General features: G+C 48.1%; 55 protein-coding genes (2 of these 55 only partly in view). 33 read left to right on the top strand and 22 right to left on the bottom strand.

All coding sequences use genetic code 11. The features are described from left to right. Together G3M70_01260 and G3M70_01255 are read right to left on the bottom strand one after the other, a co-directional pair. Window positions 1–719, bottom strand: the start of a protein-coding gene (locus G3M70_01260) for a phenylalanine--tRNA ligase subunit beta (protein QPJ60586.1). It extends 1,369 nt beyond the left edge of the window; the window shows 719 of its 2,088 coding nt (coding positions 1–719); the start codon lies at window positions 717–719; its stop codon lies off the left edge, out of view. A gap of 98 nt (window positions 720–817) precedes the next feature. Further along, window positions 818–3,550 (bottom strand): hypothetical protein, encoded by a 2,733-nt coding sequence (locus G3M70_01255; protein ID QPJ60585.1) that lies wholly within the window; start codon window positions 3,548–3,550, stop codon window positions 818–820. Between the two features lie 103 nt (window positions 3,551–3,653). Between G3M70_01255 and rnr the strand changes: the two genes are divergently transcribed. Both rnr and G3M70_01245 read left to right on the top strand, forming a co-directional pair. Next, window positions 3,654–5,768, top strand: a complete 2,115-nt coding sequence (gene rnr, locus G3M70_01250; protein QPJ63669.1) for a ribonuclease R — start codon at window positions 3,654–3,656, stop codon at window positions 5,766–5,768. Between the two features lie 33 nt (window positions 5,769–5,801). Further along, complete coding sequence (locus G3M70_01245) at window positions 5,802–8,354, top strand: DNA internalization-related competence protein ComEC/Rec2 (protein ID QPJ60584.1); 2,553 nt, start codon at window positions 5,802–5,804, stop codon at window positions 8,352–8,354. 119 nt (window positions 8,355–8,473) lie between these two features. Here the strand turns inward: G3M70_01245 and G3M70_01240 are convergent, their stop codons facing one another. From G3M70_01240 to G3M70_01225, 4 genes are read right to left on the bottom strand one after another with little or no spacing between them, the layout of a single operon-like run. Next, window positions 8,474–9,235, bottom strand: coding sequence for an N-formylglutamate amidohydrolase (locus G3M70_01240; GenBank protein QPJ60583.1), 762 nt, complete (start codon window positions 9,233–9,235; stop codon window positions 8,474–8,476). A gap of 3 nt (window positions 9,236–9,238) precedes the next feature. Continuing rightward, entirely contained in the window at window positions 9,239–10,870 is a 1,632-nt protein-coding gene (locus G3M70_01235; GenBank protein ID QPJ60582.1) for a gamma-glutamyltransferase family protein, read from the bottom strand. Continuing rightward, window positions 10,867–13,059: a M20/M25/M40 family metallo-hydrolase gene (locus G3M70_01230; GenBank protein ID QPJ60581.1), complete on the bottom strand. Its 2,193-nt coding sequence runs from the start codon at window positions 13,057–13,059 to the stop codon at window positions 10,867–10,869. Before G3M70_01230 ends, G3M70_01235 begins: the two co-directional genes overlap by 4 nt. Window positions 13,060–13,096: 37 nt before the next feature. After that, the gene (locus G3M70_01225) at window positions 13,097–13,825 is read right to left on the bottom strand and encodes a protein kinase (protein QPJ60580.1); all 729 of its coding nucleotides are present in this window, start codon (window positions 13,823–13,825) and stop codon (window positions 13,097–13,099) included. Window positions 13,826–14,478: 653 nt separating this feature from the next. Here G3M70_01225 and G3M70_01220 point away from each other — a divergent pair. From G3M70_01220 to G3M70_01205, 4 genes are all read left to right on the top strand, one after another. Further along, a complete protein-coding gene (locus G3M70_01220; protein ID QPJ60579.1) occupies window positions 14,479–14,688 on the top strand; it encodes a hypothetical protein in 210 nt (69 codons plus the stop codon). Window positions 14,689–14,724: 36 nt separating this feature from the next. Then, window positions 14,725–15,012 (top strand): Asp-tRNA(Asn)/Glu-tRNA(Gln) amidotransferase subunit GatC, encoded by a 288-nt coding sequence (gene gatC, locus G3M70_01215; GenBank protein QPJ60578.1) that lies wholly within the window; start codon window positions 14,725–14,727, stop codon window positions 15,010–15,012. Beyond that, entirely contained in the window at window positions 15,012–16,463 is a 1,452-nt protein-coding gene (gene gatA / locus G3M70_01210; protein QPJ60577.1) for an Asp-tRNA(Asn)/Glu-tRNA(Gln) amidotransferase subunit GatA, read from the top strand. Before gatC ends, gatA begins: the two co-directional genes overlap by 1 nt. Window positions 16,464–16,557: 94 nt before the next feature. Then, a complete protein-coding gene (locus G3M70_01205) occupies window positions 16,558–17,535 on the top strand; it encodes an HD-GYP domain-containing protein (protein ID QPJ60576.1) in 978 nt (325 codons plus the stop codon). 17 nt (window positions 17,536–17,552) lie between these two features. Here G3M70_01205 and G3M70_01200 read toward each other — a convergent pair whose 3' ends face one another. Continuing rightward, entirely contained in the window at window positions 17,553–18,509 is a 957-nt protein-coding gene (locus G3M70_01200) for a D-2-hydroxyacid dehydrogenase (GenBank protein QPJ60575.1), read from the bottom strand. Window positions 18,510–18,695: 186 nt separating this feature from the next. Here G3M70_01200 and G3M70_01195 point away from each other — a divergent pair, with 186 nt between their 5' ends. From G3M70_01195 to G3M70_01120, 16 genes are all read left to right on the top strand, one after another. After that, window positions 18,696–19,031 carry an HU family DNA-binding protein gene (locus tag G3M70_01195; GenBank protein ID QPJ60574.1) on the top strand — a complete coding sequence of 112 codons (336 nt, stop codon included), beginning with the start codon at window positions 18,696–18,698 and terminating at the stop codon, window positions 19,029–19,031. 118 nt (window positions 19,032–19,149) lie between these two features. Next, window positions 19,150–19,422, top strand: a complete 273-nt coding sequence (locus tag G3M70_01190) for a hypothetical protein (GenBank protein QPJ60573.1) — start codon at window positions 19,150–19,152, stop codon at window positions 19,420–19,422. Between the two features lie 175 nt (window positions 19,423–19,597). After that, entirely contained in the window at window positions 19,598–20,299 is a 702-nt protein-coding gene (locus G3M70_01185) for a succinate dehydrogenase (GenBank protein ID QPJ60572.1), read from the top strand. Further along, the gene (sdhA, locus tag G3M70_01180; protein QPJ60571.1) at window positions 20,299–22,239 is read left to right on the top strand and encodes a succinate dehydrogenase flavoprotein subunit; all 1,941 of its coding nucleotides are present in this window, start codon (window positions 20,299–20,301) and stop codon (window positions 22,237–22,239) included. Before G3M70_01185 ends, sdhA begins: the two co-directional genes overlap by 1 nt. Before the next feature lie 4 nt (window positions 22,240–22,243). After that, window positions 22,244–22,993 (top strand): succinate dehydrogenase iron-sulfur subunit, encoded by a 750-nt coding sequence (gene sdhB / locus G3M70_01175; protein ID QPJ60570.1) that lies wholly within the window; start codon window positions 22,244–22,246, stop codon window positions 22,991–22,993. A gap of 103 nt (window positions 22,994–23,096) precedes the next feature. Continuing rightward, on the top strand, window positions 23,097–23,984 hold the full coding sequence (gene ispH, locus G3M70_01170; GenBank protein QPJ60569.1) for a 4-hydroxy-3-methylbut-2-enyl diphosphate reductase: 888 nt from the start codon (window positions 23,097–23,099) through the stop codon (window positions 23,982–23,984). A gap of 94 nt (window positions 23,985–24,078) precedes the next feature. Beyond that, window positions 24,079–25,200 carry a squalene/phytoene synthase family protein gene (locus tag G3M70_01165; protein ID QPJ60568.1) on the top strand — a complete coding sequence of 374 codons (1,122 nt, stop codon included), beginning with the start codon at window positions 24,079–24,081 and terminating at the stop codon, window positions 25,198–25,200. Then, window positions 25,193–25,645 (top strand): DUF1566 domain-containing protein, encoded by a 453-nt coding sequence (locus G3M70_01160; protein ID QPJ60567.1) that lies wholly within the window; start codon window positions 25,193–25,195, stop codon window positions 25,643–25,645. The genes G3M70_01165 and G3M70_01160 overlap by 8 nt, the downstream gene beginning before the upstream one ends. A 9-nt stretch (window positions 25,646–25,654) precedes the next feature. After that, window positions 25,655–26,101 (top strand): hypothetical protein, encoded by a 447-nt coding sequence (locus G3M70_01155; protein ID QPJ60566.1) that lies wholly within the window; start codon window positions 25,655–25,657, stop codon window positions 26,099–26,101. A 21-nt stretch (window positions 26,102–26,122) separates the two neighbouring features. Beyond that, complete coding sequence (locus G3M70_01150) at window positions 26,123–26,530, top strand: hypothetical protein (protein ID QPJ60565.1); 408 nt, start codon at window positions 26,123–26,125, stop codon at window positions 26,528–26,530. 278 nt (window positions 26,531–26,808) lie between these two features. Continuing rightward, window positions 26,809–27,336 carry a uracil-DNA glycosylase gene (locus tag G3M70_01145; GenBank protein QPJ63668.1) on the top strand — a complete coding sequence of 176 codons (528 nt, stop codon included), beginning with the start codon at window positions 26,809–26,811 and terminating at the stop codon, window positions 27,334–27,336. 69 nt (window positions 27,337–27,405) lie between these two features. Further along, entirely contained in the window at window positions 27,406–27,720 is a 315-nt protein-coding gene (locus G3M70_01140; protein ID QPJ60564.1) for a hypothetical protein, read from the top strand. A 1-nt stretch (window position 27,721) separates the two neighbouring features. Then, the gene (locus G3M70_01135; protein QPJ60563.1) at window positions 27,722–28,663 is read left to right on the top strand and encodes an aldo/keto reductase; all 942 of its coding nucleotides are present in this window, start codon (window positions 27,722–27,724) and stop codon (window positions 28,661–28,663) included. 27 nt (window positions 28,664–28,690) lie between these two features. After that, entirely contained in the window at window positions 28,691–29,038 is a 348-nt protein-coding gene (locus tag G3M70_01130) for a hypothetical protein (GenBank protein ID QPJ60562.1), read from the top strand. A gap of 159 nt (window positions 29,039–29,197) precedes the next feature. Then, window positions 29,198–29,647 (top strand): hypothetical protein, encoded by a 450-nt coding sequence (locus G3M70_01125; protein QPJ60561.1) that lies wholly within the window; start codon window positions 29,198–29,200, stop codon window positions 29,645–29,647. Window positions 29,648–29,810: 163 nt separating this feature from the next. Next, window positions 29,811–31,889, top strand: coding sequence for an AsmA family protein (locus G3M70_01120; protein QPJ60560.1), 2,079 nt, complete (start codon window positions 29,811–29,813; stop codon window positions 31,887–31,889). 10 nt (window positions 31,890–31,899) lie between these two features. Here the strand turns inward: G3M70_01120 and G3M70_01115 are convergent, their stop codons facing one another. From G3M70_01115 to G3M70_01055, 13 genes are all read right to left on the bottom strand, one after another. Beyond that, entirely contained in the window at window positions 31,900–32,562 is a 663-nt protein-coding gene (locus G3M70_01115; GenBank protein ID QPJ60559.1) for a NifU family protein, read from the bottom strand. Between the two features lie 102 nt (window positions 32,563–32,664). Beyond that, window positions 32,665–34,371, bottom strand: coding sequence for a carbon starvation protein A (locus G3M70_01110; GenBank protein ID QPJ60558.1), 1,707 nt, complete (start codon window positions 34,369–34,371; stop codon window positions 32,665–32,667). 161 nt (window positions 34,372–34,532) lie between these two features. Then, window positions 34,533–35,198 carry a hypothetical protein gene (locus tag G3M70_01105; GenBank protein QPJ60557.1) on the bottom strand — a complete coding sequence of 222 codons (666 nt, stop codon included), beginning with the start codon at window positions 35,196–35,198 and terminating at the stop codon, window positions 34,533–34,535. 226 nt (window positions 35,199–35,424) lie between these two features. Further along, window positions 35,425–35,601, bottom strand: a complete 177-nt coding sequence (locus G3M70_01100; GenBank protein QPJ60556.1) for a hypothetical protein — start codon at window positions 35,599–35,601, stop codon at window positions 35,425–35,427. 80 nt (window positions 35,602–35,681) lie between these two features. Beyond that, entirely contained in the window at window positions 35,682–36,575 is an 894-nt protein-coding gene (locus G3M70_01095) for a DUF4437 domain-containing protein (GenBank protein QPJ63667.1), read from the bottom strand. A gap of 69 nt (window positions 36,576–36,644) precedes the next feature. Beyond that, on the bottom strand, window positions 36,645–36,944 hold the full coding sequence (locus G3M70_01090; GenBank protein QPJ60555.1) for a hypothetical protein: 300 nt from the start codon (window positions 36,942–36,944) through the stop codon (window positions 36,645–36,647). A 423-nt stretch (window positions 36,945–37,367) separates the two neighbouring features. Further along, a complete protein-coding gene (locus G3M70_01085; GenBank protein QPJ60554.1) occupies window positions 37,368–38,651 on the bottom strand; it encodes an adenylosuccinate synthase in 1,284 nt (427 codons plus the stop codon). A 151-nt stretch (window positions 38,652–38,802) separates the two neighbouring features. Next, window positions 38,803–39,168: a hypothetical protein gene (locus tag G3M70_01080; GenBank protein QPJ60553.1), complete on the bottom strand. Its 366-nt coding sequence runs from the start codon at window positions 39,166–39,168 to the stop codon at window positions 38,803–38,805. A 22-nt stretch (window positions 39,169–39,190) separates the two neighbouring features. Continuing rightward, on the bottom strand, window positions 39,191–39,604 hold the full coding sequence (locus G3M70_01075; protein QPJ60552.1) for a YkgJ family cysteine cluster protein: 414 nt from the start codon (window positions 39,602–39,604) through the stop codon (window positions 39,191–39,193). A gap of 174 nt (window positions 39,605–39,778) precedes the next feature. After that, complete coding sequence (gene proB / locus G3M70_01070; GenBank protein ID QPJ63666.1) at window positions 39,779–40,951, bottom strand: glutamate 5-kinase; 1,173 nt, start codon at window positions 40,949–40,951, stop codon at window positions 39,779–39,781. A gap of 131 nt (window positions 40,952–41,082) precedes the next feature. Beyond that, window positions 41,083–41,745 carry a hypothetical protein gene (locus tag G3M70_01065; protein QPJ60551.1) on the bottom strand — a complete coding sequence of 221 codons (663 nt, stop codon included), beginning with the start codon at window positions 41,743–41,745 and terminating at the stop codon, window positions 41,083–41,085. 14 nt (window positions 41,746–41,759) lie between these two features. Continuing rightward, window positions 41,760–42,566 carry an alpha/beta hydrolase gene (locus G3M70_01060; protein ID QPJ63665.1) on the bottom strand — a complete coding sequence of 269 codons (807 nt, stop codon included), beginning with the start codon at window positions 42,564–42,566 and terminating at the stop codon, window positions 41,760–41,762. Between the two features lie 306 nt (window positions 42,567–42,872). Beyond that, window positions 42,873–44,018, bottom strand: a complete 1,146-nt coding sequence (locus tag G3M70_01055; GenBank protein QPJ60550.1) for a hypothetical protein — start codon at window positions 44,016–44,018, stop codon at window positions 42,873–42,875. 200 nt (window positions 44,019–44,218) lie between these two features. Between G3M70_01055 and G3M70_01050 the strand changes: the two genes are divergently transcribed. The 4 genes from G3M70_01050 (at window position 44,219) to G3M70_01035 (ending at window position 47,527) form a co-directional block, all read left to right on the top strand. After that, a complete protein-coding gene (locus G3M70_01050; protein ID QPJ60549.1) occupies window positions 44,219–44,665 on the top strand; it encodes a hypothetical protein in 447 nt (148 codons plus the stop codon). Then, a complete protein-coding gene (kdsA, locus tag G3M70_01045; protein QPJ60548.1) occupies window positions 44,662–45,486 on the top strand; it encodes a 3-deoxy-8-phosphooctulonate synthase in 825 nt (274 codons plus the stop codon). Before G3M70_01050 ends, kdsA begins: the two co-directional genes overlap by 4 nt. Before the next feature lie 27 nt (window positions 45,487–45,513). Next, window positions 45,514–46,464, top strand: a complete 951-nt coding sequence (locus G3M70_01040; GenBank protein QPJ60547.1) for a galactose oxidase — start codon at window positions 45,514–45,516, stop codon at window positions 46,462–46,464. Between the two features lie 274 nt (window positions 46,465–46,738). Continuing rightward, window positions 46,739–47,527 (top strand): hypothetical protein, encoded by a 789-nt coding sequence (locus G3M70_01035; GenBank protein ID QPJ60546.1) that lies wholly within the window; start codon window positions 46,739–46,741, stop codon window positions 47,525–47,527. A gap of 266 nt (window positions 47,528–47,793) precedes the next feature. Here the strand turns inward: G3M70_01035 and G3M70_01030 are convergent, their stop codons facing one another. Further along, window positions 47,794–48,864 (bottom strand): formylglycine-generating enzyme family protein, encoded by a 1,071-nt coding sequence (locus G3M70_01030; protein QPJ63664.1) that lies wholly within the window; start codon window positions 48,862–48,864, stop codon window positions 47,794–47,796. A 107-nt stretch (window positions 48,865–48,971) separates the two neighbouring features. On the opposite strand from G3M70_01030, the gene G3M70_01025 reads away from it, so the two are divergent. The 5 genes from G3M70_01025 to G3M70_01005 all read left to right on the top strand — a co-directional run bounded on the left by G3M70_01025 (window position 48,972) and on the right by G3M70_01005 (window position 52,728). Then, complete coding sequence (locus G3M70_01025) at window positions 48,972–49,775, top strand: lipoate--protein ligase family protein (protein ID QPJ60545.1); 804 nt, start codon at window positions 48,972–48,974, stop codon at window positions 49,773–49,775. A 12-nt stretch (window positions 49,776–49,787) separates the two neighbouring features. Next, on the top strand, window positions 49,788–51,047 hold the full coding sequence (locus tag G3M70_01020; GenBank protein QPJ60544.1) for a VCBS repeat-containing protein: 1,260 nt from the start codon (window positions 49,788–49,790) through the stop codon (window positions 51,045–51,047). A 100-nt stretch (window positions 51,048–51,147) separates the two neighbouring features. Then, complete coding sequence (locus tag G3M70_01015) at window positions 51,148–52,053, top strand: hypothetical protein (GenBank protein ID QPJ60543.1); 906 nt, start codon at window positions 51,148–51,150, stop codon at window positions 52,051–52,053. Window positions 52,054–52,068: 15 nt separating this feature from the next. After that, window positions 52,069–52,266, top strand: a complete 198-nt coding sequence (locus G3M70_01010; GenBank protein ID QPJ60542.1) for a hypothetical protein — start codon at window positions 52,069–52,071, stop codon at window positions 52,264–52,266. A 24-nt stretch (window positions 52,267–52,290) separates the two neighbouring features. Beyond that, window positions 52,291–52,728, top strand: coding sequence for a D-tyrosyl-tRNA(Tyr) deacylase (locus G3M70_01005; protein ID QPJ60541.1), 438 nt, complete (start codon window positions 52,291–52,293; stop codon window positions 52,726–52,728). Window positions 52,729–52,742: 14 nt separating this feature from the next. Here the strand turns inward: G3M70_01005 and G3M70_01000 are convergent, their stop codons facing one another. Then, on the bottom strand, window positions 52,743–54,269 hold the full coding sequence (locus G3M70_01000) for an NADH-quinone oxidoreductase subunit N (protein ID QPJ60540.1): 1,527 nt from the start codon (window positions 54,267–54,269) through the stop codon (window positions 52,743–52,745). A 227-nt stretch (window positions 54,270–54,496) separates the two neighbouring features. Here G3M70_01000 and G3M70_00995 point away from each other — a divergent pair, with 227 nt between their 5' ends. Both G3M70_00995 and G3M70_00990 read left to right on the top strand, forming a co-directional pair. Beyond that, window positions 54,497–55,429: a hypothetical protein gene (locus tag G3M70_00995; protein QPJ60539.1), complete on the top strand. Its 933-nt coding sequence runs from the start codon at window positions 54,497–54,499 to the stop codon at window positions 55,427–55,429. 274 nt (window positions 55,430–55,703) lie between these two features. Continuing rightward, a protein-coding gene (locus G3M70_00990; GenBank protein ID QPJ60538.1) for a CHAT domain-containing protein crosses the window boundary here: on the top strand, window positions 55,704–57,671 show its beginning. It continues 6,102 nt past the right edge of the window; only the first 1,968 of its 8,070 coding nucleotides appear in the window; the start codon lies at window positions 55,704–55,706; the stop codon falls past the right edge of the window.

Raw genomic sequence — 57,671 nt, 5'->3', positions numbered from 1 at the left:
ATGGAGGATGGATGGAAACATGCACTTTCCAGAACGATATCCGTGGTGGTTTCGGTGACCTGGCTATTGGCGCCTCCCATAACACCGGCGAGGGCTACCGGTCGTACACCATCAGCTATTACCAGTGTGTCCGGCTCGAGTGTCAATTGACTGCCATCCAGGGTTTCGATGACTTCTTTGTCTTTTGCTCGACGGACAATGATTTGGTTTTTTTTGAGAAGGCTGAGGTCGAAAGCGTGTAAGGGCTGGCCATATTCCATTAAAACAAAATTGGTGATGTCGACCACGTTATTGATTGGGCGTAACCCGACCGCGGTTAAACGGTTTTGCAACCATGGCGGTGATGGCTTTACCTGAACGTTTTCAATAACAAGGGCAGCATAACGTGGACACAGTTCCGGATCATCCAGGCGGACGGATAATTTGTCCTTGATGGCTGGTCCCCGATTAGCTTTTTTGAGATCCGCTTCAGGGTTTGAAAGGGAAAGAGTGCTTTTTGTCAGTGCAGCCACTTCACGTGCCACGCCGATGTGGCTAAGACAATATCCCCGATTTGGTGTGACATTGAGTTCGAGAACGTCTGTTAATTCACCGCCATCCAACTGGATTTCTTCAAAGGCCTCGATTTCAAGCCCCGCCATGGTTAACAGGTGCCCTAAATCAGGTGTGGGAAGGGAACAATCGACGTATTGCTGGAGCCAGTCCTTTTGTATTTTCATAGTTGGCGATTATAGGGGATGCATTTTTAAAATGAAAGTCGTTAAGCAGTAGAAATAGAAGGGTGGAGCTTATTGCAGGAGAAGGAAAAAACTTGCCCCTAGTTTACACCAGTAGGCATGTGACCGGGTGCCATATCCGGGTGTGACCCAGTGTCGTTAATATCACCAACAAAGGAAACGGCAAATCCGCTCAAAAAACCCTCGATGACCACTGCTCCCCAGTAGCTGAGCATGGTGACATCCGGCAACCCTCCGCCAGGGCCGGGAATGACTTCGGTTGGTTCGCTTGCGATGGGGCCGAAACGGACGCGTCCGCTGCCAAGTGTTCCGATTATAAAGTTTGCGCCAGGAATATTTCCGGGATTAATGTTGGCATTGGTCGGCTGGGCAAAAAATATTTTTGCGGTTTGCCCTGCATCAACCGTAAATTCCTGGGTTGTCCCGAACTGGAAGCCGTCGTTATTAAATGCAACAGCACGTACTCCTATCCTTGAATTCATGCCGGCAAGTGAGGGATGGGTTATAGCGATAAAAGAATACACGTCGTCAGAAACCTGGTAATACGGAGACATGACTGAAGAACTGGAGGCCAGTTCAGGGTTAACATCAATCAACCTGAGCTTGGTAAGGAAGGCATCCAACCCTCCACCGCCCAGTGTGCCCTGGAACGGGGTTTCCGTTTGAAAATCCGTTGACCCGGTGAAGCCAACGACATAAGCGTCTAAGGCCGAGTCGACCGCAATTCCTGTAGCTTGCTCCGTTCCGGTGCCGCCAATATAAGTTGACCAGGATTGCAGGTTGCCAAAGCTGTTAAAGCGAGTGGCAAAACCATCGGATCCGGAACCTCCGTTAAGGTCGCCCTGCAGGGCATTCCTGACGGGAAAGTCTGTAGAGTCAGTTCGCCCGGCAACCAGAACGCTGAAAGCGGAATCTACAGTTACGGACATTCCTTCATCGAAAGCGTCGCCGCCAAGGTAGGTCGAGAACTGGAGCCCATTGCCGTCAACCAATATGCGTGAGACAAAGGCATCGGTCCCTGACCCTCCACTCAAGGCACCCTGAAACGGTATCGCTGTTGGAAAATTGGTTGAGGCTGTGCGCCCGGTGATCACGAGTCGGTCGGCGTTGTCCACGGCAATGTCGTTTCCCACGTCTTCCCCGGTTCCTCCAAAATAAGAGGAAAAGGCAAGGGAGGCGCCATTGCTGTTAAATTTTGTGAAGAAGGCATCGTTGGCCGTTCCGGTGCCATCACCGATATTTCCCTGGAATGGGCTTTGGGTTGGAAAGTTGGTGGATTTTGTACTGCCTGTAAGATATGCGTTCTGGTCTGAATCCAAGGCCACCCCTCGTCCCAAATCTTCCCCGGTGCCTCCCAGGTAGGTAGAGAAAATAAAAGACAATCCAGATGGAGCGATTTTAGTTAGGAACACATCGTTTCCAGCCCCTCCTGCAAGTGCCCCCTGAAAAGCCAGGCTGGTGGGGAAGTTGGTTGAGTTTGTTTGGCCTGTAACGTAGACATTTCCAGAGGAATCAACTGTAATGCCGTGTCCTTGATCCGTGTTGCCCCCTCCCAGATAAGTTGAAAATACTAGCGAAGCGCCGTCAGCGGAAAGTTTGGTAACAAAAGCATCCTCACCCGCTCCGCCACTCAGGCTGCCCTGCAAGGGGTTTTGAGTGGGGAAACCGGTCGATGTGGTACGCCCGGTTATATGGGCTTGTCCGCTGCTGTTTACGGCAACGCTAAGGGCTTCATCGAAACCAATTCCACCAAGATAGGTTCCATAAACCAGAGAGGTACCATCGGCACTCAGTTTGGCCACAAAAGCATCTGAGCCACTACCTCCGGAAAGGCTTCCCTGAAAAGCTCCCTGAGTGGGAAAATCAGAGGAGGTCGTTCTTCCTGCTATATAGGCATTGCCTGAAGAATCCAGGGCAATATCGAACCCAACCTCGGCACCTGAGCCTCCAAGGTAAGTTGAATAAGTTCTCAGTAAAAGGACCGGGTCGATGATCAGTGGGTGGTCAGGATCATAATGGGCAATATGAAACCCCACCCGGTTTTGGCTGTCGAGTGTGTAGCCTCCTTCACGAGATATTTTTTTTCCGTCGATGACCTGATAAATTCGGGGAGCATCTTGAGACAGGGTTCCATTGGAGGTCCGGATATTCAGTCTTCCATTGGATCCAATGTTGAGAGATTGTGCACCCTCAAAATTAAGGCGAATATTTTGAAAGTTTGCTCCAGGGGCTACGATAAAATCGTATTCAGGTTGCTGTCGGTTACCATAAAAAACGAGATCTATGCCGGGATAAACCCCCGGGTAACGTACGGCTAGGTAGGTTTCTATATCCGTGTGCCACTGATCCTGTTGATTACCTGAAAAATAGTGGAACCGCGTTTTTTGTAGAGATTCACCTACTGGAAAGGAGGGTCTGGCATTTTCCCAATGGAGTTTTAAAAGTGAAGTTTTTCCCGTTTCATTTTTCAGCGAAACTTTTTTTTCTTTGGCTTGGTTTGAAAAAAGTATGGTGGCGCTGGTGTCATTAAATAATACTCCATACCCAGACCCACGGGTTAGATAATGCACCTCTTCCGGAGCCTGCCCGACATTTCGTTCAAAATAGAGGGGCAAATGTTGAATGCGGGTAGACATTCGGTCTGAGGTTTGTCCTCCTGTTCTGGTGACTTCCGGTTTCTTGAACTTACCTGCTTTCTTCCCGTTAGTCGTGCTATAACCAAACCAGACCAAACTAAAGGCAACGAAAAGAGTTGCCACCGTGAGGAACCTGATAGATGATCGAATTTTAGGATTTTTTATAGCTGCAAGCACGAGCGTCTCCTTGGTACGTCTTATCGGTAGGAAAATTGAATGGGATTACCTGAAAATTGACCCTGGGTTGTTCGTCTGGGTAAATTATAACTATTTGAAAGATATGGATCTAAGTAGCGAAAATTTAATTCGTCTCATCCAGAAGAAGACCAATCGACCGCTAAAATTTTCTGAATTAATGCGAACCTTGAATGTTCCTGAGCCTCAACGTCGGGAATTTCGAGGGCAAATTAAGGAAATGGTGGAAGAGGGTGCCCTTGTTAAATTGAAGGGAGGGCGTTATGGCTTGCCCGACGAGATGAGTCTGGTTTCCGGAATGCTTAAAGGGCATCCGGATGGATATGGTTTTTTACTGACCGATGCGAGGGAAGCGGACCTTTATGTCGGACGGAAACAGATGAACGGAGCCATGCATCAGGACAAGGTGCTGGTCAGGGTGGAGTCTGGAAAAAGCAATTGGGGGAAACCTGAAGGACGAGTAATCAGGATTCTACAAAGGGCTCATACTACGCTCGTTGGTGTGTTTGAGCCTCTTGGCCGGGACGGTTGGGTGATTCCTTCCGATGAAAATGTTTTTCACGATATTTTTATTCCGGGCAAACTGAAAAATGGTGCCAAGCCTGGGCAGATCGTGGTGGTGGAAATCACCGACTATCCAACACGTCATCAGCCTCCTGCAGGTAAGGTGCTTGAGGTGCTGGGGAAAGCGGATGACCCGCGCGTGGAGTTGCGTTCCATTTTCCACAAGTTTGGGGTCCATCAGGATTTCCCGCCTCAAGCGCTCGAGGAAGCCAGGCGGTTCAGTCCTGAACCTGTAGGCGACGAGGGAGACAGCCGGCGGGATCTTACCAGTTGGTTGACCTTCACGATTGATGGAGAGCGGGCCAAGGACTTTGATGACGCCGTTTCGTTGGAGGTGGAGGGACCCGTGTGGCGGTTGGGCGTCCACATTGCGGATGTCAGTAATTACGTGACAGAAGACAGTGCGCTGGATAAAGAGGCCTTTGACCGGGGCACCAGCATATATTACCCCGACGGGGTCATTCCGATGCTGCCAGTTGAGTTGTCCAACGAGGTGTGCAGTCTGAAGCCTTTGGAAAAGCGTTTGACTATTACCGCATTGATGGAATTCACCAAGGGAGGGGAATTGACTCATTTTGAAATATTCCCCTCGGTGATTAAAAGCCGGTACCGGTTTACCTACACAAAGGTATGGGACCTGTTGCAAAACGGTGACCCGGAAAAAGAATACACCGAGGCGATGCCAGTACTGACGGCCATGCATCGACTCAGTCGTTCGCTTCGAAAGCGCCGTTTTGAACAAGGCAGTGTGGAATTTGAAATTCCGGAACCGGAGGTGAGGATGAATCCGGACCACAGTGTTGAGGCCATCGTCATTGCAGACCGTAATCCGGCGCACCAACTGATTGAAGAATTCATGCTGGCGGCTAATCGAGTTGTAGCGAGTTATTTGACAGGGCGGAAAATCCCAGCCGTGCACCGTATCCATGAAACACCGGACCCGGATAAATTAATAACCTTTCAGGAGTTTCTGGAAAGCCTGGGATACCGGTTGCCTTCAATAAAAAAGCTGTCGTCAAAACATTTGCACAATCTGCTACAAAATGTGAGTGAAAAACCGGAAGCAAGGGCTATCAATACCCTGATGTTACGGGCCATGAAAAAGGCGATTTACTCCGAAGAACCGGTCGGACATTTTGCTCTGGGTTTTGAACATTACACACATTTCACCTCTCCTATCCGCCGATATCCGGACCTCGCTATACATCGTCTGCTTAAGTATGTCCTCAAAAAGAAAAAGCTCACTCGTAAAGAATGCAGTCGGCTCCGTCAGATCGCGGCAGAGGTGGGTGCCCAGTCAACTGACCGGGAGCTCAAGGCACAGGGTATTGAACGTGAAGTGAACGACCTGAGACGCGCCCAGTTTATGTTGGATAAAGTGGGCCATATTTATGACGGGATAATATCCGGCGTGCAGGCTTTCGGTTTTTTTGTGGAACTAAAGGGTATTTTTGTAGAAGGGCTTGTCCGGGTGTCAAACCTTCAGGATGATTATTATTTATTTTACGAACACGAATACAAACTGAAGGGGCAACATCGCGGGCGCATTTTTCGAATTGGCGATGAAGTCCGGGTTCGGGTGGCTGAGGTTGATTTACCGCGTCGGCGCATCGATCTTATGCTGGCGTTAAATTAAAATTCCTTTGATATATATTTTACGGGAGAGTCCGTGTCGCTTCCCCTGTTACCCTGGTTTCTGGCATATTTTGCAGGTGTTTTGCTTTCCAACCCCCAGGAGGAAAGTCTTTTCCCCTACGCCCTGGCAGCTTGCGCCCTGGTGGTGGCTGTCTGGGTAAAACTTCATCGATCCCGTTTTCGTGTTTTACACCTGTTTCTTTTGGCGCTTTTGTTCACTTTGGGATGGGTTAATGTTCAGTCCCGCAACTCGTCCCTTCCTGCCGACCACATCTGGAACTACCTGCAACATGATAAGCGTGCACGGGTTGAAGGTGTAATAGTTGATCGTCCCAAACAATTTCCTGACAAAACCCGCCTTCTGGTTTCCATTCGAAAAATAAATTATGGAGATGGATGGTTTCCGATTTCAGGTACGGGGCAGATCAACTTATATGGTGACCCTGTAGATTTAAAGTGGGGTGATCGCGTGCGGTTTCCTCCGATTCGTTTAAAGCGGCCACTTAATTTTCGTAATCCCGGACGTTTCGACTTTGAAAAATTCATGGAATCTGAAGGGGTTGATGTTATGGGGGGCACCTCGCAAAGGAAAAGTCTTCAGGTTCTGGGCCAGGAACCGCTTTCACGGATGGATGCAGCCCTCTTGACGTTGAGAGACCACATGTCTGACCTCCTTAAGCAGAGTCTGTCGTCTGATAATCGAGCCATGATCAATGGTTTGTTGTTCGGGGAAAAGTCGGGTATGTCTGATGAAGTGCTGGAAGCCTATAAGGTAACCGGCATGGGGCATTTGCTTGCAGTGTCAGGGTTACATATCGGTTTTGTTGCCCTGATTTTCCTGTGGGTCACTAACAAGGTTCTTTTCTCCCTGATGTGGCGGTTCAAAAGAGAGTGGGCTCAACTAGGGTATTCCCAAAAGGGCGCGGCTGGCGGAGCCTTGCTTGCGGTGTTGTTTTATATGGTGCTGGTTGGTCCCAAAGTATCGTCCATTCGGGCTGGTATTCTGGTGATGGCAATTTTGATTGTTTTATGGATTAACCGAGAAAGACAAATATTAAACACCCTCCTGCTGGCGGCTTTTCTGATTTTAATCTGGAACCCCGGAGCGGTTTACCAATTGAGCTTTCAATTGTCGTTTTCTGCTGTTCTCTCGATTGTACTCGCGCTCAAATGGGTAGCGGAGCCTACCGATGATCCATTGGAAAGGATTGGAGAAATTGCCTGGTACAAACGATGGACAGTAAACGATGTTCCGACAAAGGGATGGGGCAATAAACTGGTAGATATCATTGCTGCCTCAGCTTTTATTTCTTTAGCTGCTTATATCGGAACTTTTCCTGTAATGTTGTGTCAATTTCATCATATCAGTCTTGTTTCACCTTTAATAAATATCCTGCTCGTTCCGCTTGCATCGATTGTGATTCCCGCTTGCCTGATGGTTTTATTTTTGGGGATTTTAGTTCCTGCTCTTTCTATTGCCTTGCTCACACCATTAGGGTGGCTGGCAGGATTGTTCATTCAGGTTCCGGTCTGGGTGGCGAAACTCCCGGAGATGTCGGTGTATCTTCCTTCTCCCCCCTGGCCATGGCTCTTTGGCTACGTGATTTTTTTCGCGGGAATGGGCTACCGGTTTTTCCTGAAGCGCCGTGAAGCCAGGGGAAAAAAGTTGTCGGTTTTCGGTGCGCTTTACGCTCCATTAGGGCTTGGGTTGCTCGGTCTGTTATTGTTAGCCGGGTTGGTGGCTCCACGTTTACTTCATTCCAAAACCCCCCAGCTTCATGTCTGGCTTCTGGATGTCGGACAGGGTGAGTCGATTTTCATCGAGTTTCCCAATGGAAAAAATATGCTTCTCGATGGCGGTGGTTTTTTTAAGGGAGCCTTGGATGTAGGTGCCCGGGTGGTGGGTTCTTTCCTCTGGAGTCGGGGAATAGGAGAAATTGACTATCTCGGAGCTACACACAGTGATCAGGATCACATTGATGGAGTGGAATCACTTGTAGAAAAAATGAAGGTTGAGCATTTCCTCAATCGGCGTGACGGAATGAGTGACCGGCGGTTTTCGGCTTTGGTTTCCGAGGTGGTGGTCCGGGGAATCCCCCTGGTAGAATTCGGGCCGGAGCACCCACTGAAAATTGGCGAAGTGGTGATCAAAAACCTGCACCCCACTGAGGCTTATTACCGGAACGAAAGCAGGGTAAAAAAAGATCGGCTCAATAATGATCAATCCTGGGTGGTGATGTTGGAGTACAGGCAGTTTAGAATATTGCTTACAGGCGATATTACAGAAAAGGCCGAGCAATGGCTGATGGGGCAGGGTACGGATCTTCGTGCGCAGGTGTTGAAGTCTCCCCATCATGGTAGCAAAACCTCGAGTTCATCAGAATTTTTACAGGAAGTCGCAGCGCAGGATGTTTTGATTTCCTCCGGTTTTGCAAACTATTTTCACCATCCGCATAAAAGGGTGTTGAAGCGTTATCGGCAGGCAGGAGCCAGGGTATGGAATACGGCTCAGAGGGGGGCTTTGCATTTATCTACTGATGGTCAGAACTACAAAATTGAAACACATGAGCATTTATCTCATTGGTAAATTGCCTCGGCCAAGGGTAAGAGCGTTTCCAGTATTGAGTGCGTTTAAAACCTGAAGCTGCTGAAAAGAAACCATTGTTCGTTTTTCAGTCTCCCCAGTGATTATAGCTTCAGGTTGGTTCAGGAAAAGAATAGCTCCAACCCTTCCCTGAATGATTCTCTTAAATCTTTCAGGCGGTCTGGAGCCACCGACCGGTTGTTTTTATCAAACCATGGGGAGGATAGATACATTTTGCGGTTCATTTCAATTTGAACCCAGGGAAGGGGGTTGTTCCCGTATTTTCTGGTGATGTATCCGCCTGCGAAAGGTTCGTTTATCGTTATCTCCCCTTCATCCAGGTTGAAACTTTTTTGAAAACATTTGGACAGATTTTGCACCCATTTATCGGGGCAGCTTTTTCCAAAATTATTTCCAAGGCAGATGGAGGGCCTTTCTTTTCCTGTATCAGGAGAAATGGCAGGGCCTATGGGCTCCATCGTGTGACAATCCAAAGCCAGTTGAATTTCAGTTGCACCCTTAAAAGTGTCCTCGATCATTTTGTGGTAGGGGTCGTAATATTTTTGAACCAGAATTTTTAATGTGGCTTCGTCGGGAAAAGCGGCAGAGGAATAAATGGAATGGCCATGGCAGGTTTTTGTTTTTACAATGCCGTCGGGATTTTCAGGGGGACGGTCAGTAATATCGCGACTCAAATCAATAAAAGCTCTGGCAATGTCTGTTTCCACCAGGGTCAAAACATCCTCTTTAATTCCGTAAATTTCGCGGGTAAATGAGTCGCTATCCTCAAATAAGTCTTTTGGTGAAAGGTGTACCTGACGGGATACCTCTTCAGGGATTTTTGTCCCGCCATGGGGAATAGATATCAACAGGGGTAGTTTCATAGTTTAAGGACCGGCTGCCGTTCCGTCACGCCTGATTTCAGCAACTCCTTGGAACTCATCTTTGGTATTGCATTTAAGAACAGCGTGAACCGCTCCCAGATAGAATGAGTAAGCTTCTCTGGAATCAATTTTATAACCTGCCTGTTTTAAATATTTAATAATCTCTGGATCAAACCGCTCCTCTTCGATGCTCAGCTTTCCGCCAACCGTGCAATGAAAACGTGGCTTCAGCATAGCCTCACTTATGGGAAGCCCTGAGTCCACAATATGCGATAGAAACTGGCTCATGGCAGAAAAAATACGCTCACTGCCGGGACTTCCTGCAACCAGCCAGGGTTTATCTTTATAGAAAGCGATGATGGGTGCGACCGAGCTCCAGGGAATCGCATTGGGTCTCAAATAGTAAGGATGGGAAGGGTCAGTAATATCCAGCGAGCTCATGTAATTGTTATAGAGAAAGCCCAGCCCCCGTGCCGCCACTTTTGCCCCGTACACCAACTCAATCGACTGTGTAATGCCGATGGCGTTTCCTTCCTTGTCCATGACTGAAAGATGGGTTGTGTCATTTGACAGGGAGAACAATTCGGTTAGAGGCAGAGAGGGGTCAATCCCATCTCGAATGGAAGAAGAAAGATTTCTTGCAAAATCCCGGCTTAGGATTTTCCTGTCATCAGGCAATTGCGGATAGATGTTTGGGTCAAAGGGACGCTCTTTATGATTCAGCAAACCTTTTCTAAATGCCTCGGCAATAAAATGGCAAGCCTGTGCACTTCCACTTTTTAGAATTTTTGATGGTAGGTTTTTCAGTATTTGTAGAACCAGAAGAAGAGTTCTGCCTGCACCCGGTGGCGGTGTCGTGAAGACTTTAACCTTGCGGTAACTTCTGCTGATGGGCTTTCGCTCAACTGGCCAGGGAATCAGAGCCAGATCGTCTCCACGCAAAAAACCCTCGTGGTACCGCATGTCTTCGTCAATCTGTTTCGCGATTTCTCCCGTGTAAAATGACTTGACGCCATGCTGGGCCATGTGCTCCAGCATTTGTTTCAAATCGTCCTGTTTGAAATTGTCACCAACTGGATAGGGGGTGGTCCCATTTTTTAGAAAATATTTTGCTCCTGATAATGAATCTTCTTTCAGGAAGTTTTCTGTTTCCCTTTTTTGCAAGTCATGTTGAAGCTGGGTGATTGCATATCCTTCACGGGCAATGCGTATCGCCGGTTCCAGGATTTTTGACCATTCAAGTTTGCCATAGTGGAAATGTAAATAGCCCAGAACGGCCGGTGTACTCGGAATGGTGGTGGCTTTGTATCCTCGAAACCGCTGTTTTTTTTTATCAATGCGGTCCAAATGAGCAAGAGAGGGAACGCGACTGGATCCATCGAGCGCTATGGTCTTTCCCCGGAAATGGAGAATGGCCATGGACTGACCGCCAATCCCACTGGCCTGGGGTTCACAAACTCCTAAAGCAAAAGCAGATGCGCAGGCGGCATCAATAGCATTCCCGCCTTGTTTGAGCATTTCCACTCCCGCCTCTGTGGCATTGGGAAAAGCAGTGGACACCATACCTTCTGAGGAAGCGGCACACTTTCCATCTTCAGAGGGTGAAAAGCTGTTTTCAATTTTTTCAAGTTTCATGAGCCGAAATTTTTAGAGGATCGATAAATCAGATATGCAAGTAAAACGGCTCGGTCGATCAGGCTGTCCCGGACAACATACTCATTATTTGAACCATACCCTCCGGTTACCGGGCCAAACCCATCAAGGGCCGGTACACCGTGAGCAGAGTTTTCCATGCAGGAAACCATTGCGTTTTCTGCTTTTTTGACGCGGACCTCGAGAGTTTTAGCGATCTTTTCCACTTTTTCAAAAAATGCCAGCGACCTTTCCGTTTCCACAAACGGTTTTCGTTGAGGGCCTTTGGTCACATACACTTTAATATTGCTCTGTGACTTGGTCTCGAAAATACCCCGGATTCGCTCTTCCAGCTTTTTCCGTTGGTCAACTGTCCGGTAACGCGCCAAAAAGGATAACGCTGCGTGGTACGCAGGCTGGTCTTCCATTCCTTTGGTTTGTAGTCCGGTGATTGTGATGAAGATACCTTCTTCCTCTGAGTTTAATTTTCTTAATGCGGTCAATTTTTGTGAGACAAATAAAATAGGATCGCTGACTTCAGAAGAAGCTTTTAATCCCTGCTTGTTTTGTACCCGATTGATTTCAATCTCGAATCTCATAGTACCGGAACAAGAGGTCATGATTTCTCCACTCAAGCCCGCCCCATTTAACCCAACAACGAAATTGGATTTTCCAGACACTTCTTCAATTACGGGCTTCGAGGACCGTTCTCCTAAAGATTCGTCTGTAATCAGCAGGATGCCGCATCTGACCCTTTTCAGCGAGCGCGTGTATCGCAATGCTTTAAGAGCTCCAAGCATGACAGCAAGCCCGCCTTTTCCACGCGCCACGCCTGTTCCATGGAGCCGTCCTTTTTCCTCATAGAATGCATTGAAGTCTTCGTAATCAACCGGGTTGTCCAGATTGCAAATTAATAGGATGTCGTTTGTTTCTTCCATGTGATTGGTCAGATATAAAATATTTCCATACTCTGCCCGTGAATAGACATGGCGCTGGAATCCGAGGGTTCCCAGCTTGTTGGATACCCATCTTCCAAGGGAATTCACTCCTTCAATATTTTGAACATAAGAGTTGATGTCCACCATTTTTTCGAGGTCATCTTCCATTGTCCGGAGATTCCCTCTTAAATGACTTCTCAGGCGAATTCGAAGTGGGTCTTTTTGGGTTTTCGATTCAGGCTCTTCAACCGACAACTGGTCCCTTTGCTGGGTGCCAAAATAACGTTCGACCGCCACATCGAGCATGCGATTGACCATGGTTTCATAGGTGTAGCCAGCAACTTGCGCTGCATGCACATAGGAACCTGTTCCACCGAGGCTGGCCATCGAATTCAATTCCAGGATATAAAGATTGCCCTCTGCGTCCATCCGGAAATCCACCCGGCAAAAGTCGTAAATGCCCAATACCCGGAATGTATCTCTGGTGAGGCGACGAATTTCTTCGGCGGTTTTTTCGTCCACGTTGGCCGGACAAATTTTCCCTTTGGGTTTCTTAAGCTTGTCATCAATGCTCTGAATCGCATCAGGATTCCCTTCCAGATCAATTTCCAGAATGGGAAATATTTCGGGATCCTGATTGCCCAATAACCCGACGGCAAATTCCCTTCCAGGAATAAACTTTTCAACTAAAATTGGCTGCTTGAATTGCTCGACCAGATCCACAACTGCGGTTTTCAGTGAGGGCAGGTCATGGATGACCTGGATTCCCATGGAGACCGCTTCCATTTTTGGTTTCGTGATTACGGGGAAGGGGATGTCATCAGGGACCTGGTCTTCATTAAAAAAGACCCAGTAAGGTGCAGTGGGAAGCCCCGCTGCATGGACCATTACTTTGGTCGTGACTTTGTCCAAAGCCACACCATGACCAGCCGGACTGGACCCGACATACGGGACACCAATCATTTCAAGTAGTGAAGGGATATGAGTGTACCGGCTGACACCCTGAAGGCCGTAAGCCATATTGAATACCATTCCCGGTTGCTCCCCCTGGACGACCCGGGGCATGAACCCTTGCAGTTGTTCAATGACATTTATGTTGCCATCAATCACCCGGACGTTGTGGCCTCCTTTTTCCAGTGCCGACGCGACCTTTTCAACGGTTTTGGGATTGTATTTTTCCTGGTTTTGCATACCAAAAACATTGAGAACACCTTCAAAATCCTGCTGCTTATTGTAGATGACCGCTACTTTCATATGTATATTCCCCCAATGCGAACGACTTTTTTAAAAATTACAATGGCCATTCCATTATTTCAAGATGTTCCCTAAGTTTAGAGGTCGTTTTGAATTTTTTTAAAATCAAATTTCTTTTCAGTCCGGAGCAGATATTTTTAATTTCCTGAGGGTGATCACGGTATGCTGCTTTTCCGCCCAGAATTTCATGGAAAATTTTTATTAAACCTAATAGATCATCCTTAAGAAATTCAGAGCGGGAATTTCCATGGTGGTACAAATCCAGAAGCTTCAGTTCAAAATGGAGTCCGAATTTATTTACGATAATGTTATCTGTGTGGAGATCCCCATGATACTCGTTCCTTAAGTGAATTTCTTCTATCCCTTTTGTTAACGAATATAACAGGTGGAGAGCTTTGAAGGGGTCCAGCTTTTTATTTCGGGAATTTTTTAAAAAATCTGACAAAAGAACACCCTCAATATACTCTGATATCAACGCAATTACTTTGGTTTTTTTTAAAATGATTTCTTCCTGGGTATGGTATTGAATCAACAGAGAGCATTGATTTAGCTTGTGTAGTTTCTGTGCATATCTTTGGGATGTTTTGCCCTTGAAGTTCCTTTGGGGGAAAAACAGCTTGGCGGCCCTTTCAATCCCCGTATGAATTTCTTTAACTTTATAAACTTCCCCTTCATAACCGGAACCGAGCATGGACACCACACGGTATTTTCCAGCGATGGATTTCCCCTCGGGTAAATCAAACGAAGTGATATTGTGTTGGGTCATGATGTCGTCTGGATTTAAAAAAGTTTGTTTAATAAAAGTTTTTTCAAACTAAAAAGAGTTGAAGAGTATTAAACAATAGAAACAGTTTAGCTTTAAATCTGTGGTGATATTTGCAATTTTTTCCGGGGTGTCTTTTGGTGTCATGGGGCATTGTTTTTTATGGATATGTTTTCCAGGGAGAAGAATCTGTTGGGAATTGGGGAAACCTTGAAAATCCTATGAAAATTCTCTTCAAAAGGGTTTTGACTTTTTTTTACGGTTTTGACACCATAAAAGAGTAGGCGTGCGGTTGTGGACGCCAGGGGAGTCCCGGACGCAAATGCTTATCCCCTGGATGAAAGGAGGTGATCCTTTGTCTAGTCACAGTATAAAAGGAGCCTCTACGGAGACCCGATAACGCACGGGTGTCATGAGGCTCCGTGGAAAAAAAGAGTTCCTGTGAAAAGACTTTCCGGTGGACATACCCCCCCCCTTGTTTAATAGAGGGAGAAGGGTGTTCCAAATCCTGAAGGTAGCTGATTTTCGCAGGACTCAAAGGAAAAGCCCCTTCTGATTTGTCAGGAGGGGCTTTTTTATGTCCCAACAGGTTGAGAACCTGTTGATTTTTTGATATAAATCAACGCCACACTCACCAACTATATAAAGAGAGATCCATGGCAACGCTTGAACAATTAAAAACTCATATTTCTACCGCTAAGGAAAAAACGGCTGCTGCAGAGAAAAAAGCCGGAAGTAACAAATACGATAGTGACTTAAGAGCCGCAAGGAAAAAAGAAAAGCGTCTTTCACGCAAGGCGGCAAAATTCGTATATGTTGAAAAAATGAAAGAAGAGAAGAAAAAGAAAAAGAAGGGCGGCGAGTAGTCCCGTTCCTGTTATTCCTACCTTAAGGTCAGCCTAATGAGTGCCTCAGGATTTGATGTGCAGACAGTTGCCCGTCTGGCTCGGCTTGAATTGAGCCTGGAGGAAGAAGACCGTCTCGGTCGGCAATTCGAACAGATTCTGGCCCACATCGATCAGCTCAATACTCTGGACACTTCAGATGTTGAGCCAACTTCTCACGCAATTCCCCTCCAAAATGTGTTTCGGGAGGATAAGGTCGAAATCCGGTTTCCAGATGAAGATTACCTTTCACTATCTCCAGCGAAACACAAGGGACATTACGAAGTTCCGCAGATCATAGGCTGATGTACCGAAACACCATCACCCAGGCCCGGGAAAAACTAAAGAAAAAAGAAATCTCCTCTGTCAAATTGACTGAAGCGTTTTTCGAACGCATAAAATCGGTCGATTCCAATGTGGGTGCCTACCTGCATTTGACACAGGATCAGGCTTTGGAGCAGGCAAAAGAAGCCGACCGGAAAATAAAAGCTGGTGAGGATGCGCCTTTGCTGGGAATCCCACTGGCAATCAAAGACCTCATCTGTATGCAAGGGGTCAAGACGACCTGCGCTTCCCGGATCCTTGAAAACTTTGTAGCTCCCTATGACGCCACCGTAATAAAGAAGCTGAAAGAGGCAGGAGCCGTCTTTCTTGGCAAAGTCAATATGGATGAGTTTGCGATGGGGTCGTCCAACGAAAACTCGGCTTTTCATATGGCACGCAATCCCTGGGACTTTGACTGCGTTGCTGGCGGGTCCAGTGGTGGGTCGGCTGCTGCTGTGGCAGCTCAGGAATGCCTTGCTGCTCTTGGTTCGGATACCGGAGGGTCTATTCGTCAACCCGCCTCCTTTTGCGGGATCACGGGTTTGAAGCCGACCTATGGCCGGGTGTCACGTTTCGGGCTCGTTGCCTTTGCCTCATCCCTGGACCAGATTGGGCCCATGACCCGAACGGTTGAGGATGCGGCCTTGCTCCTCAAAGTCATCAGCGGTCACGACCCAATGGATTCCACTAGTGCCGACGTTGATGTACCGGACTTTGTTGCTGGACTTGATCGGGACCTCAAAGGTTTAAAAGTAGGGATTCCAAAAGAATATTTTGCTGAAGGCCTGGATTCTGAGGTCGAAGAGGCGGTCCGCAGAGGTATCGAACAACTGCAGGCACTTGGGATGGAAACGGTCGATGTTTCATTACCCCACACGGAGCATGCCGTAGCGACCTATTATATTCTGGCTTGTGCTGAAGCGAGCACCAACCTTTCGCGCTACGATGGAGTCCGGTTTGGAACCCGATCCCGGGAATCCGATTCTCTGTACAATATGTACACAAATACCCGTGAAGAAGGATTTGGTGAAGAGGTCAAGAGGAGAATTCTTCTGGGTACCTTTGTGCTCAGTTCCGGGTATTATGATGCATATTATCTTAAAGGGCAGAAAGTGCGCACACTGATCAAGCAGGATTTTGAACGGGCGTTTGAAACCTGTGATGTGGTAGCAGGCCCCGTCTCCCCGGTTCCAGCATTCAAAATCGGGGAAAAAATGGAAGATCCTTTGCAGATGTACCTTTCAGATATTTATACGATTTCCGCAAACCTTGCTGGAATTCCGGGGTTGTCGATACCCTGCGGTCTAACTTCCGGGAAACTGCCTATCGGATTGCAACTTTTGGGTAAAAAATTTGACGAATCCACTCTCCTGGCCATTGGTCACGGATTCCAGCAGTCTACAGACCACCATATCTCTTATCCTGAATTGTAAAACTGCGTAATTTTTCAGGAAAAAGTAAAAATTTCCCTTGGGATTCTTTCCTGCGTCCTTTCAAATAATAAGGGAAGGAGTGTATGTACCTGAAATGACCACAGAAACCAAAGCTGAAAATGAGTATCGTCCTATCAACCCCCGGTTGTTAGGTAATGGCTTCAAGTTCAATTTCAACCTTTACTACAAAACCCATGTTGATGGGCAGGTGAAATTTCTGAAGTTTGCCGACCAGACTGATCAGCATAAGAACAAGATCCAAAGTCTGATAGATTCGGGTGATCTTGAAGAAGAGTTGTTTGTCCGTGAAATGGACATGATGGGTTATTACCAGCAGGCCACGGAGGTGCTACGAGAATATATTGTTGATACGAATATCAGTTTCGAGGAGAAGACCGGGCAGGTTTATGATTTGTCAAAAGACATCATGAATCAGTTTTTCCAATATCAGGTACCAACAAACCTGCTCAAAATGGCCGACCCTGTAATGGAAATGATGGACCAGGTTTTGTCCCAGAAAACTGTGGGGTTCGCCGGGCTTGGTGAAATACTAAACAAGGATTATTATACCTACACTCACAGCGTGAACGTCGGTTTGTATTGCATGACGTATGCCACGAAGATTGGCATGCCCTCTATTGAATCCCGTGAACTGGGGATGGGCGGTATGCTGCATGATGTGGGGAAAGTTGAGGTGCCCATGGAGATCCTCAACAAGGTGGGTAAATTGACAGACCAGGAATTTGTTGAAATGAAGAAGCACCCGGAAGCGGGACGGGATATGCTTAATGGTATGGGTTGTTTCGGCGGTAGAATTTCCCAAATGGCCTACGAACATCATGAAAAATTCAGCGGGAACGGCTACCCACAAGGTTTGAACGGCGAAAATATTTCTTTCGAGGGGCGTATTTGCAAGGTGATGGATGTTTACGATGCGCTCACCACCCGCAGAGCTTATAAGGCCCCAATGACTCCTTTCAAGGCTCTCGACATAATGATAAATGAAATGGGCCCTGAATTTGATATCAATATACTCAACCAGTTTGTCAAATTTCTGGGCCAGGAAGCTTGAGTTAATAGAGATACTTCCTATTTATCGGATTTCACCCACCGTTGGATAAACTCTTCCAAATACAAATCCAGATATTGTGGAGAAGCGGCTGATACATGCGGCTGTATCAGCACGTTGTCGAGTTCCCACAAAGGGGAAGTCTCGGGCAATGGCTCAGGTTCGAACACATCCAGGTAGGCATGTTGGATTTTTTTCGAGTTTAAAGCCTGCAGCAGGTCGGATTCTCTGTAGGGGTTTCCTCTGCCAACATTGTAAAAAATCACTTTCCCATTGAGTTTTTCAAAATGGGAAGGCTTCAACAGCCCATCAGTTTCCTTTCCACCAGGTAAAGTCAGGACAAAGTGGTCAGTCTCAGGCAAAAGATCGGGTAATTGATCAAAGGTTGCCAGTCGGTCCTTCTCATCAAACCAGTCTGGGGCTTGATTTCCCAGGGATCTTTTTATTCCTGTGATCTGGCAGCCAAAGGGTTTAAACGCTTTTCCAATAGCTTGCCCAATCCGGCCAAACCCCAGTATGACAATCCTGGATTTGTAAAGGGATTCTATTCTGTCGGAAATCTTTTTGCGTGCCCACTTTTTCTGGCCCTGTATTTTTCTCGAGAATTCAAATCCCTTGAGAAAGTGGAACGCCGCACCCAGAACACTTTCTGCCATCATAGAGCCATGGAATCCGCCGTGCCAGACCTCGGGGAGAATATTACATTCTGATGGCTCAGGCAGCGCAATCCAATCGGTTCCTGCAGCAGGGGTCGATATCAGTTTCAGGTGCGAGGCTTTTTCCAGCCATTCTTTCTTGAAAAACCAGACGATTACCGCACCCGCATCTGGCAATTGAGATAAAAAGTCCTTTGAATTTAAAAAGGTTTTTACTTTGAAGCCTGGGATGGATTGCTCCAGCAAATCGCGATGCCTTTCCTTAAAATTCCAGCAGGATACATGGGGATGTGTGAGGTAGATGTGAATTTGCTGTTTCATGCGGAGTTCCAAAAATATGTTAACAAAATCATACAATGTTGAAATATACCATAAATGAATAACGTGGCTGCCTCTAAGGTGCGGTTTTATAACTTATTTTAAGTAAAGGGCTTATCGCTGATCTCTTGAAATGGCACGTTCTTTGTAAGTAAGAGGGCGTTGTTAACTAAATGCTCGAGGCGAACCATGATTAGATCAGACCTGGCAGAGAAGCTAGCCATTAGAATGAACATTTCAAAATTGGAAGCAGACCGCCTTATTTTGGCTTTCTGCGATGCAGTCGAAGCCAACCTGAAAATTGATGGCAAAGTTGCCATTCAGGGATTTGGGTCGTTTGTGTTGAAGGAATACAGGCCACGTGTGGGCAAAAAACCCGTTTCTGGTGAGGAGATTGAGATTCCGGCACGCAAGAAACCGGCTTTTCGTCCCAGTAAGGATTTACTCCAATTAATTAATACAGAGCGGGAACCGCGGGTTATCACTCAGGTAAAGGAATCCCCGGGTATTTCAGCCTCCTTTTAGTTAGAATTGGAAGCTGGACCCCGCCCGGGGCTCCTGTTATACTGCCTTTCCGAGGGCCATAATTTTTGATATTCGAGCCCCTCTGATAATTGGTAACTGGACCTGATGGAGGTTTACCATGAGCGATCCTAATACCTGCGGTCGGTGCGGTAGCCAGGCAATTCTAAAGGGCGATATAGGTTTAAGGACCAGTCGTGACCTTGAATTGATCATGGTGGTCCGAAAGGATCATGGTATCGAAAAAAAAATACCCCTCCAGCCCCGCGTGTGTGGCAAATGCGGATTTGTCGATTTATTTGTTAACGAACCACAATCTTTGAAAATAACCTCAGAAGACAAACCAGTAAATCCGGATTATAAAAACCGCCCCCTCCTTGAGCACGATTTCTAAATTTCAGTAATTTCCCCTATTCGTTCAAAACACTTGAGTTAGGCAAACCTTTACGTGACAATGTTGTAGAAGAGGGTTGTCGTTAAGTGGCCTCTTTTTGTTTCCAGGTACGCTTAGTAGAGTTGAATCTCATGTTCGCGGAAAAACGTTTATTTCCGGGCTGGAGTGATTGCGGATGGATCGACTTTCCAAGGATCAAATACATTTCCTTCTGCTTAAAATACATTCCCTCACTGGGCTAGTTCCGATCGGAGCTTACCTCGTTGTTCATCTTTCGGTGAATTCCCTGAGAACAGTTGGTGTCCTTCCCTATCAACTCAGCATCGACGCAATAAACAATCTCCCTTTCCTCATTTGGATTGAAACTATTTTCATTTACATCCCCCTGTTATTTCATTCTTTCATGGGGTTTTACATTTCGAAGTCGGCAAAATATAACCTGTCTCGTTATCGTTATCCCCGGAACGGTCTCTACACACTGCAGCGAATAACCGGTGCCATTGTGTTTGTGTTCCTGATATACCATGTGGGTACTACCGTTGTGCCCAAATGGACTAATGACAAGCACTTGTTTGAGGCGGCTCCTTTTTTAATCGATATACTCAATAATCAATTCGGTACCTGGACGGGGCGTATTCTCTATTTGATTGGGATTACCAGCGCAACCTTCCATTTTGCCAATGGTCTCTGGGGGTTTTGTATTTCCTGGGGGTTGGTCGTTGGTAAAAAGGCTCAACGTAATGCAGCTCTGGCTTTCTCACTGGTTGGGTTGGCGCTCACCGTCATGGGGTTAGCCACCGTTTTTGAATTTTCAATGCATCCTGAATCAACTGTGCCAACCATTCTGGATGCTTCACATCCGGGTGAGGCTTCCTGATGGAAAAACGTCCAAACAGTTTTGTTGTGATCGGTGGAGGCCTTGCCGGGCTGGCCTGCACCATGAAACTTTGTGAAGCCAAGGCAAAGGTAACGCTCGTTTCTTACCAGGCAGTCAAACGGTCGCATTCGGTTTGTGCCCAGGGGGGGATCAATGCGGCCATCAACTCCAAGGGTGAAGGCGACTCTCCCGAAATTCATTTTTACGACACGGTCAAAGGCGGTGACTTTCTCGCCAATCAACCCCTGGTTCGGGACATGTGCTATCAAGCTCCAGCGATTATTCATCTGATGGACCGCCTCGGTGTTGCTTTCAACCGTTCACCGGAAGGACATCTGGAATTCCGTCGATTTGGGGGAACCTTGTATTCACGTACCGCATTTGCCGGTGCAACTACGGGACAACAACTCCTGTATGCGCTCGATGAGCAAGTGCGTCGTTATGAGCACGATGGCCAGGTGACAAAACTTGAATGGCACGAGTACCTTGAAGCAGTGATTGACCACGATGGAGTATGCAAGGGAGCGGTCCTGCACGATTTGCGAACGGGAGAAATTTTTACCGTTGGCGGCGATGCCGTTGTCCTGGCTACTGGAGGTCCATCGCAGGTTTACGGTCGATCGACAGGATCAACGGTCTGCACAGGAGCGGCTGCAACTTCGGCCTATTTGCAGGGAGCGAAATACGGCAACCCGGAATTTATTCAGATTCACCCGACAGCAATACCGGGGCATGACAAGTTGCGTTTGATGAGTGAATCTGCACGGGGAGAAGGCGGGCGCATCTGGGTTCCCAAAAAACCAGGCGATTCCCGACCCCCGCGAGAGGTGCCAGAAAACGAACGCTATTATTTCCTGGAAGAAAACTACCCCCTGTTTGGCAATCTGGTGCCGCGTGATGTGGCAAGCCGGGAAATTTACGATGTGGTTTTCAATAAGAAGATGGGTATTGTGGGTGAACCTATGGTTTACCTCGATTTGACGCATCATCCAAAAGAATACCTCGACAATCGGCTGGGCGGTATCATTGATATTTATGAAAAATTTACGGGCGACGACCCACGGAATGTGCCGATGAAAATTTTTCCGGCCGTGCATTATTCCATGGGGGGGCTTTGGACCGATTTCAAGGACGACGGTCATGGACTGATTGACCATCAGTCTCCGCGCAATCAGATGACTTCTATTCCAGGGTTATACGCTGCGGGTGAAGCAGACTTTCAATATCACGGCGCGAACAGGCTTGGTGCCAATTCCCTGCTCAGTTGTATCTATACGGGATTGATGATGGGGCCTGGTTTAATCCAGTATGCCAAAAACCAGAAAAAGGTATTTGAAAACGTAGAGCCGCAGGTGTTTGAAAAAGCAGCGCACAAGTGGAAGGACAGGTTCAGTAAGATCAAGTCCATGCAGGGCAGTGAAAACCCTTATGACTTGCACAGAGAGTTGGGCGATACGATGATGGAAAATGTATTGATTGTTCGGGACAACACTAAACTGAATAAAGCTCTTTCAATGATCGACGATATCGAAACACGCTCTCATGATATTCGCTGTCTTGACACCACTCACTGGGCCAATCCGACACCGAGTTTTATCAATCAATTGAATTGCATGATCCACCTTTCACGGATCATCGCTATGGGTGCCCTGATGCGAAACGAATTTCGGGGAGCCCACTACAAACCAGAGTTCGATCTCAAACAGCCCTCGGATTTTGATCCACACGAGTATGTTGATTACATGGAGCAAAAGAATTACGGTGAAGTGCCGGAAGAATCATTCCCGGATGGGCACTTGGCTTACATGAAACGGTTTGAGGCGAATAATGAGAGGTGGTTGAAAACCACCATCGCCCATTACGATGAAGGAAAACCCAATATCAGTTACGAACCGGTAGACACCTCGATTGTGCCACCACGTCCCAGAAAATACGATTGATACCATGACAACAAAAAATATTACCATTAAAATAAAACGGCAGGATGCCCCGGATTCAAAACCCTACTGGCAGGAATTTAATGTCCCTTTCAAGGATCATTCCAATATTATTTCCTGCCTTCAGGATATTCAGCGAAGTCCGGAAACCAGTAACGGCGTTTCCATCAATCCTGTTGTATGGGAATGTAATTGCCTCGAGGAAGTTTGCGGGGCTTGTACCATGGTTATTAATGGTCGGGTGAGGCAAGCGTGTACCGCTCTGGTCGATAAACTGTCTCATCCGATAACATTGGAACCAATGTCGAAATTTCCCGTTGTCAGGGATTTGCATGTTGACCGCAGTCGCATGTTTGAAAACCTCAAAAAAGTAAAGGCCTGGATCAATATTGATGGTACTCACGATATTGGGGAAGGACCGGTGCTCCCGGAAAATGAACGGGCCAAACGTTATGTCTTGTCGGAGTGTATGACCTGCGGGTGTTGTCTCGAAGCGTGTCCCCAGTTTTCGAAAGACAACAACTTCCTCGGAGCAGCCACTTTTAGTCAGGTTCGGCTATTTAATGCCCACCCAACCGGCAAATATAATCAAGAGGAAAGGCTGGAAGCGGTGATGGGTGAGGGGGGAATCGCAGATTGCGGTAACGCTCAGGTTTGCGTCGAAGTGTGTCCTAAACACATTCCTTTAACAGAAAGTATCGCGGAAATTGGGGGGCAGACGACCCTTCAGATCATAAAAAACCTGTTATTCAAATAATCAAGTGTTCCAGATCCGGGATTTTTATTCCCAACCCCGGTAGGATTTGCTATGATTTTACCGGAAAAATACTTCTAGAAACCGGAAAAATAAGGACATCCTTATGAAAGTATCGCTGGCAAGTGCGCTTGGCACCTGTTTTGGAGTAAAAGACGCTATCAATATGGCTCTGGAACCCCAGTTCAAGGACGATCTGACTATTGTCGGGCAACTGGTTCATAATCGGCAGGTTAATGAAGCTTTGAAAAAGAATGGGATCTCCCTCGTGAATGGTGTGGATGGGCTCGAGGGTGTTGAAACCAAGAAAGTGATGATCACGGCCCACGGTGCTGCGGAAAAAATGAAAACCCAGCTTACCGATGCCGGGTTTGTTGTGTTCGATGCAAGCTGCCCTCTTGTGATGCGTGTACACAGCCAGATAAAATCCATGGTGGATAAAGATTACTTTCCTGTGGTCATCGGTCAGGAAGCGCATGTTGAGGTAAAAGGGATCGTTGGGGATCTGAAAGAATATATAGTGATTGGTGATGAGGGTGATTTCGAAAAACTGCGGGCTACCGGCAAGCGGAAACTCGGTATTGTCAGCCAGACCACGCAACAGGTGGAAAAAGTAGAGACACTGGTTAAGAAAATCAGGGAAATGGATTGTGTTGACGAGGTGGCATTTGTGAACACTGTCTGCCAGCCTACGCGGGACCGGCAGGTAGCCGTCCGGGAACTGGCTGACCAGGTTGACCTGATGATTGTGATTGGTGGATATAATTCCTCCAACACAAAAAAGCTGGTTGCTGTGTGCGAAGAAAAGAATGTCGAAGCGCATCATATTGAAGATTCTTCGCAGCTTGATCGACAATGGTTTCAGGGTAAGCAGCATGTGGGTATCACCGCAGGTACCAGCACACCAGAGTGGGTCATCAACGAAGTGCACACGGCCATTCTGAAAATTGCCCAGGAAATGGATTCGCTGGAGCAACCCGTCACTGCCTCCTGAAAAACACAATAGCCGAACCCCAAAAACGAGCTACAACTTTGCTAGAGTGAGCCCCGGCTTTTTTTAAAGGCGGAGTTCCGGAATTGTTTTGTCCATGAACGATTGGGAATATTGTGAACAGGCGCTGCCGAAAGTCAGCCGTACCTTTGCGCTCAACATTTGCGTTCTGGAAGGTGATCTGAAAAACAGTATTCTGGTCGCCTATTTGTTTTGCAGAATTGTGGACACAGTGGAGGACGCAGCTGACCTTGATGCAAATATCAAAGTTCGTTTGCTGGAAGAATTTTCCCGAATCATACAGGACCCCGAGGTTCGTGCGTCTTCGCTTTCAAAATGGGTTGGAGACTGTTGTGCGGTAGATGGAACAGAAAACGATCTCGACCTTCTATCTAATACGGAAGCGGTGTTCCGGGCCTTTGATACTTTGCCAAAAAATCATCAGGAACAAATCATCCCTTCTGTGTCCGAAATGGCCCTGGGAATGGCCTATTTCCAACAAAAATTTGATTCATCCGGTTTGACTCTTCTTGAATCCCAGGAAGAGTTGGAAGAGTATTGCTTTTTTGTTGCCGGTCTGGTGGGTGAAATGTTGTGTAACCTTTTTTTTCAGGCACTTCCCAATCTGCCTCCTGCCTCAAAAAAAACCATGCGAGAGACTGCGGTCTCCTTTGGTCTGGGGCTGCAGATGACCAATATCAGTAAGGACATGATTGTCGATCGTTCTCGCGGCTGGTCCTATATTCCCCGAGCTTATATTTCGGAGGCCGGACTAACGGTTGAAGCGTTCAGTGATGGGGGAGAAGAAGACAAAAGCCTCAAGGTACTGAGCCGGATTTTGAATAAGACCATGGGCCACCTTGAAGACGCGTTGCGGTTCACTCTGGCAATCCCATCCAGCGCAACCAGAATTCGATTGTTCTGTATCTGGCCGTTGTGGATGGCGATGGAAACGGTGGCTGTACTTCATAACAACAAGGCACTATTAAAGTCAGATGACCCGGTTAAAATCACACGCAAGACTGTGAGACGTATTCTCCGGCGAACCCGGTTGATTTGTTTTTCAGACTTACTGCTGAAATGGTCTTTTGGCGGTATACAAAAAAGAGCGCAATTGGAAAACCCGCCGCGATTTGATCTCAATGCCCTGAAATCGCGCCTGAAAATTCTGGGGTTGGGATCGCCGCAGTCAGCTGACAAGGAAGCCCAATATGGATGATGAGTCAAATGTCGATGAACCAAAATATGTGAATAATGGCAAAGGCATTGTGACGGATAATGAAACAACGCTGATGTGGATGGAGCAGGATACCTGGCAAATGGAAACGCGCTGGGTCACCTGGGATGAGGCTCGAGACTTTCAACTTTTAATGGGTCAAACCAAACATGCTGGATATAATGACTGGCGACTTCCAACATTGGAAGAGGCACTCAGTCTGGTCGCTCCCGAAAGTAATAATAAAGACAAGTATGAAAAACCCATTTTTCTGGACCCCGTTTTTCCTGAAGGTTGTCTGGCAACTTTCTGGTGCGAGGACGGAGTGGGGCAAGACGGTTACATAGTCAATTTAAATACAGGGAAAAAAAGTCTGCTCTATAAAAGCAAAAGCGGTCGAATGGCGGCACGTTTGGTGCGGGGTACTCCTGTTGGCCTGGGGGATTGAGGGTAAATAATGAATCACAATCAATTATTCAATATCGCAGGCGGTGTCTGGGGACTGGTCGGTGTGATGATGATCCTGCGAGGCGCCGATATGTTCAAGCTCGCTGTGGAGCAACAGCAGGTTTCCGACAATGTGCTGATAATTGCTATCGCGACAAGCCTTGTCATCGGTGGGGCAAAGGGAAAGTTTGTTTTTTCCAAAACAGCAAGAAAAAACAAGGAGCGCATTTCGGCTCTTTCAACCCCGTTAAAGGTGCATCAGGTGTATTCACCCAAATTTTACCTCTTTATAATTGGAATGATGGCGTTCGGTTTTTCCCTGCGTTCTTACAATGAGTTGATTGGCGGGTATGTGGTCGTAGGAGCCATTTACGTTGGTGTCGGATTGGCATTGGCTGTTTCCAGCTTTTATTACTGGAAGCCGCAGCCCGGAACGGTGGTTCATCCAGAATCCTGATTAATTTTCACTGGAGATTTTGTGAAAAACTTTTTTCTTTCGCTGCACATGGTTTCCATGTGTCTGGTTATTGGCACATTATTCCTGCAGTCTCTAACTGTGGTTTTTCGGTTGCGTTTAAAAACCCCCGAAGAGCGTGCGGGGCTGCGCGCAACTCAGGTGCGCATTCATAAGTTTATTTATTATCCCATCCTGTTAGTCACCATTTTTTCTGGTACCTTTCTTGCCGTAAAAACGGAGGTATTTAAAAACGGGCACTGGATTTATCCTAAATTGGGTTTGCTGGTCATATTGATTGGGCTCGGTATCTTGAACGGGGTGCAGATTAAAAAAGATCTCATGCCGAAAAAGTATGCGATGATGGTGCATATCGCTATTTTCATCATTGGAGCGTGGATGATTTACTACGCGACTGTCAAACCCATTTAATTTATACTTAATGCCTTATGGATATTATCTTCACCATCATAGCCAGCGCCTTGATGCTGGTTGGCTTCCTCGTTATTTGCCGGACCAGCGCAGAGGAGGAAGATGAATACTATGACGATGAAGAGGAGGAACAAGAAAGTCCCGCCGGTACCATCGCAAAAAAAGAAACCGACACCCCCCCCATTCCTGACCAAAGCAAGCACTCTTCTAAGAAAAATAGACTGAAAAAATCAAAAGCCCTGTTTCAGGAAGCCGCAGATTGTACCCTTTGCCCACGAATGGCCAGTGAATGTGCGGTGCTTGGAAAAAATAACGGATCATTGCATTCCAGTGTGGTGTTCATTGCCGAAGCACCGGGCAGGTTCGGCAGTGGTCGCACCGGAATTCCCTTCTATGGTGACAAGTCAGGCGAAAACTTTCAGGAACTAATCGACCATGTTGGTCTCACTCGTGAAGATATCTTCATCACCAACGCTGTATTGTGCAATCCCATCTCAGAGGGCGTGAACAGCCGGCCCACGGCAAAAGAGATTAAAAACTGTTCGGGATTTTTAAAGTCGACCTTGGACCTGATTCAGCCAAAGCTGGTTGTGACGCTTGGGGGAGTGGGGCTGGAAGCGATCAACCGTCTGCTGGGGACACGCTATAAACTCAATGACCATGCTGCCCGGCTGGTTACACTGGAAAAATTTCAACTGCTTCCTCTTTATCACCCCAGTCCCCGGGTGGCCAACTGGCGTCGGCCTCTCCAACAACAAAAAAAAGATTTTCGGTTGATTTTAAAGGCTTTAAAGGTGTCAGCTTGACCGGTGTCTGGTCGCATCTTATAGGATTAATGAAAGGATAGTGGTTTATCATGAATGGAGGTGAGAATCATGATCCATGTTAATCGTAACAATAAAAACTTTGTATCCGATGCTTTCGGGACCCTGTTCACTGCGTCTCTGTTGATGGGACTTTCCTTGCTCGCATTGGGTGTTCTTATTTTTGTATTTCCGCAATTGATCGGGTTCCTGGTTGCGGCCTTTATCCTGTTTGCAGGCGGTGCAGTCCTTTACGGAGCCTGGAAGGTTTGGCAGGTTAAACGTGAAGTGAAAGCCGTACAGGACGAATGGATGACACAACCGGAATTTGAGGAAATCAAACGCCGCCCGTATACTTTTCGACGGGTGACCTGGATTGTGAGGTGAAATGCGATCATTGAGTGTTGAAGGGCTGGGTAAGCCCTGGACCCGGATAACGTTTGGATGTTGGCAGATTGCTCCAAGCGGTGGTTGGGGAGATCTGTGTACCGCTGAAGAAGCGGACCGGGTTGTCAAGGCAGCTTACGATGGAGGGATCCGGGCTTTCGATACGGCTGAAGGTTACGGCGATGGAGAATCCGAACGCCGTCTGGCGAAGGCTTTGGGAACTAATAAGGATGAAGTCCTTATCATTTCCAAAATGTGGCCGGATGCGCCTTTTACCTTGCCTGCTTACACGGAGCGACTGGACAATACCCTGAAAGCTCTGGATCGGGACTACGTGGATGTTTACCTGATGCATTGGCCGAGTGATGATTTCAGCAATCCGGCCAATGCGCAAAAAATGGTGGAGCTGATGGTAGCGCTACGCGATTCAGGGAAAACTCGTGCCATCGGCCTGTCCAATTTCAGGGCTGAGGATTTGAAACGCCTCGGCAATGGGCTATCAGAATTTACAGTCAACCAGGTGCCGTACAACCTGTTGCAAAGGGAATACGAAGGGGAAACGATAGAAATATGCCAAAAGGCGGGAGTGGGTTACATGGCCTACTCCCCCACAGCGCGCGGCCTGTTTGGCGGTCGTGTCGATGCTGAAGCCCGTCGACCTCCGACTCGACAGCAATATTTTCTATATCAGGAGCCTTATTTCTCCAGGACGAAGCCCGCAATAGACCTGCTGGCCGAAATCGCACTGGAGTTGAACACTTCTCCCATTAATGTAGCGGTAGCCTGGGTCATCGCCCAGAGCAATTTGACCACGGCCGTCGTTGGATCTCGAAAATGGCAACAGATTGAAGAAGTTTGCCCCGCCGGAGATCTGACTTTGAGTGTAGAACAACTGGAACGCCTGAATGCTGTCAGTGATCAGTTTCAGAAGGAGACTGGATGACCTCCGCATTCAGCAGAGGCTATAACGATGTCAAATGAGATGGACGGGGACTATGAACCCGGCGGAATCACTATGGGACCGGAAGAGCGGCTGGAGCGTGAGATCGCTAAATCCAAATCTCTTAAAGTGGAAAGGCTGCAACTCCGCGATCGAATATCCAGACTGGAGGAGAAAGTTGAGGCTCTTGACCGTGAAAACTCGGAAATGGCCCGAAAACTGGCGGAACAGGCAATACACTCACCTCAAACTAAAATAGAGGAAGCCTCAAAAGAACAAACCTGTGGTACGGGACTCGCGAATAACTGGATTCTGGGCGGAATGGCTATATTATTGATTGCATCAGTACTTTTAGCGGTACGTTGGTTCCTGGGATGAGCACCTTCTTCACCGAAATCATTTTCCGGCAATTAATTCTTCGAAAAATTGAATCCTTGCACCTCAATTGCCCATCTAAATCGCAAGGTTCAGCAACCGGCTCCCTGCCGGATAAACCAAACAATTTCTGATTTTTTTGAACGAAAGGGGAGGGTCCTCATGTGGCTCATTGAATTTTTTCACGTACTTTTTGGCATCCTGTGGATCGGCCTTCTGTATTTCTTTAATCTGGTGCAGGTACAATCCATGCCTCAGATGACCGAAGCGGGAGCCGCGAAGCCTTACACACAAATCATTGTACCCAAGGCTCTCTTTCTTTTCCGATGGGCTGCCATGGGAACCTTGGTCTTCGGCATCATCTACTACATCATGGGTGGCGGAGTAAAAGGAATAATCCACATCGGTATGTTTTTGGGAGTTATCATGTGGTTCAACGTATGGTTCATTATCTGGCCCAACCAGAAAAAGATCATCGCGGGAGAACTGGAAGGTGACGCACTGGCAAAAGCCAAGCGGACCGCATTCCTGGCCAGCCGGACCAATGCCTGGCTCTCCCTTCCCATGTTGGCTTGTATGGTCGCGTCCGGCCATGGTGGCTTTAATTTCTAGGGTTTGACTCAAAAAATTTAGGCTGACAGGTATTTTCCAGGAATTATTTCCTGTTTTAACGGTCGCGGATTTTTCCGCGGCCGTTTTTTTTTGTTTAATGGGTTTTTGAGCATAAAAAAAGGGGTATACATAACGTATTGTTTTAATTGTATAATTGAAGAGTATGAAACTTGACCTTCCTGCCCCGACCGATACCCCTGAACCCGACAACTCCCCTGGTTTTTTCAAGCGGTTTGTTAAAGTCATTTTTATTTTTTTCGTGGTTCTGGTTGTATTGATTTTTGTCCTCATCCAGACAGTAGACGTAAACACACTGCGGGAGCCCATCACTAAAGCCCTTTCAGACGCTTCCGGACTTGATGTGAATATTGGGTCCCTGGATCTTGACTGGTCTGGTGGAATGGGTTTGCGCGCGGGCGAGGTTTCTGTCTATTCACAAAAGGGAAAGCGCACCCTGTTTTCCTCTGAAGCCCTGTTCCTGCGGGTAAAGTGGGCTCCACTGCTGGACAAGCAGGTCGAAGTGGAAGAGGCGGTCATTCAAAAGCCAGTGTTTCTCATCCAACCACAAGTTTCCTCTGTTAAACCGGAAGATTCTTCATCCAGGTTAAACCAAGTCAGCGCGCTCACCCCCCGCCACGTTGGCCTTGGCCCCATGAAGCGCCTGCTGATGGGGCTGCATCTGAATGCCGAGACGGTCCGGGTTAAAAATGCAAAAATATTATGGTTCCCAACTAGTGATTCTAATGCGGAACCCCTGCAGTTCCACGCTTCACTGGTTCTTAAGGTTAACCGGCCCGATGAGAAAAGGCTGGATCTGGATGTTCGCGAACTGGATTTTTCTTCAGAAGGTTTTAAAATTACAGGTGAAATTGCTGCCCATAATGCATTGAGTCCGCAAGGCCATTTTAAGGCCAACTTAAAAGGCAAACCTCTCGAACTGGAGACGCTTTCGGAATTTGTCGATTTCCTGCCGCCCCATGTTAAAGAAGTCTGGAACCAGTTTGATCCATCAGGAGAGATCAAGACCTGGAGTCTGAAAGCCAATGCTGAGGGGATTAACCTGTTCGATGAGTCCTCCCTGAAAGGGGAAAAAGTGAATGCAGGGTTGACGTTTGATGTGAAAAACTTGGTGTTGCAGCCTCCGGCAGATCGTCCAGAATTAAGGCAGGGTTTTACCTTTCTCAAAGGAACCGTGAACTGGAACAATAGAAAACTTGTTCATGAGCTCGAGGGTGAAGTCCGGGACCTGGCTTTCACTGCGAAAGGAAATCTGGATTTTTCGAAGGCTCCCCACCTGCAAACAGTAATCCGAATCCCGAGGGCTCGTGCAGACCTGTTGAATGAATGGCTGCCACGTGACTGGGAAATCGAACAGGGAGCCATGTCGCATCGTGTCAATATTCGCGGACCCTTGGACCAGCCGGAAGCATTTCAGTTGGACGGAGTGGTAGAAGGAGAGAGATGGGTTGTCGGTTTCAAACGCGATACTCACCTGAAAATTCCAATGACACGTATCAAGGGTGGCTGGAATTTCAAGAATGAAACACTAACCATTCCTTCCCTGGAAATAGCACCTCCCAATGGCACTATCAAATCCAAAGGGCAGTACCAGGTTTCTGACCGAACTTATCAATTGAGCTATCAAGGAGAGGGATTGCGGGTCGAGGATTTTTACCAGCAGAATGTAGACGGCGATCTTGCAACTAAAGGTGTTGTCTCGGGCAGAATACCGGAAAGGGGCTCGCCGTTGAACGCTGTTTCCGGTGATATTACCTTTGCGGCAACCTCGGGAAGGTTCCACCAGCTCGAGCCGCTCCGGGCTTTACTCACCGCGCTCAATCCTTTGTCCGTGACAAAACTCAACCAGAAAGGTTTGAGTTATGATTCGCTTGGCGGTGACTTCAAGATCGCCAGAGGGAAAGCGACTACCCGCAACCTGGCTTTGCTATCCCCGGAAATGAAAATCTATATGGTGGGGTGGCTGGATCGCATCATCAACCATGTTGAAATGCAGGGTCGGTTTCAACCTTCGCAGACGCTTGATAAAGCCGTCAAGGCAGTACCGCTTCTCGGCGAGATTCTCACCGGTGGGAAAAAGGGAGGTGTTCTTGAAACCCGTTTTAAAGTTTCCGGGCCGCTGAAACGTCCAAGAGTCACTCTGGATGCAAAAGGTACCTTGGCGGGAAAAGGTGGCGATATTTTGAGAGAGCTGGGTCGCTTGCCGGGTAAACTGGCAAGGTAGTGGGCAGAAGCTATACAGGTTTTACAACTAAGTCCGGATGCAATTGCTGTTTGATGAGGCGTTCAATGTGCTGCAGAGTCCCGGTTGTAGATGACGGGCAATCGCCGCAGGCTCCCTGATAGTGAATCTTGACCTCCGTGCCCTCAACATCCTTGAGTTCGACGCCCCCGCCATCCTGCGCGAGTGAATGCCGGATCGACCGGTTCAATACCATCTCCACCGCCTGCATTTGCTTCTCGCGGGCCATGTTCAAAAAATCTTTTACCTCGACTTCGATCTTTTCTGTTTCTTCTGCCGGATAGATGGTGACCTTGTCATCGATCACCTTCCACACTTGTTTCTCAAGCGGGTTCCATCCGACCGCATCCGCTTTGGTGACCGTGACAAAGTTGTTCATGATGTAGACGTTTTTGATTCCATCGAAATCAAAAATGGACTTGGCCATGGCGTCGTCACCGCATTCATCAATACCTGAATAGGAACGTTTGCCATAGGAAAGAACTTGTGTGTTCAATACATACTGTTTGGCGTTGGGATTCGGTGTCTCCCGTGTGCGAACAACTTTGATGGGTTTCTTTCCCGTACCTGCGGGTGGCGTGGAGGTGCCTGTGTTACCGCTGGTGGGGGTGGTTGTTTTCTTTTCGCGCGCTGCCAGGATTTCGCTGATTTTCATTAAACGGACCCGTGTTCTGGATGGAAGTTATGCCCATCATAAAAGAGAATTGCACCTGAAATCAATGCGGATGTTGAATTGGCGATGAATTTTGAAAAGGGATTATGCCTCACTGACTGCCGTGCCTTCATATCGTCTTTTGCCGCGGATCGCTTCCCACCCTTCAAGTCCCACAAATATTGCAAGTCCCGTCAGCACCAGGGCGGAAATTCCGAGGAACAGGTTGGGTTCCGGGGCGGTGAAGAACCGGAAAGATTGCCATAACAATGCCCCGATGGTGGTCACCACCATGAACAGGGCCGGCACCAGGGTGAAATGGGTCGGTTTTTTCACCCCGACCAGATAAGCAGAGATTACAAACAGGGCGACCGCTGCAATGAGTTGGTTGGTGGCTCCAAAGATGGGCCAGATTTTCTGCCAGCCTCCGGTGGCACCAATGGCGAAGGCGACGACCACCACTCCGGTGGTGACATTGTACTTGTTGCGCAGCATCGGCATTTTGGAAGCGCCCAGCTCCTGCACGATGAATCGTGTGATGCGCACGGCAGTATCGAGGGTGGTCAGCACGAAAGTGTTGAGCGCGAGCACGGCAACCATCGAGGCCGCTGTGAAACCCAGAGCCGGGATCATCTGCTGGACCACGTTGCCGAAACCGGAACCAAACGCATGGATCCATCCGCCAGCTTTCAATGTTTCACGAAACCCGAGTTGCGCCATGTCGACGCCGCCACCGGCAGGCGCGACCCAGTACAAACCTCCACCCACCAGCAGAACCGTTGCCACAGCGACGACACCTTCCGTTAACATGCCGCCGTAACTGATGAGCCGGCCTTGTTTTTCATTCTCGAGTTGTTTGGATACGGTGCCGCCCGCTACCAGCGAATGAAAACCGGATACAGCCCCACACGCCACCAGCACGAACAGCATTGGCCAGACCGGACCCTGTCCTTCAGAAACCGCTCCCAAATAGGCGGGCGTGTTGAGTCCGGGGTGCACCCAGATCAGAGCCATCAGGCCAAGCGCCATGCTGCCAAACAGGATGTAGGTGGAAAGGTAGTCGCGTGGCTGCAACAGCATGCCGACTGGCATGACCGAAGCGATGCCCGCATACAGCATCAACACCACAAACCAGAACATCAGGGGCGACAACCCAAGCAGCCCCTCTGAAGGCAAAGGCATAGGGAATTCAAACCCGATGTAAATATTGCCGATCACCGCCATCAGCGCCAGGCTTGTCACCAGTCCAAGCGGCAATCCTTTTTTATAGATGGCCCAGCCGAGGAGCATGGAGATCGGGATGATGGCGAACGTCGGGAACACCATCTCCGGTTGCGCAATGAGGGTCTTGGCGGCGACCACACCGAATACCGCGATCACCAGCAGCATGGCCAGAATCAGGAAAATGGCGAATACCGTTTTGGCGCGACTGCCCATGGTCGTCTCGGCGATGTCGGCGATTGATCCACCGCGGTTGCGCACCGAGACCATCAGCGTCAGGTAATCGTGCACCGCACCGATGAACACGTTGCCGATGAGAATCCAGACGATGGTGAGTGCCCAGCCGAAATGCTGCATGGCGACGATCGGGCCGATGACCGGTCCGGCCCCTGCGATAGAGGCAAAGTTGTGACCGAACAGCACCATCGGTTTGCTGGGCACGTAATCGACCCCGTCTTTCTGGTCCACCGCCGGCGTGGATTGCGCGCTGTCGGGCCGGATCACTTCACGGTCCAACCGCCCGGCGTAATACCGGTAGCCGAGGAAATAGAAGAACAGACACGAAAATGTCAGGATAAACAGCGTGACCATGTAGGTCGCCTCACTGGGACGAATTAATCAGAAAAAAGACTGTCCCTATTATAGTATGAGGTGGGCTCTCAAGGCCTCAAGTTTTTTGAGGGGAGCTAAAGTAGAATGAAGAGGTAAAGTCTATTTAAAGGTATCCACTTCACCCATTTACTTGAATGCGCTTAATGAATAGCAAGCTCTTGAACTGGAATTTCAAAGATAGTCTTATCAAGCTTGTCAATTACGACAATGTAGTTTTCGATCAACTTAATATCTTTTAAAAGGTATTTAAATATTACATCATCCGGTTCGGTTTTTTTTATTTCTTGATCAAATATTACAATTTTTCCTCTTTTTATAATTAATTTCATTTGAAATGCATAAAGAGTGAGGTCGCAAATTAAAGAACATTTTAGGCCAATGGATCTGAACAAACGGGTCTTGAAAACCCAGTTATTAACAAAGCCTTCTTTTCGAAAATCTTCCATCCAACCTTTTAATTCCCTACCGGGAAAATCGTATTGTTTCTCACATTTTTCAATTCCCTTAGTTAGCATATCTATAAAAAACGGGTTTAGCTCCTCATCGTTTAAGGAGTTGTATTTTTTTTCGTCAAAATCTATCTCAATACCCAATACATTACAGGAATTAACAAAACCTTTAGGGTTAGGGGTTTTGCAGCCTACAAAACAAACGCGGTTGAAATCGTTGGTTTTAAATTTAATTGTTTTTAATTGTCGTTCCAAATAAACGCACAAACTTCTCGCTTGTAGTTTAAATGGATAAGAAACTTTTTTATTGTCGAAATCAGCTCTGTCTGGAAAAAGATAAATATCTTTTAATATCACTTTGTATCTGACTCCTTGATTTTAACGAATCTTTGTTTTAATCAGTTTTCCGGTCCCACCAAATTGAAGGAATTTTAATGCTACGTAGCTCTCCTGATTATTTATAGTATAAGGTTAACTCCCGAAGCTTCCAGTTTTTTGAATGGACCGAAACCGCTCAGCCGCAACGTGAATGTTTCCCGCCAGGGACTAGAGGGTGGTCGTTAAAAAACCTGACTCTGGTGAGTCACTTGCAACCCGGTTCGTTATTTCCCACAAGCCAGATGGTGGCTCTTTTGCAGTCATTTCCGTCAGGATGGTGGAAGGGGGTGACTTCTTTTTCTACTGGGGGCACGGTGCGAAGATAAGCGATCACCGAACGCACGTCCTTTTCATCCAGATTCGAAGCGTGATCCCACACCATTCCCTGCCAGTGTAACGGACGTCCGTCCCGTGAAAAGCCACTGCGAATGGCCCGCGCAACCTCCTTGTCTTTCCACTCACCTATTTCGGCTTTTGGATGAGTTGGACTGGGATGACGTCGAACTTGCCTTCCATGCGCATGTAGAGGATGCTCTCCTCTTTCGCATTGGACGACAACCGATGCACGGATTCACCCTTCGAGCTGAAATAACTGCCTGGTTCCAGAGTCTCAACATTATTTTTGCCGGGCATCTGATATTTTGGATTGCCCTGGATTACTACGGCGGTGAAGGTTGATCCGTGGTTGCGTATTTTTCCAGAGTACCCTGCCGGTAGTTTGATCAGGGTCCCATTTAATTGACCGTCCTGCGGGCTCCCCCAAAGATAGGCCACTTTGGGTCCATTCAAAGAGGCAGGAGATCCCGGTTGATCGACCCAGACGATGTTCGATGCATCCACGTTGACGGGTCTTTCCCCACTATCAAAAGCTTTATCTGTCGGAAGGACGAGGTAAGGTCCCTCCTCAATCTCTATGTAGGCAAGCGTGTTTGATCCTTTGACCGCGGTAAGGTGTCCCTCTCCTTTTGGTTGAGTCCAGAAAGAACCTTTGGGGAGCCACATATTCGCCGCACCAGGATCATCGTTATGAATCAGGCCATCGATAACAATTCCACGGTAGGAAACGTTGTGTATATGAGGAGGCGATTTGAAGCCGTCCACTGCCTTAAACAGAAAACCTGTCGGCCCCTTTCCATTGCGATCGCCCCAAAGGGTGGCGGCCATCGGGCTTTTGTCGCCACGGGCGGGATTCAGTTTCTCCCACTTGACTTCAGACGTCAGGATAACCTTTGTGCCTGAATCACTTGCTGACCGGGACGCGGTGTTGTCGGTTTCTACCTGCAGGGTTGAGCAGGCGCTTACCGTTCCTGCCATTGCAATTGATAGTAACGTTAAGAGGTTCCTTGTACGGCGCATATTTTTCTCGAGTGATTTGATTTGGATTGCCATTTTCTATGTGGCTTTCTGGAGGGCTCTAAAAAAACTTTAAAGTACAAGGTTGATCCCCGAAGCTTCCAGTTTTTTGAAAGGTCCGAAACCGCTCAGATGCAGGGTCAGGGTTTCCTGTGACCGAATGAGTTTTGAAAGGTACAGGTTTATACCGGCATGGTTGAAGTGGCGGTATTTGCTCTGATGGGCTTCGGATGGAGGGACTAACGTGATTTTCATTTCCGGCACGCGGCCCAGGCAACAGGTGGTGTCGAGGTCTTCCACGTCGAGTGTGACATTGGTTGACCCTTTTTGGGCAAGAAACTGAACGACTTTATCGTCGAGTTCGAATTTCATTTGTTCCTCTAAGGGAATACCAGATTTACTCCCCCTTCCCAGAAGGGGGCTGGGGGGATTTCTTCCCAAAATTTAAATTTTATGATTGTTCGGGCGTCAAAAGGTAACCGCCGAATTCCAAAAGCCCCCTGCTTCGCTTCCCCCTTCGGAGAAGGGGGAATATTAAAAATCCAAGATTCAAAAGCAAAGGCGAGATTCTTCGCTATCGCTCAGAATGACAGAATAAAGTTGTTTGGTTTTGACCGACGGCGTTGATATGCAGCATTCTAATAACCTGCAAAATCAAAGCTTGTCATTCTGAAGCCCCAAGGGCTGAAGAATCTCGCCCTGGACCTTGCATCTTGACTTAGGCAAAGCTCTCTTTTCAAACGGGGAATATTGGATTCACCCAAAACTGTTACCCGTTCGCCGTCCGCGGAGGACTTAAACGAGATCTTTTTTGATGATGGACTGCACCCGGTCGGGGCCGGTGGAAATGAGTGCGATTTCGATGCCGATCAGTTTTTCGAGGCCTTCGATATAGCGTTTGGCGTTGTCCGGCAGTTTGTCAAAGGTGTCGAGGCCCGATGTCTTTTGTTTCCAACCGGGGAAATCCTGATAGACCGGTTCCGCTTGTTCCATGGCTTCCAGGCTGGCGGGCATCTCGGTCACTACCTTGCCTCCGATTTTATATCCGGTACACACACGCAGGGTTTCCATTTTGTCGAGGACATCAATTTTGGTCAGCACGATGCCATCGATTCCATTGAGCGCTACTGCATAGCGTGCGACCATCGCATCGAACCAGCCGCAACGTCTTGGACGTCCTGTAGTTGAACCAAACTCATCGCCTTCTTTCCGGATCTGGTCGCCATCGGCATCGTGCAGTTCCGTCGGGAACGGTCCTTCGCCAACGCGTGTGGTGTAAGCTTTGATGACGCCAATGACCCGTTCGATTTTGTTCGGTGGAATACCAAGGCCGGTGCAGGCCCCACCCGATGTTGAGTTGGAGGAAGTGACGAAGGGGTAGGTGCCGTGATCGACATCCAGCATGGTGCCTTGCGCGCCTTCGCAGAGAATGGTTTTCCCATCGTTGATGGCGTCCCGCATCAGTGCCTGCGTGTTGCCGATATAGTGGATGATGGTTTCCCGGTGCTCCAGGAGTTGGTCGTAAATGGTGTTGAATTCCGGTAATTCCTGATTGTACAAATTTTTCAGGATGCGTTTTTTCTCATCAAAATTTTCCTGCATCAGGTCTTTAAGTTTACTTTCATCGACCAGATCACAGACTCTCAATCCTACGCGGGCAATCTTGTCTGCGTAGGAGGGACCGATTCCTCTTCCCGTCGTGCCGATTTTGATATTACCGGTCGCTTCTTTCTTGCGGTCCGAGATGCTGTGGTAGGGCAGGATGATATTGGCCCGGTCGGATACCACCAGGCGACCCTCCAGATCGAATCCGGAATTTTTGAGTGCGCATACTTCTTCAGTGAAGGCTGCCGGGTCGATCACGACTCCATTGCCGATTACACACAGTTTTCCGGATCGAAAAATGCCGGATGGGATCAGGTGCAGGATAAATTTATTACCGTCGAACAGGATGGTATGACCGGCATTGTGTCCGCCTTGATAGCGGGCGACCACATCGGCGCGGTCGGTGAGCAGGTCGATGACCTTGCCCTTGCCTTCGTCTCCCCATTGCATGCCGACTAAAACGCAAACGGGCATAGCTTTGCCTTTGTTAAAATTTTCAGAGAAATGGAAATAAGGAACTGGACCGGTGGGATCGGTTCCCAAATTTCATGTAACCGATGAGTTATTATCTTTGAAACGGTAGTAAAAGGCAAGAAGGCAAAAACAGCGAAATTTGGGCCTTAAATCACTCAATTACGTAAGCAGGCATTACGAAGTGGGACAGGGCACCCGTGACGTTCAGGAAGAAAAGGGACAGGATAACGGCTAAATGAACCACCCAGGGCGTTAAATGGGGTTCGGGGAACTGACCGTGCCGGGAGCGGATGTTTCCCCAACCAGCGCAGACTATGAGGGATCCCCAGGCAAAATATTGCCAGACATCGATCATGGCAAAACCAGCTGTGAATTGGGTAAATGCAGACAATTCACCTGATTTGGGGTCGTGCAAGATATCGAAAATGCCCAACCCCAAGCGGATTGTGCAGGTGTAACCAAAGGTGAGTGATCCCAGCAGGGTGTAACCCAGAAGGGTGCTGAATTGAGGTTTCATTTTGATAAACCTCCTATGGGGCCTAAGGCCAGATACTGTCTTTATTTTGCCTTACCAGTTCAGCCGCCACGCCCGGACCTTCCCCAATTCCCGGACAATCCTCACCGACCTTATTCCAGGAATCCCGGGTGCGCAGGTTTTCCTCCCAGAAGGGAAAGGCGCGGCATTGTTTCGGTTTTACCGGATGAATCTTGCATCCTTCCTGACCCAGGAAGGGGCAGGGATCGTTTTCTGTGACCCCCATTTCCCAATGGACGGGGTCTATCGGAGTTAACCGGAATTTTTTCTTAAACTTTCCCGGCCGCAGGTTTAAAAAAGATGCCGCGTTCTCTATGTCCTCTTTATCAAAATAAACCCATCCAGGTTTGGCGCAACATTTGATGCAACCTTTCTGGCATTCGAAACGCACCGGTTCGACCTCCCACCAATGGGTCATTCTGCACTCACTCCTTCAGAATACAGACCCCGAAATTCATTTCCTGATCGAGGGGGAAACGGTTTCCTGCGGCTGTCAGCCGCCCACCAAGGGGTCATGAAAAGCTCCGTAATAATAGAAGTGTTTAGAAAAGGAAGTCGCAAATTTCGCCTGCTGAGCTTTTTGAGGAGAATATTAAATATCGGGTTCGGTCAGGACTACCAGATCGTCGCGGTGAATGGCCTCCTGATAAAACCCGGTTTCCATAATCGATTTTATTTTCACGGATTTCATTCCCATGATGGATTTCATGTCGATTGAATTGTAGTTGACGAGTCCGCGTGCGATTTCGACCTTGTCTTCATCATAGATACGAACCGCCGAACCAAATTCAAATTTTCCTTCCACCTTGGTGATTCCCGCCGGCAACAGACTTTTGCCACGCTCAACCAGGGCCTTTCGTGCCCCGGCGTCCACGGTGACAGAGCCGGAGGGTTTCAGGGTGTGGGCGATCCAGTGTTTGCGGTGATTGATTTTCTTGGGTCCGCCCCAGAACAGGGTACCAACCGTTTCCCCCTTGAAAATCCGGTCGAGGACACGGTGGTCCAGTCCGTTCACTACCAGAGTGGGTACGCCGTAGCTCATGGTTTTTTTGGCCGCCACCACTTTAGTGTACATGCCGCCGCGTGAAAGAGGGTTGGTGCTTTTCCCGGCCCGTGCTTCTACATCCGGTGTGATTTTCTGGACCAGAGGAATCAATTCCGGAGCGGGCTCATTTTTGCGCCGGGCTTTTTGTGGGTCTTCCGTGTAGAGCCCATCGACATCCGACAAAATGATTAACAGTTGTGCGCCAGCGAGGCAGGCCATGGTAGCAGAGAGGGTATCGTTGTCACCGATTTTGATTTCATCGACAGTGACCGTGTCGTTTTCATTGATGATTGGAATAACATCGTGTGCGAGCAAAGCTTCCAGGGTGTGCTTGGCATTCAGAAAGCGTTGCCTGTGTTCCAGGTCGTGATGTCCAAGCAGCATCTGCGCGACTTTTAGTCCCTGTTTTTCGAAATAATGTTCGTAGGTGCGCATCAGGAAGCTCTGTCCGATCGCAGCCGAGGCCTGTTTTTCCGGGATATCGAGTTTGACACGGTTGAGGTTGAGGCGTTCACGACCCGCCATGACAGCGCCTGAAGAAACGATCATGACTTCTATTCCGCTTTTGTGAATTTTTGCGATGCGCTTTGCATAACCCTGGATTCGCTTACGACTCAGTCCCCGTTCCAGAGGAGGTTTGCCGGACTCGTGGTCAGAGATCACACCACTGCCAATTTTGATGACGATGCGTTTCAACTGGCGCAGGATGTCTTGTCTTATATCTGGTTTCATGGGGCCAAAAAGGGGTGGAAAACTATCAGGGTAGGTATCTTAAACCAAAGGGTGAAAGGTCACAAGTCTGCCTGTCACACTGGGTTTTGCTGTAAAAGTTTGTGGTTTTAAAGAAAGAATTAACGGGTAGCGCCGTATTGTTTGAGCAGATCCTGCATGCCTTTTTCCTTAGCCAGCATGGCGGGGGTGACCCCGGGAGTGCGCGTGAATGGATCCTGTGCCGGGATATGCGGGTCTGCGCCCTTTTTTAGCAGCATATGGGCAATTTCCAATTGGTTGCTGAGAGCCGCGTAATGTAAGGGGGTATCACCCAGATTGTCTCTGGCGTTTACATTGGCTCCTTTTTCAATCAGGGCCGCCGCCACTTCTGGAGGACCGAGTTGAGCTACGAAATGGAGGGGTGTACGGTTCCAGATGGGTTCAGGTTCATCGACCGTTGATCCTTTTTCAATCAACAGTTCCGCAATTTCAGGATGGTCCATTTGAACAGCGGTATGGAGAATGGAATTTCCCATCTGGTCCCGGATTTCAACGTCAGCCCCTTTTTCGATTAGAAAGCGTGCGATTTCCAGATTGCCGCTACGAGCTGCAAGGTGGAGAGGGGTGCTGCCAAGTCCGTCTTTTAAGTCGAGGGGCACACCTTCGGCTACCAGGGATTTTACGGCTTCAAAATCGCCCAGGTTTGCCGCATGGTGGAGGTCAGTCTGTTTGGAGCATCCGGCAACAAACAGAATCAATAATAAGAAAACAGCAAGCCTTCTGGCTTTTGCAAATGGGGTCATGGAGTTCTATGAAATTAAGAAACGGCCAGCTTGATAAAGTCCAGGATGGTATTGAAATAATCCTCGCCACCGGTGACGTAAGTGTCGTTATGACCGGAGCCTTTTATATCATAAAACTTTTTGGGTTCGGCTGCAGAATTAAATAAAGCTCGACCTAAACGGTAGGGAATGATTTTGTCGTCTGTTCCGTGGAGGATCAGTTTTGGAATCGTCAGTGTTTTTAATATCGCTTCAGGATCAAACGATGCCCGGAGGAATGGATGTACGGGTACCAGGGGAATGACTTCCCGTGACATATCCCGGATGTTGGTGAAGGTAGACTCCAGAATCAGTCCTGCGGCCCGATTGTTGGCCGCTACTTCAGCAGCAAAAACCCCGCCCAGGGATCTTCCAAACAAAATAATATTCTCAGGCGAAATGTTTTTTCCTTTAACGAGCCAGTCGTACGCCGCCTGAGAATCTTTGGAGAGTCCGCGAGCACCCGGTTTGCCCTCGCTTCTGCCATAACCCCGGTAGTCAAAAATAAAAATATTGGTTCCGAGAGATTGAAGCTTTTGTATATTTTCCGAGCGATGGGAAAGGTTACCGGCATTACCGTGAAACCAGAGCAGGGTAGTTTTGGCTTTAGAAGTAGGGACAAACCAGCCATGCAACTGGGTACCGTCTGGCGATTTGAACCAGACGTTTTCAACGTTCAGTCCTTCAGACTCTGGATTCCATAATCCATTGGGGTAACAGATGGGATGGTAGATAACGCGATTTTCAAAAAATGGGATCAGAACGATAACCAGGCTAACCACCAGAACCAGAGACATGAACATGTCCAAAAGAAATTTCCTTTTCTTTTGATATGGAAGGTGCATAGATTGGTTAGGAGGGAGGTGAAGCCTAAAAACCAAGGCAATTAATCCAGTGGAAGGATCATTGTTATTTAGTTAAAACATTTTCAGTCTGGGTATGTCCTTGGAGAATTATTATTGCGGACCCAATGAATCGCCCCTTGAAAACATAATAGGGGGCAAAGGCTTCGATTACTACCCCTGTTATCAATAAATTTCGCAATTTTTTCATTTTTGCTTGTGGAAAAAACATCCAAAATTCTAAATTTTCTCAATAATTGGAAAGATTTAAGCTGGAGATTCCTCTTCTTTCCCCTTGTTGAATTTTTTATATATTTTTTTTATGAGTGAAAGCAAACCAATGGAAAACAGGGTTCCCAACGAGACGGCGAAAATTACAGTAGTGTCTGAAATCAGTAAATCCGGGAAATGATGTCCAAGTAGAATCAGGATTCCAAATATGAGAGACACGGCACCGCAAATCGCGATCAGGCCCATTGCCGCTACGACGCCTTCCAGGAAAAGTAATAACAGTCCCATGACGATGAAAGTCCACCCGGCAGTTGGAGGGGAGATGAGCCCACTGGCAAAAAGCATCAGGACCAGACAAATTAGTCCTATGGCCCCCGGTACGACGGCACCGAAAACCAGAAAATCAAGCAATAGGAGGACGATACCGGCAATCACCACCCACTGGGTAATTTCCGGATTGGCCAAAGTTTGCATGGCCTCGAGAATCTCGGGAACCTCGGATTCTGACAACTCAAGCTTTTGTGTGTTGAGTATGATTGTTTGCGAAAGCACATGAACCGAACGACCGTTAGCTTTTTCAAGAAGTGTATCCAGGTTTTCTGCTGCCAGATCAATGGCTCCCAGATTAATTGCTTCTTCCGCAGAAAACGACTTCCCCTCCCGGACCACCTCTTCGACCCAGGTGGTTTTCCGCCCCTGGCTGGAAGCCAGAGTTTTCAATAAGGCCGTTTGCTGGATCATGGTTTTATTTTTTTCAGCCGCTTCTTCGGGAGGCAGGGGGATATCAAGATCGTCTTCCGGGGGGGCACGGCCGAATTTGGTTTCAGGTGCCATTGCAGCAAGATGTGAAGCTTCCAGCAAAAATGTTCGGGCCAGGGAGGGAGGAGAATCCTGCCGGGGCACGAACGCAACAATCGGTAGTTTTGAGTTTTGAATGGTCTTAAGGGTATGGAGGAGTGCGGGACTAAAATCTCCAGTTAAACTCAATTTTAAAATAACGAACGCAAACTTTTCCTTTTGTGCCCGGCCAATTTCCTCTTTTACAAAAGAGGCAATGATAGGATTGAGTTCGCCTTCGATTGGAACTAATAGGGATTTGTCTTTCGGTGGGCCTTCTGCAAAACCAATATCGGGTGTGAGCAATATTAATATGCAAACCATGGAGTTCAGTAACCAACGCATATGGAGAGCCTTGTTGAAGCCCTTTGAAGGGCAGGAGGTTGAAACATAAGCAGGTTGGCAAAATATACAAGAATATATCCTAACATGTTTTTCAGGTAGCAATCCGAAGGGCTCTTTTAGATACAAGCACTCGGTCTTTGGTGCTAGACTACGCTTTAGAAATTAGATTTTTTATATTAACTCTGCTGAATTCAGGATATATGGATTACAAAACACTTTTCATTGTGGACCCGGTAAAAAACGAACGGTTGCAGTTGGCCAAATTTGTGAAGCAGGAAAATTTCACTGTTGTTGTGTTTGCCAACTTTCAGGATTGTGTCAAACGCTCCGGATTGCTCAAAAGCAGCCTTGTGGTTTTTGTAATGCGCAAGGGAAAGAATGAGCTTCATCACCTGATAAAAAATGCCCGTGACAAAAAAGTCCCCTACATAATCCTGATCACACCGGATGCTCCGGATGTCAACCTTGAAGACTTGCGCAACAAAGGTTTTAAATCGGTTTATAAAGCGGGTAACCACGAAAAGGTTCGCGAAATTACCTACAGTCTTTTGGCCCCCGATGGATTGATGCCTCGCACGGAACAACCACACCCGATTCCGATTCCGTTTATTGGGGTGAGTATCCCGGATATGGAAGAAAAATCATGACGCGTGAGATAAAAGTTGGAAACGTTTCCATGGGGGCCGAAAAGCCGTTGGCCGTAATCGCTGGACCCTGTGTGATCGAATCCCGCCAACACGCGATAGATTGCGCGGGAAGACTGAAAACTATTTTTGATGAAGCCGGCATTCCCTTTATTTTCAAAGCCAGTTACGACAAGGCTAACAGGACTTCTATCGAATCCTTTCGAGGCCCGGGAATTGAGGCGGGGCTGGGAATTCTTGCCGAAGTCAAAAAAGAAATCGATGTTCCGGTTTTATCCGATGTACACGCTGTGGAAGAAGTTGACCCTGCCTCCCAGGTGCTGGATATTTTGCAGATCCCGGCATTCCTGTGCCGTCAAACGGATCTGGTCATCAAGGCTGCTGAAACCGGTAAACCGGTCAATATTAAAAAAGGACAATTTCTTGCTCCCTGGGACATGAAACATGTTGTCGATAAGTTTAAAACGACCGGGAATGAGAATGTGAGCCTCACTGAACGTGGATTCATGTTCGGCTACAATAACCTGGTGGTCGATATGCGGTCCCTCGTGGTCATGCATGAATTCGGTTGCCCGGTAGTGTTCGACTGCACCCACAGCCTGCAATTGCCGGGTGGGCAGGGCACAACGTCTGGCGGACAACGCGAACTGGTGGCTCCCTTGACACGTGCTGCGGTTGCAGTGGGGGTGGATGCGCTGTTCATGGAAGTGCACCCGGACCCGGACAACGCTCCATCTGATGGACCCAACATGATCAAGATGGAAACACTCCCTGATTTACTTGAACAAATAAAAGAACTCGACCTGCTGCGGCCGGGTCGCTGAACTCGTCTCTTTCAAAAGGAGGTCGCGATGTTCTCGCAATATTTAAAATCCTCTCTTCTGTTTTTTCTGGTTTCATTTATTCCCCTGCAAGTGTGGGCCATCGGTTCGTGGCAGGAAATGGGTCCGACTCCTTCAAAACGAACTGAGGTTGCGGTTACAGCGCTTGATGGAAAAGTTTATCTGTTTGGCGGTTTCGGAGAAAAAGGGATCAGCAACAAAGTTGATATATTCGATACCGCTACGAGTACCTGGACAGCCGGATTCCCCATGCCGGAAGCTCTGCACCACACAGTTGCAGTTACTCTGGAAGGAAAAATTTATATCATAGGCGGTTTCAAGTCCGGCATGTGGACCCCCACCAATACCCTCTATGAGTTTGATCCCAAAGCCAACCGCTGGACTAAAAAAAAATCAATGCCAACAGAGCGCGGTGCTTTGGCTGCAGGTGTGATCCACGGCAGGATCTACGCAGTCGGTGGAGCACAGCGCCATATCTTCAGTCTGGCTAACACCGCTGCGAATGAAAGTTACGACCCCCACACCGACCAATGGACTTCTCATAAACCCATACCCACACCACGTGATCATTTCACCGCGACTGTCTGGCAGGACAAGTTGTATGCAATCGGCGGACGGATCAATGTCGACTACAATCAGAACCTCGGAGCGAATGAAGTATACGATCCGATCACGGACACCTGGTCAAAACTGGCGGCATTGCCAACTCCGCGAAGCGGGGTCACCTCACAGTTACTGAATGGAAAAATTTATGTATTCGGTGGGGAGTCGGGTGAAGGAACTTTTGATGACAACGAAGCCTATATTCCAAAAACGGACAAGTGGGAGAAAAGACCGGATATGCCGAAACCCTGTCACGGGTTAGGGTCTGCTGTTGTTGGAAACAAGATTCATTTGCTCACCGGCGGACCCAGCCCCGGCGGTGGAGGCAGTCGCTATCATCAGGTGTATTCGGAGTAGAAAGGGAAGAAGTTAGGCACGCCCCGGATAAGGTGGGAGGACCCTATCCGAGGAGTTGGACGTGCCAGTTCGAATCTTCATCGTTTTAATAGCAATCCCCGTGCCACACAGCCTGAAAATAATAACTCTATATAAAACAAGGGTTTCTTGTTTTGCCTGCCTGTTCCCATCCATGAACATTTTTCCTTTTTGTGCAGAAGTTTCCCTCTATTTTGCGACAGGGGTTAAGTCCTGCAGATGTTTGCCGTAACCTACGTTAGGGAGAATCTTCGCCATGACGTTTGTCAGGCTGCAGTGGGAGCTGCGCTTACAAATTCTGATTATGGCCCTGTTGTTAGGGGGCGGTGGGTCTGTTTGGGCTCAGGAGGCACCGGTGCGCTCGCCATCGGACAATACCGTTGCACCTGCTGCCAAAATCGTCAATGGATTAAAAAAGACTCCGGTTCCCGAGCACAGCGAATACAGGGTCGACAAGGAGTACCAGAAAATTCTGGAGTACGATTACCTCCCCTACTGGTTAAGGCAGGAAAAAGAAATCCGGCCGGATGACAGCGACGATCTGGATCCCACAATTCGCAATCAGGATAAGGCCATGGTGTTGACCGGAAAAGGTTTCCAGATTCCAGACCTGCAACGTTTCAAGCCAGACCCTGGTATCGAGATCAATCCTTATCGACACATCGACATCGACGCACCTCAACCCCCCTTATATAAAAGACGGGATCGACTGGACGCGAAGTTTGCAGGAGCGGTTCATCAAAAGGAACTGATATTCCATCCACGTGTTTCCGGTTTTCACAATGTGGAACTACCTCCTGTGGAGGAAGACCCCAAGCCCGTCGAGTACAAAGTGGAAACTCCCGTCGAGGTTGACGAGAGCAGGATGCTTTTATGGAGTGAGCGTGAGACCCGGTTGACTCTCACACCGGGAAAGAAGAGTTGGGACTTATTGCACGACGATCCTTATCGCGCCCGCCTTGATTTTGTAGAAGCCAGTCGGCAGTCCTTGTCTAGGGCGAAGCGGGATCCCGCACCCAGTAAAACGCGACCCAGAACCCGATAATCAGAACCCAGATAAGAATTTTGCGCGTCCGGCTCACACCGGGTGGGTGCATATCATTCGATGCTTTTTTAACTGACCCAAACAGGAATTTTGGAAGCATAGGGTTATTTAACTTTTGGTGAATTCAAAAAACCCCTTGTAAAGGGGGAAGGCGAAGCCAGGGGGATTGTAACGCATTGTTCGCTTGAAGATCTTGTATGTTGTGGCAAAAAGATGAAGGAAAATCCCTCCATCCCCCTTACACGGGAGAGGTGCCCGCACACAAATTATTTTTCTGCTTTTTTTACGGGTGCCGCCGATAGCGCACAACGAAACCCGAAACTGTTATTTTTTACTTCAGGATTGAAAAAAGAACGATTGAAAGTGGGTGCGCTCAACCCGCATCCATAAGACAGGCAATCGAACCACGATCCACCTTTTAATACGCGTTTATCGCGTCCGTATTCCGGCTTGGGGATGTTGTTGCCTGGATGAGGCAGGTAAAAAGCATCGACCCATTCCCACACGTTACCACTCATATCGAACAAGCCGTAAGGGCTCACTCCATTTTTATAGGAAGCAACCGGCTCTGTACCTGTTGAGCCTTTGTACGGGTTGTTTGATTTATCGAGCGACCAGACATTACCCCAGGGATAGATTCTTCCATCTTCACCCCGCGCCGCCTTTTCCCATTCGGGTTCTGTTGGAAGCCGTTTCCCATTCCACTTACAGTAATCGTTGGCATCGAACCAGTTGACATATATTACAGGATGATTTTCCTTGCCTGGTGCCAGCTTTCCCTCCGGCCAATGGTGCGGTGCTTCACGTTTGGTGGCATCAACAAATTTTTTGTAGTCTGCATTGGTCACCTCGTTAATGTCGATGTAGAATGCACCGGTTTCATTGATATGCTCAGGGGACTCGTCATCCCAGCGCTCGTTAGATCCCATGATGAACTCCCCGGCCTCAACATAAGCCATGCCTTTCGGGGTGGAGGCAGGAACGGTTTTTTGCATTCCGGCAGCCGGTTGTGATGCCCGAACAGGAGGACGAAACGAAAGCTGCCTGCGGTTAGGCTTTGTGTCCTCTAGTTGAATTCGGGGGCGCGGAGTGCTGAATAGCTTAACCTTGTTTTCGACACCGCTGTGGCATTCGCGACATTCGGGTTTATTGAATTTATCCTGACGGGATTGCTTCAGGTTTTCAGGCTGATGGCAGGCGGTTCGACATTTGAGCTTGCTGTTTGTCGGATGTTCGAACCCTTCGAAGGACAGGGCAGGAGTGGTCCAGGAAATCAACAGCAGCGTCGCGCTGATTCCTTTTAAGAGTTTCTTGGCTATTGAAAAGTGATAACGCATCATGTCAGTCATTTCGTGTAATGGTACGATTCTACATAACAACATTATATGAAACTTTCCGGAATGAAACAAAACCTGCACGATTAATATCGCATTAAAATGGGTTAATGATTATGGTCGACTGGCGGTTGATAAAGGATGGACAATTGAATGGAAAGTGCAATATGGCAGTGGACCATGCCCTGCTCATCGCCTGTGATGAACTTTCTACCCAACCCACCCTGCGTTTGTATGGCTGGAATCAACCAACTATTACCGTGGGACATTCCCAGAATATTGAACACGATATCGACCTTGGGCGTGCACAGAAAATGGGCGTGGAGATTGTGCGTCGGCCAACAGGTGGACGGGCATTGTGGCACGGCAGTGAGGTGACCTATTCGGTTGTAGCGCCCCTGGGCACTCCGGGTCTTGGCCATCACTTAAAAGATATATTTGAATCCATCTCTCGCTACCTTATTTCGGGGTTGGTTCGGTTGGGCGTTCCGGAAACAATTCTTGAGTTTCAGACGGGTGGTAATAGAAGTAGAGGGCCAGAACGTTCTTCGGCCTGTTTTGCTGAGCTCCATTTTGGGGAAATCACTGCGGGTGGGAAAAAGTTGATTGGTTCAGCGCAGAGGCGAACCCAGCACGCATTTTTGCAACACGGATCTATTTTGATCGGCGAAGATTTTGACCGGTTTACCCGCGTATGTCGATACGAAAATAAAGAAAAAAGGCGGCAGGCTTGCCAGCGGTTGCGAAAGACCTCAACAAATTTGCAACAGGTTTTGCAGGCTCCGGTTAATTTCGAGGCGGTTGTCCCTTCTTTGCTGGAGGGTTTTCGCGATGAAGCCAACATCCAGTTGCAACCGGAAAAATTGACTTCAAAGGAATGCGCGCTAAGGGATGCAATCCTTCGGGGAAGTTGATACCATGGCACCATGAATTTGATCTATCCTCGCAGTAAACCTCTTATAGCCATTGCGACTCTGTTACTGATTTTCTCCCTCTTTCTAAACGGGTGCGGTCGCTCCAGCCTGCTTAAAAAAAATCCGCGTTTGCAGCAATTTGTTGATCAGACGGGGCCCTGGTTACCCAAAGGCAGGGGGGCAATCCGTTTTGCACGGTTTTTCCATGCTAACAGGGATGGTGTGATTGATCTGGTGGTTGTGCGCGAACCATCGGGTCGGCCTCCCGTGGTGGAAACCTGGATCAATCGGGATGAGGAACAGTTGGAACCGTTGGACAGGTTCTGGAAAGGGGCTTCCGGGGAAAAAATTCACGACATTGAAATTGGCGATTTTAATCGCGACGGAACCCACGAAGTGGCCCTGCTTGGAAAGTTTGCCGATGACAGTAAAGTGAAAATTCTGACCAACAATGGCCGGGGTTATTTATTTGAAGACCGTGAAAAAGTATTGCCAATTGTTAAGGAAGAAATGGACCGTTTCGATGTGGTGGACCTCGACAAGGATCATAATCCTGACATCCTGTTGTTTAATTCCAGGCAAGCGACAGAGCCAGAGGCGTCGGTCTCCTATCCCGTTCAGTTTCTGCTGAACATTGGTGACGCCTATTTTCAGGACAAGACGAAACTGCTGTGGCCGTTGATTGATCACGGGATCGCGGGTGGGGTCTACGCAGATTATGATAATGACCGGACGCTGGATGTTTTCCTGTATTACACCAGCGGGAAGAATGCGGTTTTACTCAACAACGGGCTGGGGCAGTTGACCGATCATAGCGGCAGCAATCTGCCTCCAATAAAAAACCAGGCGGTTCATTCCGACTGGGCTGACTTTGACCAGGATGGAGATCAGGATTTGATCGTGCTCACCCGCAAAATCTCGAAAAGCGGAAAAGAACACAGCCGGGAACTGCATTATGGGCTTGAAAATAACGGACAGGGATATTTTACAAAGAGGACCATGAAAGTTATGCCACCGTTCCCGGTGCACAGGATTTATCTGCTCGACGGGGACGGGGATGAATGGCCCGATATGATTCTGGTTTCAACACGTGGGACTTATTACCTTCGCGGACGGGGACCTTGGAAATTTTCTATCGAGACAAAAAAACGCCTACCCAATGGGCAACCCTTCAAGGAGATGACCTTCGGTGATGTCAACGACGACGGTTACCTTGATATCTTTGGTGTCACCCCGAAAGGCCGCGGTGTGCTCTGGGTCACCGAGTTTTAATTTTTTCGATCTTAACCCCTCCGGCTTTCACCTTGTCCATTGATTAGGTACAATATCCCGTCAGTACGGGTATCTCCATTTCCTCATTTACGGAGTCTTCATGTTCAAGAATAAAAGTCTGAATTTGCTCAAGGCGTTGGCGGTGATCGCCTGGGCGGATGGCGAAATCACCAACTCCGAGTTGAATGTCGTTAAATCCCTTTACCGTAAATTCGGTCTTGGTCCGGATGAAATAAAACAGATCCAGCCTTACCTGCGTGCACCTATTTCAAAAAAGGAACAAGACGCCCTGTTCAAGGATCTTGCTGCAGAAATGGGATCGAAAGCAAAACGTAAGGATGCGATGAAGGCTCTCGAGGAAATGGCCCATGCGGACAGTAAGCTCAAGCCGGAAGAACGGGAGTTAATAGATCATTGTCGGGAACTTTTAAACAGCAGTTCCATCACACGTCGGTCGTTTGGCAAGGTGAAATCATTTTTCAAAAAGACTTTATATAAACCGGCACGAGAGAAAAACCCGGAAATGGTTCAGTATTTCCAGAGCATGATGTTTCGCCGCATCGCATTAAAATCGAAAAAAGAGGGTGCGGACATTTCCATGGACGACGGGCAGCTGTATTTTCTTTGTCTGCTCGGCACTCTGCTGGCATCGGTTGCAGAGGTGGATGAGCATTTCGATCCGTCCGAGAAAAAAGCGCTCAAGAAAGCCTTGTCTGAGCGTTTTGATTTCAGCACCAGGGAATGGAAAATTCTGTTCGAGGTCCTGGAAGCCCAGGCCAAAGAAGGGTTTGATTTTGACGAAGTGATCCGTGAGTTCAATCGATTGACGACTTACAATGATCGACTGCATTTTGTTGACTGTTTTTTTGCTATTGGGGCTGCGGATGGCGACTTGTCGCATGAGGAAGTTGAGGAAATACGGCGCATCACCAAAGCCATGCGTATCCCCCACAAGTTTTTTATCGAACGAAAAATGGTTGCGCTGAATGCATTACGTGAAACCTGATTAAAACTTTTTGCCATGTCGGATTCCAAAGAAAAATCGGCAACGGGACGCAAGTTCCTGGGTATTCAATTCGACTGTTGTAATGTGTATCGTCGAATTTATGTCAATAAAGAAGGCAATGCTTACGAAGGTCGTTGCCCGAAATGTTACCGTCCGGTTAAAGTGCTCATTGGTCCTGATGGCACCTCCAGTCGATTCTTCAACGCACGATAATCTATAGTTACTCCAGAGGCCCTGTTGAAACTGGTTCTTCAGCGTGTCGCTCATTCCTCCGTCACCGTTGATGGCAAGGAGATTGCCCGAATCGGGAGGGGACTGATGATTCTATTCGGTGCAGAAAAAAATGACCGGGAAGAGTCGATCAAATGGCTGGCCGAAAAGTCTCTCAACCTCAGAATTTTCCCCGATGACGATGGAAAAATGAACCTGTCCGTGCAGGATATCGGCGGAGAAATTCTGGTAGTATCCCAGTTCACATTGGCAGGAGATTGCTCCAAGGGACGTCGTCCGGGATTTGACCGCGCCGCACTTCCTGAAGAAGCTGAGCGGCTTTACAAGCTGTTTGTTGAGGCTGTTGTTGCGTCAGGCCTCAAGGTTGGCGAAGGCCGGTTTGGGGCAGATATGCAGGTGGAATTACTGAACGATGGACCTGTTACTTTTATTCTGGAAAAATGATCGGGCTGGAAAAGCTAGAAGGGAATTGAAGCGAGAGCAAGCTGCATCAGGCCTGAGGGATAGAGTCCAACGACGACGATGACGACGGTGCTGACGGTCACGATAGTGGCCATGCCGCGATTCATGTCGATGTTGATTTCTTCCTCTTCATCGCGGAAGTACATCATGACAATGATGCGCAGATAAAAATATACAGCGATCATGCTGGCTCCTACAGCAAGCACTGCAAGCAATACATATCCGGAATTGATAGCGGCCCAGAACAGATATAGTTTCCCAAAGAATCCGGCCGTCGGAGGAAACCCGGCCAGAGACAGCATGAACAGAGCCATCGCGGCGGCCAGTTTGGGTTTACGCTTGGCCAGTCCCTGGAAACGGTAAATGGAACTGCCTCCTTCACCTTCACCCTCGAGAAGAAACACCACTGCAAAGGCACCGATATTCATGAACAGGTAAACGGCCAGGTAAAAGATGAGGCTCGCCATTCCGTCCTGACTGTTGGCGATAATTCCCATCAACAGGTAACCGGCGTGGGCGATGCCCGAATACGCCAGCATGCGTTTGATGTTGTCCTGAAAAATTGCAGCGGTGTTGCCAACCAGCATAGTCAGAGCTGAAATACCAAAAAAGAAGGGCATCCAGATTTCTTCGAGCGATGGCAGGGCGACGTAAAAAATCCGTGCAATCAATGCAAAGGCCGCGGCCTTGGTCGCAACCGACATAAAGCCCGTCACAGGTGTCGGGGCTCCCTGGTAAACGTCTGGGGTCCAGGCGTGAAATGGGACCAGGGAGACCTTGAAGCCCAGCCCTGCAAACATCAGCGCCATGCCGATGTACAACAATTTATTTTCTGTGTAAGGGTTTTCCTGAAGCAATTGCGCAATGGTGCGGATTTCGGTGGTTCCGGTCCCGGCATAAGTGAGTGCCATTCCATAAACCAGGATGGCGGAGGCAAATGCTCCACTCAGTAGATATTTGACAGTCGATTCCTGTGATCCGAGTGTTTCCCAGGGAAGTTCCTCCACAGAGGTGGGAGTTTCCGATCCCGTTCCGTGTTTCGCTGAGAAACCGCAAAGGATATAAAGGGAAATCGAAAAGACTTCAAGGGCAACAAAGGCTGTGATGAGGTTGCCCGCCTTGGCAAGGAACATCATGCCCGCCACGGTCAATAGCAAAAGTGAGAAATATTCTGCTTTATTCCCGTGGTCATCCTTTGGGTATTTATAGGATGCCAAAAGGGCGAACAGCGACATGATCAGGAAAATCACATTAAAGCTTAGGGCAAACCGGTCATAGATTAGCGCATTACTGAAGATTCCAGGGGAGGATTCGTCCGATGCTGAAGGGGCATTTCCCCAGAGCATGAGGGTCAGAAGCAGGGCGAAGCTGATACCTGCGGCTGAGGCCCGAGCCAAAAACCTATTGTTATCAAAAGACTTACGTAACCCCATGAGCAGTAAATACAAGGCCGTGGTGAGAATGGTGATCTCCGGGAGGAGAGCAACCCAGTTCATGTCGGCGTAATTTATCTCGAATTCCATCGATAGAGCCGTTGATTGCCTTGTTTTAAGGGATTACTTAATTGATTTAGGCCGCTTTGCTCCGTGAGTTTTAAACTATTTACCCCGATTTTTCAAGCAAATGTTGACGAACCCGGATTTCCGCATTTGACAGTCTGGAGCCCCTTTACTTTGATAGGGAAACTTGTCAAAATTCTCCGGTTCAGCAAAAGCCAATCCTGTTCGGGTAATTTTGGGAGATTTCGAGGATGAATTACGGTCCCTACACCACTGGTCCAGTGTTTTATGAAGATAAAGCTACCAACCTTTTCCATCTGAATGAACTTTACCAGAACGTGGCGGCGGAGGTATCTCGCAACCTGTCTGAAGGATTCGGTAAGGATATCCCCATAACTTCCGGAATATGGGGTGGGACGTATCTCATTGCAGAGCCAAACGGGAAATCCAGGCGTCGTATCTGGCGATACTATTGTATGGTCAACCTGCCTATCAATCCCACAATGAGCTACCGGCGCAACATGGAAAAATTTGTTGGTATTTATACCAGCACTATGGCCAGAGCATTCCAGCCACATGGACTGAACCTCGATCTTAAAATGTGGGGAGGGGAGCTTCCGTTTTCAAACCGGGAAATGCCTAACATCACAATCCATCTGGAAGACTCGACCGGAACTATCCGCTGGCTCCGGCCGATCATTTCCTGGAACGCTGTGTCGTGGGAACAGTCGATTATTTACGACGCTATCCGTCTCGTCCGCGAGCTCAAGCAGAACCTGGATTACGATAAAGGGCTGACTCTTGAAGATCCTCAGGAAATCAAGTACATGCTGCAGGATGTGATCATCACCTACCTGACGCTTAAGGAAATTTTTTCCGAGGAATTTCTGGAACACGCTGAACCCATCATTGATGACGCAATGAAGCGCTTTATGTCGGGTTTGAATGAAGCGGAAGAAATTCGGAAGGTTTACAGCACAGTTTTGAATAATGCCCTGATATATGGTTTTGAGGAGGGATTGCGGGCACCCTATCTAGAGCATGGACTAGATATTTTCAAGTTCGAAAAATGGCCAACGGAAAAAATCAACTGGGTGCCTGAGGAGCTAAAAGAAAAACTCATCCCTCCTGTAAAAAATATTTTTAAAACGTTTCGCGAAAACATCAGGGCGGCTCAACGCTGATTGGCTGAAAACAGCAAGTTTAAATAGAGTCACAATTCATCGGAAATTGATCCGGTACTGGTGCTCCTAATATTTCGCCCTGCCTCTTTCCTTGGTCCTTTAATGAGCGTTATACTCAGTAGATGACTTCTGAAAGCTTTACTCAATATTCTGAAATCTCACGGCCAGAAGCCTGGATCAAAGTTTCTTTTTAAAACGTTATTTCTGGTTCGGTTCTCACTTTCTAACTGCAATTTCCATTCGGCAGCGAATTAAATTTTTGGGAGATAACAATATGGCCTGTAGCGGGCGATGGATGTCGGCTTTATTTGGAGCCACGATTTTGTTTTCGCAAGTAGGAGCAGCCGTTGTGCCTGCGTGGGCTGATTCTCAGTTCAACAAGCCGCGTCAGGTGACATCCAACCCAGGTGAGGATTTTGCCCCGACGGTTTCCGCAAATGGCGATACCCTTGTTTACGTCTCCGATCGTTCCGGAAACCTGGACCTGTGGCTCAAGCATCTGGGACCGGGAGTGCAGGATCCGGATCAGCGTCTCACCTGGCATTCGGGTGAAGAAAACTCTCCCGCGATCAGTCCTGATGGAAAAATGCTGGCGTTCGTCTCCAACCGAACCGACCCCAAAGGTGACATTTATCTCCTGTCTCTGGAGGGTTTGAAGCCTGATCCGGAAGAGGACGATCCTGATAAAAAGCCGGAAGAAAAAGAAAAGCTGATAACCGATGCAGCTCATCCTGAAGCAGATCCCGCCTGGTCTGCAGATCAAAAGCAGTTGTTTTTTACCTCCCAGGATCCTGAAACCCGCCGACCGTATATTTATTCCATGGACATTGGCGGTAAGAATCGCCAGCGCGTTTCCAAAATTGAAGGGGTTTCCCCTGCGCTTTCTGGTGACGGGTTGTTTATGGTCCTGGTAGCGCGTGGCAAAGAATCGGGGCTTTGGGCACAGAATTTGAAAACTGGAAAGCTGGCTCAGTTGACCTCCGGTGAATTTATGGATGTTTCTCCCCGGGTCTCGCCTGATGGCAAACGGGTTTACTTTTCCCGGTATCAGGATGATACCAATGGCGATAACCGCATCACTATCGACGATCAGCCAAACCTGTGGAGTGTCGAGTTCTTAAACGGGCAGCCCGGTAAGTTGCGCCAACTCACAGACAGCACAACCTACGACCTGCAGCCGGTTGCGGTAGGAACACAAGTTTACTTCACTTCAACCAATGAAAAGGGAACTGATATCTGGGGACTGGCTCCGGATGGTTTGCTTCCCAAGAGTGAAAAATATGGGAACGAACTGCAAACCGTCGAAGACCTTTGTGAAGATTATGGAGATAACGTTTATAAATGTCTTTTGGCAGATAACGCTTTGATCAATGATTTTGCTGGAGACCAGTCTCTCGCGCGCATCCTTTATCGACAGGCAAAGGGTTATCAAACTCTGGGGCAGCTGGACCACTCGGCAGATATATTCAGGCAGATCATTACTGATTATGCTGAAAATCCACGATACAGGAACCTTGCGGAAATAGAACTTCTACTGGTCGATGTGAAGAAATCCCGTGAAGGGGGACAAGCCAGTTTTCGAAACCGTCTTAGGAAAGGGCTGGAAGAGTTAAAGGCGATCATACAAAATAATGAAGCATTGCCGGCAGTTGCCGCCCGGGCCTGGGTGGAAAAAGGGCACCTTCATTATGAACTCGAGGAATTTTCTGAAGCGCTCAACCATTACCAGCATGTCATCAAAACTTATCCTCCTTACCGTCATCTTTCAGCCGAGGCGGCTTTTTCCCAGAGCAAGGTTTACAAAACCGTTGGCGACCAGAAAAATCTGGTGCTGACCTTCGTCAATGTGGTGCGTGATTATTACGATGTGGAAAGCTGGACGGGGAAAGCAATCGCTGAAATTCTGGAAATTCACGAGCAACATCCAACCCTTTCAAAAAAGATAGCCAGCCTCACGGCCCTCATTGAAAAATACGAAGACTTGCCAAGACTGGCCGGTGCGGTGCAAAACCGTGTGGGTGAATTGTATTACGAGGCCGGAGAAAACATGCTGGCCAAGGAATCTTACAAAAGAACAATCGAAAAATTCGATAAGGCACCGGAAGCCAGAAACGCGGCGCGGTTTCAGTTGGCTGGAATTTATGCGGAAGAAGAAAATTTTGAAATGAGCCTTGTGCAGTACCAGGCGGTGGAAAGTGACCCGGGCAACCTGGACGATGCCCTGGAAAAAGCCCGGAGGGGG

This window comes from Candidatus Nitronauta litoralis, from assembly GCA_015698285.1.
Classification (GTDB): Bacteria; Nitrospinota; Nitrospinia; order Nitrospinales; family Nitrospinaceae; genus Nitronauta; species Nitronauta litoralis.
Note: the sequence above shows the minus strand (reverse complement) of the source record. Positions and strands in the feature narration are given on the sequence as shown.

What these genes read in the sequence shown, in the direction of transcription:
- G3M70_01075 (QPJ60552.1), bottom strand. Translation starts at nt 39,604, where the DNA reads ATGACCCATTGGTGGGAGGTCGAACCGGTGCGTTTCGAATGCCAGAAA.
- G3M70_01080 (QPJ60553.1), bottom strand. Translation starts at nt 39,168, where the DNA reads ATGAAACCTCAATTCAGCACCCTTCTGGGTTACACCCTGCTGGGATCA.
- G3M70_01195 (QPJ60574.1), top strand. Translation starts at nt 18,696, where the DNA reads ATGATTAGATCAGACCTGGCAGAGAAGCTAGCCATTAGAATGAACATT.
- gatA (QPJ60577.1), top strand. Translation starts at nt 15,012, where the DNA reads ATGTACCGAAACACCATCACCCAGGCCCGGGAAAAACTAAAGAAAAAA.
- G3M70_01140 (QPJ60564.1), top strand. Translation starts at nt 27,406, where the DNA reads ATGATCCATGTTAATCGTAACAATAAAAACTTTGTATCCGATGCTTTC.
- G3M70_01120 (QPJ60560.1), top strand. Translation starts at nt 29,811, where the DNA reads ATGAAACTTGACCTTCCTGCCCCGACCGATACCCCTGAACCCGACAAC.
- G3M70_01115 (QPJ60559.1), bottom strand. Translation starts at nt 32,562, where the DNA reads ATGAAAATCAGCGAAATCCTGGCAGCGCGCGAAAAGAAAACAACCACC.
- G3M70_01030 (QPJ63664.1), bottom strand. Translation starts at nt 48,864, where the DNA reads ATGCGTTATCACTTTTCAATAGCCAAGAAACTCTTAAAAGGAATCAGC.
- G3M70_01230 (QPJ60581.1), bottom strand. Translation starts at nt 13,059, where the DNA reads ATGAAAGTAGCGGTCATCTACAATAAGCAGCAGGATTTTGAAGGTGTT.
- G3M70_01235 (QPJ60582.1), bottom strand. Translation starts at nt 10,870, where the DNA reads ATGAAACTTGAAAAAATTGAAAACAGCTTTTCACCCTCTGAAGATGGA.
- G3M70_01060 (QPJ63665.1), bottom strand. Translation starts at nt 42,566, where the DNA reads ATGTTCATGTCTCTGGTTCTGGTGGTTAGCCTGGTTATCGTTCTGATC.
- G3M70_01085 (QPJ60554.1), bottom strand. Translation starts at nt 38,651, where the DNA reads ATGCCCGTTTGCGTTTTAGTCGGCATGCAATGGGGAGACGAAGGCAAG.
- rnr (QPJ63669.1), top strand. Translation starts at nt 3,654, where the DNA reads ATGGATCTAAGTAGCGAAAATTTAATTCGTCTCATCCAGAAGAAGACC.
- ispH (QPJ60569.1), top strand. Translation starts at nt 23,097, where the DNA reads ATGAAAGTATCGCTGGCAAGTGCGCTTGGCACCTGTTTTGGAGTAAAA.
- G3M70_01240 (QPJ60583.1), bottom strand. Translation starts at nt 9,235, where the DNA reads ATGAAACTACCCCTGTTGATATCTATTCCCCATGGCGGGACAAAAATC.
- G3M70_01015 (QPJ60543.1), top strand. Translation starts at nt 51,148, where the DNA reads ATGTTCAAGAATAAAAGTCTGAATTTGCTCAAGGCGTTGGCGGTGATC.
- G3M70_01090 (QPJ60555.1), bottom strand. Translation starts at nt 36,944, where the DNA reads ATGAAATTCGAACTCGACGATAAAGTCGTTCAGTTTCTTGCCCAAAAA.
- G3M70_01165 (QPJ60568.1), top strand. Translation starts at nt 24,079, where the DNA reads ATGAACGATTGGGAATATTGTGAACAGGCGCTGCCGAAAGTCAGCCGT.
- G3M70_01010 (QPJ60542.1), top strand. Translation starts at nt 52,069, where the DNA reads ATGTCGGATTCCAAAGAAAAATCGGCAACGGGACGCAAGTTCCTGGGT.
- G3M70_01055 (QPJ60550.1), bottom strand. Translation starts at nt 44,018, where the DNA reads ATGCGTTGGTTACTGAACTCCATGGTTTGCATATTAATATTGCTCACA.
- G3M70_01025 (QPJ60545.1), top strand. Translation starts at nt 48,972, where the DNA reads ATGATTATGGTCGACTGGCGGTTGATAAAGGATGGACAATTGAATGGA.
- G3M70_01200 (QPJ60575.1), bottom strand. Translation starts at nt 18,509, where the DNA reads ATGAAACAGCAAATTCACATCTACCTCACACATCCCCATGTATCCTGC.
- G3M70_01155 (QPJ60566.1), top strand. Translation starts at nt 25,655, where the DNA reads ATGAATCACAATCAATTATTCAATATCGCAGGCGGTGTCTGGGGACTG.
- G3M70_01035 (QPJ60546.1), top strand. Translation starts at nt 46,739, where the DNA reads ATGACGTTTGTCAGGCTGCAGTGGGAGCTGCGCTTACAAATTCTGATT.
- sdhA (QPJ60571.1), top strand. Translation starts at nt 20,299, where the DNA reads ATGGAAAAACGTCCAAACAGTTTTGTTGTGATCGGTGGAGGCCTTGCC.
- kdsA (QPJ60548.1), top strand. Translation starts at nt 44,662, where the DNA reads ATGACGCGTGAGATAAAAGTTGGAAACGTTTCCATGGGGGCCGAAAAG.
- G3M70_01100 (QPJ60556.1), bottom strand. Translation starts at nt 35,601, where the DNA reads ATGGTGTGGGATCACGCTTCGAATCTGGATGAAAAGGACGTGCGTTCG.
- G3M70_01020 (QPJ60544.1), top strand. Translation starts at nt 49,788, where the DNA reads ATGAATTTGATCTATCCTCGCAGTAAACCTCTTATAGCCATTGCGACT.
- G3M70_01050 (QPJ60549.1), top strand. Translation starts at nt 44,219, where the DNA reads ATGGATTACAAAACACTTTTCATTGTGGACCCGGTAAAAAACGAACGG.
- G3M70_01000 (QPJ60540.1), bottom strand. Translation starts at nt 54,269, where the DNA reads ATGGAATTCGAGATAAATTACGCCGACATGAACTGGGTTGCTCTCCTC.
- G3M70_01190 (QPJ60573.1), top strand. Translation starts at nt 19,150, where the DNA reads ATGAGCGATCCTAATACCTGCGGTCGGTGCGGTAGCCAGGCAATTCTA.
- G3M70_01125 (QPJ60561.1), top strand. Translation starts at nt 29,198, where the DNA reads ATGTGGCTCATTGAATTTTTTCACGTACTTTTTGGCATCCTGTGGATC.
- G3M70_01040 (QPJ60547.1), top strand. Translation starts at nt 45,514, where the DNA reads ATGTTCTCGCAATATTTAAAATCCTCTCTTCTGTTTTTTCTGGTTTCA.
- G3M70_01110 (QPJ60558.1), bottom strand. Translation starts at nt 34,371, where the DNA reads ATGGTCACGCTGTTTATCCTGACATTTTCGTGTCTGTTCTTCTATTTC.
- G3M70_01095 (QPJ63667.1), bottom strand. Translation starts at nt 36,575, where the DNA reads ATGCGCCGTACAAGGAACCTCTTAACGTTACTATCAATTGCAATGGCA.
- G3M70_01185 (QPJ60572.1), top strand. Translation starts at nt 19,598, where the DNA reads ATGGATCGACTTTCCAAGGATCAAATACATTTCCTTCTGCTTAAAATA.
- G3M70_01145 (QPJ63668.1), top strand. Translation starts at nt 26,809, where the DNA reads ATGGCCAGTGAATGTGCGGTGCTTGGAAAAAATAACGGATCATTGCAT.
- G3M70_01130 (QPJ60562.1), top strand. Translation starts at nt 28,691, where the DNA reads ATGTCAAATGAGATGGACGGGGACTATGAACCCGGCGGAATCACTATG.
- G3M70_01065 (QPJ60551.1), bottom strand. Translation starts at nt 41,745, where the DNA reads ATGACCCCATTTGCAAAAGCCAGAAGGCTTGCTGTTTTCTTATTATTG.
- G3M70_01205 (QPJ60576.1), top strand. Translation starts at nt 16,558, where the DNA reads ATGACCACAGAAACCAAAGCTGAAAATGAGTATCGTCCTATCAACCCC.
- gatC (QPJ60578.1), top strand. Translation starts at nt 14,725, where the DNA reads ATGAGTGCCTCAGGATTTGATGTGCAGACAGTTGCCCGTCTGGCTCGG.
- sdhB (QPJ60570.1), top strand. Translation starts at nt 22,244, where the DNA reads ATGACAACAAAAAATATTACCATTAAAATAAAACGGCAGGATGCCCCG.
- G3M70_01160 (QPJ60567.1), top strand. Translation starts at nt 25,193, where the DNA reads ATGGATGATGAGTCAAATGTCGATGAACCAAAATATGTGAATAATGGC.
- G3M70_01220 (QPJ60579.1), top strand. Translation starts at nt 14,479, where the DNA reads ATGGCAACGCTTGAACAATTAAAAACTCATATTTCTACCGCTAAGGAA.
- G3M70_01225 (QPJ60580.1), bottom strand. Translation starts at nt 13,825, where the DNA reads ATGACCCAACACAATATCACTTCGTTTGATTTACCCGAGGGGAAATCC.
- G3M70_01135 (QPJ60563.1), top strand. Translation starts at nt 27,722, where the DNA reads ATGCGATCATTGAGTGTTGAAGGGCTGGGTAAGCCCTGGACCCGGATA.
- G3M70_00995 (QPJ60539.1), top strand. Translation starts at nt 54,497, where the DNA reads ATGAATTACGGTCCCTACACCACTGGTCCAGTGTTTTATGAAGATAAA.